Raw genomic sequence first — 57,671 nt, 5'->3', positions numbered from 1 at the left:
ATGGCAGAAGGAATGTAGGCAGATCGGTTACTACCATATCACTCTTATTGTAATCAGCTCCGTCTACCAAACCGCGGTGGCAGAATGGGCAGGCTGTAACCAAAGTTTGAGCTCCAGTCCGTTCAGCCTCTTCAATCCTATCTCCTGCAACATCATTAGCAAGATCCCCGAAACTACCTTTCACACCGCCTCCAGAGCCACAGCAGTGAGCATAGCGCTTATTGGTTTCCATCTCAACCAGATTCACATTATCAACAGCCTGGATGACACGACGAGGTGCTTCGTAGACCTCAGCATGTCTTCCTAGATGACAGGGATCGTGATAGGTTATGGTGATTTCTTCCGGAGATTCAAAACTAATCTGTTCATCCTGTATAAGCTGGTCTAGAAACTCGGTTATGTGAAGAATCTCAAAGGGATACTCATATCCGTTTTCAACTGCGTCAACCTTCCAGGTTCTGTAGCAGCCAGCACAGGAAGTAATCACTTTGCTTGCTCCTGTTTCCTTGATTGCTTCGATGTTGGCTGTTGTGAGCTCATCAAAGGCATCGATACGTCCGAGCCTTAGGAGAACAGAACCGCAGCATTTCTCATCTTGCAGAATGGTGAAATCTACTCCTGCGCGGTCAAGAAGTTCTACGGTTGTTCTTGCGATCTCTTTCTCCCTGTACGCACTGGTACAACCGACGAAATAGACTACGTCTGCCTTCTCAGGAAATTCTCTATCACCAAAAACGTCAAGTCTCTCATTTCTGGCTTCTTTGTACGGGTTACCTTTGCTCACGATGGAGTCTTCGATTATGTGATGCTTTTCCATATCGAATCCTTGCTCAACCAAGTCCTGCCTAAGGGCTTCTGTCATTTCGGGAAGTCTTATGCCATCCGCAGTTGCCGTGCAGGTCTCTTGGCAGCTCTTGCAAGTTGTACAGGTAAAAGCCCAGTCAACCAAATCCTCGCTTGGTTCGATTTTCCCCTCGATGAGGTCGTTCATAACCATGATTCTTCCACGACAGGAGTATGCTTCGAATCCAAGAACATTCTTCACAGCACATGGCATGTAGACATCTCTGTCTGAAGCAACTGTCTTATCAGCTAGAGAACAATCTCCGCAACGAGCACATAACCAAAGGTCTTCTTGGTATTTTGAAAGATGATCGAATTCCATTCTAGTCAGTCCCCCTGAACACATGAGGCGCCATTATGCCATTCGGGTCGATGGCGTTCTTTACCTTCCAGTATGTTTCGATGAAAGGTTTCTCTGTATTCTCTAGAACTCGATCCTCCCACAGCAGCCCGTTCCAGTATGGACAGCCTCCTGTATCCATGATAACATCGAGCATTTCATTCCAAGCCTCAAGACCAAGCTCCATTTTCTCTTCGTTTGGAGGAAATAGCGTGACCCATCCTGTTGCGTAGGTTCTTTCGGCACCCAGACAACTGGCTATCCATTTTATGCCCTTATCAAGAAGGTCATATTTCTCAAAAATGTTCCACATCTGTTCCATCATCTTGGGAATGGTCGGAATTGGCCGCAAATGACATGTATTGAGCCAGAAACCGTTGTTATAGAGCGGTTGGACCAGATTGAACATTTCGCCCCAGTGCATCTGTGAGGCGAAATTTCCAAGATCTTTGCCTCCGTGATTAAGCGCTATTTCTCTGACTATCTCCATTTTCCGCTTTGCAAGCTGTTCATCAGATTCCTGGACTACTGAGGCAAACATAGCATGAATCTCGGGGTGACTGTCAAGGAATCCTGGGAAGAATGTATCCGTGGATTGGCGATCGGCAAGAAGATTAAGCTCTTCTGTAAGACCGCGCTTCTGAACCTCCAGAAATGCATCTGTGGCCTTCTGCAGGTTTTCAAATCCGAAATCACCATACAGTTTGTGCTCTGCTGCTGGGTAGATTTTCAGAGTTACCTTGGTTTTGACACCAAGTGTCCCATGGTCTCCCAGAAAGATGCCGGTCATATCATTGTACGAGGAATACCGACCGAAGAGCTTGGCATCTTTATTCCAGCCTGTTCCTGTGTGTATAACATCGCCGTTTGGGAGTACAACCTCAAGTGAAACAACACCTTCGTCAGAAGGTCCGAATTTCGAAGCTGCGTAACCGATGCTGTTGATGCTCGTGGAGCCGCCAACAGTTCCGACATTGCCTCCATATGGCCCTCTGAAACCAAGCTTGTAGCCTTTTTCATGGAGCCGATGGATAAGTTCTGCCCATCGTAACCCTGCTCCGACAGTAACAGTCATCACATCTTCATCAAGATTGACAACTTCATCCATATTCACCATGTCGAGCATTACCGCCCCCTCAACTCGTGGCAAACATGAACCACAGATGCCGTTCCTACCACCAGCAGGAATGATGGGTGTTTTGGTGTTGTTACAGAGTCGGACGATGTCCTGTACTTCTTCCACTGAACCCGGCATCACTACTATGCCTGGCCGTTCTGCCTGCAAATGGCTGGCATCTTTGCTGTACGATGAGATGATTACCTGATTATCGCTTACTTTCTTTTCTCCAACGATGTCAACCAGTTGCTGGTAAAGGGGGTGGTCCCCCGCAGCCTTTACTATGCTCAAATCAGAACCTCTTCTAGGGCGTTGCAGTCCGGATATATGTACTAAACGATATGGGAAAGCTGACTGCCAATAATAATAGAAGCTTTATCTTGGTGTGCCTGTTCTTTGTGGTGAGGATTTCGAATGTCCCGAATCGCGGTTGTCTTGGGTCGTGGTGGTCATACCGCTCAGACCTTTGCATTGGTTGATCTGCTGGGAGATAGATTTCAGTATGTCTACTTGATTGGCCTGCTCGATTCTTTGACACCCAAAAAGATTCAGATAGACGGATCCATCTTACCTGTTCTACCCCCGCGTCTTCTACCACAGGATTCCAAGATTCTTTCGGCTGTTCGGACAGTTGTAACTCTGTTCTTGAGTTTCCTCTACTTTCTCGTGTTAAGACCTGTTGCTGCTATAAGCTGTGGCACGGGGATGACTGTTCCCATCTTTCTAGCGGCGCGGATGCTTGGTATCCCGACTGTCTTTATTGAGAGCATGTCTCGAGTGGAGAATCTTTCAATAACGGGACGATTCCTCCTGAACCGGACGGATTTGTTCATGGTTCAATGGCCACAACTTGCAGACAAACTGGAAGGAGTAGTATACGGAGGACAGCTGTTATGATTTTCGTAACCGTTGGAACTGCACATTATGACCCCCTGATTATTGCTATGGATAGATATGTGCGGGATGGAAGAATAGACGATTGTGTTATTGCCCAAATCGGGCGGGGCCGCTATGAACCCTCCAGTTTTCGGTATTTTCGGTTCATTTCATCATTAGAATCAGCATACAAAGCTGCTGATGTTATCGTAAGTACGGGTGGTGCAGGGACAACTATGGAATGTGTCCAGAAAGGCCTGAAACTTGTGGTTGTTGAGAATACAAGCCTTATGGAAGGACATCAATCTCAGTTAATTGGAGAAATGGCTCGACGTGGGCATCTGCTATGGTGTAGGGACTTGGAGAATTTGCCCATGCAGATTAACGAAGCGAAAGAAACGAGCTTTGAACCTTTCGTAAGCGATGAACCCACGGCCCACTTGTACATCCTCCAGATGTTGAAGAACTAGGCCAACACTTGTTTGTAGATTTATTTTTCGTGGATTTCCAGTCTCCTTTCTATTTCGCGCGAAATAGCACCGTCTAAGAGACAACAAATTCATCAAATCGCGCGTTCTTCTTACCCAGATACATATCCGGATAATACCCAGCTTATCTTTCCGTATTGCGCTGATTTGATGCTCTCTTTATATTCTCTCACGCCTTATTCCACTGGAAACAGAGGCTAGTAATACTCAGTTCTCTGATTTCGACCAGGAAGAGACAACCATGGCAAGTGGAAAACAATTAGAAGTACGAGGCGTTGGCCTAGCAGTCAAGCTGTATAAGATTTCAGGTCTTAATATGACTGCAACGAAGCTGGCTGCGCTTTTGAGAGATCATGAATATTCACCCGAAAATGATAGAGATATCACATCTGGGTTCGTATCGGCTCGCAAAAGTGGCGATTCCGTAAACGCTGAGTTTGCAGCTGGATTCACGGTATCTGTCTCTCGCTACGACGAAGATGGAAACATGGTCTTCGAAGATCATGTTAGTGTTGATAATGCTGATGTCATTATCAAAGTCGACCGTGGTACAATAGAGCTTAGGGGATCCTCAAGAGTTGCTGGAAAATTCCTCAGGACCTTTATGAATGTGACAGATGCTGTTGTGTCTCCCCTGAATCTTGACGGTGGCACACGCAAGCTTTTCGACCGAGCATCTGAAATCTCTTCTGTGATTCTGAGCGGTGTTGAGAAAGGTAATCTCAAGCAAGCTGAATTCAGCGGGGATGGAATCGAAACAGAAGAAGAAATCGGTCTTTACACGAGACGATACAATGCACATATCAGCAGATTCAGAGGGAAGTTCGACTACCCCAGCAGGACAATGTATACAACCTACATCAATGCACCTGAGGGAAGCTTCGTCATGTATAGACGGGGTAAAGGCATCAACGAAGAAGACTTGAACTGGTTAGTTGAACTGATGGAAGAATCAGCACTCGAAGCGATGTAAACACCGGGCTGGACTGGCTGTCCTTCCCCGGTATACACCTTTTTTATTGTGCCTTCAAACTCAATCGGCTTTGAGAACTCTTATTGTTCCTTCATGAGTTCGCCTGTTCTTTTCAAGCCTATAATCGTACGAGTATTGTCGACATACCATCGGGTCTTATCACGGAATTTTGGCCAGAACTGGAAGAAACGTTCGGCCTCTTCAGTTTGAAGCATAAGGAACCCATTCCATTCTGATCCCCATGCATAGCTGAAATCGCCAACAATTTCAATATCCTCTGGCCATTCCTCTTCAGTGAATTGTAGCCAGAATTCCCTCGCCTTTTTGGACTCCTCCGGACTGAGCAGCTTGAACCTGTAGAACACGACAAACGCATAGGTCATCTGATTGTAACCGAGAAACATAAGAATGCGATGCATTAAAAAGATTAGCGCTGAAGCCAGAGGTGAGGTTGGACCGTGGAGCGCAATCACAGGATTGTGGCACGTGAGTATACTCATGCAAGCGTTCCATATCAGTTCCAGTGGAGTGTTGCCAATCATCAGAAACTGGGCAATACAAAGGGTGATTTGGCCGCTTTATGGGCACATCTGGAGGCCGTTCGTGATGGCACCATTCCGACTGAACCATTTACCAGTCCGTTTTTTGCTCGAGCGTCCTCTCTAGGTTTCGAGAAGATGTCCAAGGCACGATTGGTTGGATTAAGAAAGCGTCTTATGAAAAATGGCCAACTTGTTCGCGATTTGAAGAGTAAGCTTGTAGGGCAAATCCGTGATTACCATAGAGAGCTTGGTGACCATTCGTATCGTGCGGATCATTCTATTCTCGAGGAGTTTCTGAAACAAGATTGTAATTCAATTGCAATCGAGGTACCAGTATGGTCAATGAAGCATTCTCTTTCTGGCCATATCGATTTAATCCGCTTTGGTGATGAAGTAATCCAGGTCTGTGACTATAAGCCTGGTCCGTTGCATAAGACCGCTCAACGTTTCACGAAATCAATCCCTCAGGTAGCAGCCTATGGCGAAATGATGGCCCAACGCCTTGCCGTTCCCCTTCGAGAAGCTTTGGATGCAGCAAAGCTCCCTGCAATTGAGTGTTGCATATTTGATACACATTCTTGTTGGAAATTTGGAGCGGAGCTTTATGTGAACCTGCTAGCAGCAAATATGATTTCGGGCGTGTAGATACTTCAAATATCTACTATCGACATCTGAATCTGTTCGGAGATTGCCACTCTGCTAGAGCCGTTACCATTAAGCTTGACACTAAAGCTAGGCCTCTCAGAAACAAGCCCCTCACGTATCCTTGAGAAGTATCGCTCATTGAGAACTCCAAAACTACCCAGGGAGGCATCGATTGGAATCCATCCTCTATTTTGAATGAAAACTTCACACCATGCATGAGGTTCAGGCTCGGAGCTCCCCTTAAAGAGGTGACCGACTACCCGTCTAGCTGGAACTCCCACAGACCGGGCAAGAGCTACAAATATATCTGCACACTCATCGCAATCTCCTTCCTCCTCCCGAAGAGCCCTTGCAGCACCTTTCCTTTCCGTCAGGTGCCTCCGTAATTTGATTCGCTGCTTTGCAATTTCGAACGCCAGACGAGATAGTGACTCGTGTTCGTGTGCAGCAGTCCTTATGCGTTCGGCTATTCTAGAAATGAGCGGATCCTCGGTTTCCCAGTATCTGTCAGGATTACAGTATTTTTGCTGGAATCTCTTCAGAGAATTGTAATTGCCGTCATTTTTCTCCATAAGCCAATCTCTAGTTGTAGTATCGAGACGGAGAATGACTGTCGGGTTGAAGCTCTCTCCAGGACTTATTTCGGGCAGGTTCATAATGGCAATCATGTTCTTTTCCAGCTCTTCCGTTATACGAGCTGGGGGAAAAACATCAAAGCTATCAACAAACTGATTCTCCATGTCTGTGTAGAGATGCCAGGTAAGCCTCCCCTCTTCAATTGCTTTCTCACCGATGTTTTGGATTCTTCCTTTCATCTCAATGAGAAATCGCAAAACCACATCCCCTGAATATAGAACAACAAAAACCCTGAATAGATTTATGTGTTATCCACGTGGACAGTACCTAGCCATGCTTGCATGTACTACTCAAGAAATGAGGTCTTCCACCAATGTCTGATGATCAGAGAAGAAAAATTGGGGACTCTGACGATGTCGTTGACGAAATGCTCGACGATTTGGGTGTCGATGAGGAGATGAAACAAGAGCTAATCGAATCAGGACGGATATCCGTAGATGTCTTCAGAGTTGCTTCAGCAGATCAAGTTCGCAGAAGAATCGAAATTGAAAAGAGCATGGATAGATTTCGAGATAATTTGAAGAAGGTCGAACGGAACCTTAACCGAGTTGATAATTCCATAGACCGAATTGAACGGGATTTGATTCCCGTAGTGCTATCTTTTCTTGTAGGATTGAAAGGTGACTTGGTGAACCTTCGTGGGTCAATAGTCGGAAGAAGCAAACGAAGGGCGAAAACAAATCTTCAGGCAGAATATGTTGAAAGCGAAGTGAAGAGCATTGTAGAGGAGGAATTCAGCGAAGTCGAGGAAACCCTCACCTCGGGTATGTCTACTCCTATCTTGGGGAAGGTTCGGGATTTAACAGACAGCCTACAAAAGACTATGAAGACAACCTATGAGGAATTCAGTGACCTCAAGACGAGTATTGATGATTACGTCCAAAAAGCCTCTACTGAACTCGAGTTCTTATCAAAAGAACTTACGATGAAGCCTGAGGCGACCGTGCCAAAAGAAGTAAAGAATGAGATGAAACAGCTTCAGTCCCGTGTGGACAGTCTGGAGCGGGAAATTGGTGTAGCAAGAGAGAAACTACAGAATAGAGAGGCAGAAATTGAAACACTGAAAGAAAGACTTCAATCTGCTACTGAAACCAAAGAGAAACTGGAAAACCGCATTGCGAAGATGGAAGCTACTCCTGGTGCAGAAGCAGAGGTAGTGGCTGATTTGCGACAAACAGTGAAGTCACTTGAGGCTTCCAAAGATGTGGTGGAACGGAAACTTGAGGAATCTCGTCAACAGAATGAAGAGCTTGCTGCTCAAAATAGCGAGTATAAGAACAAGTTGGTCGAACGGAAACTTGAGATTGAAGAATTGAATACGAAAATCAATCAGTTGAATGATACTATAGAGCAGATGAAGGAGAAGACTGAAACGGTTGATGATCTCCGTGCTCGGCTTCGCTCTTTCGAATCTGGCGACAAAGCGCGGGAGCTTGAAAGAACAAGAAGCGAACTGGAACGGGTATCAGCGAATCTTGAGCGATTATCGAAAGACCATGAAGTTACCAAGGACCAGCTAGCTGTCACGACTCAGAGACTGGAGGGCTATCTTGGCCTGATGAATCGTACAGAGAAGACCAAAGCCTTTCTGATGGTCGAGGAACATGGCGAGATGTCACTAAGAGAAATAGCTCGTTCTTTGGGTGTTGCACCCGCGGTTGTTAGGCAATGGGCTGAGGAGTTCGAGGATATGGAAATAGCAAAAATAGTGGATGATCAGAAACTAGTGCTTGGAGAAAAAATGCAGGAACCCGTTAAGAATAACTGATTCAGTTACGTTACACTCCGGCGACCCGTTCAATAAAATGGCCGATTTCTAGTAGCTCATCTAGCAAGAGAGCGCTATCATAGAGACGCTCTACATCTCTCTCAGACTCCTTATTCCCATTGATATATTGTTTTACAGCGGGACGGAGAACAGTATCAAGATATCGTGATCTGAGAGATTGAAGCGTTGAGACTAGGCCCTGTTTTATTCGATTTCCTTTTGCTAGCTTGTCTAGTTTCTCAATTTCATCCGGACATGTGGACTTGGCTGAATCAAGAACATCTGAGGATAGCAAATTCGTTCTTAGAAGTTGCATATAGGTGTGCTGAGCACCCTCAGGATTCTGGACTGCCATATACTTCGTTTCGGCACATTCATCTAGAACGGGGCGTCTTGACTTGGCTATTTTTTCTAGCAGGCCGCCAATTCTGTCAAAGGACTTACCCATATGCGTTACCCATCCAAAGGTATGGCAAATCTCCTTTTAATTCTGTCTGGCGTTCAGCGAAATGCTAGGGTTATGGCTAGATTCCAAAACAGGATGCGGCACCATAACAGGCATAAGAACCGATGTCTACGTCTTAGCTGCAATGAAGGAAGCGGTGCTGTATACAAAGCTCGACGATGGCGTACGCTGCGATCTGTGTGCTAGGAGATGCGTCATCAAAGAAGGTGAGACTGGCTTCTGTAGAGTTAGAGCTGTGCGAGACGGAAAACTCTACACAAAAGTATATGGTCTCATAGACGGGCGTGCAGCTGATCCAATAGAGAAGAAACCGCTCTTTCATTTTGCCCCTGGCTCAAGTACGTTCTCCATCAGTACTTCATCGTGCAATTTCAGGTGTCAATTCTGTCTCAATTATCATTCTTCGCAGAGACAAGAGCCGGTAGGTACAGAAATGAAACCCGAAGAGATAGTAGAATTCGCTAAGAAACAAGATTGCAGTGGAATAAGCTACACCTACACAGAGCCTACCATTTTCATGGAGATTGCACACGATACCGCTAAGATTGCAAAGGACAATGATATGTACAATACTTTCGTAACAAATGGTTACATGACCCGTGAAGCCATAGACTACATCGCTCCGTATCTAGACGCTGTGACTGTTGATTTCAAAGGCAGCGGCAACAAGGAATTTTATGATGAATACATGAGTGTTCCTCGAGTCAAACCCATCTATGATTCCCTTTCGGACTTCAAGAAGCACGGTGTGCATATCGAAGTTACGGATCTCATCATTCCTGAAGTGGGGGACAAAGAAGAAGATACGCAACATATGGCGGAATGGATAGTGGAGAATCTCGGCGAGCGAACCCCGGTTCACATAACCGCTTTCGGACCAACCTACAAAATGACCGACATTCCACGTACTCCTCCCGATATGCTACGACGTCATATCAAGATCGCAGAGGATGCAGGATTGATTTTTGTCTACTCTGGAAATCTGGCTGGTGATGACCATGAAAATACATATTGTCCGGAGTGTGGCGAGAAAGCAGTTGGAAGATGGTCAGTATATCTGAAAGAGAATAACCTGTCAGAAGACGGTACTTGTCCAACCTGCGGTACTGATTTAAACATGCAAGGCATAAAATGGATGGGCAAAGGCAGCAGGCGAAGATTGTTCTAGAGACGTCTTGGAGCTGGCTTCAACAATCAAAGAAAGAAGAGTCGTATTCCTAAGCGATAACCTTATCCGTTGAATTGGACACCATCCGCCCCCGGGGTCATGGATATGAGGAGCAGATTAGGTATGGAAAAAGCTGATGTTTCTAACGTCCGATACATCTCAGTCATACGTCTCGAAGGAGGGGAATCTATCGTCAATATTCCTTATGGAGAAATGGCTGTTGACTCTGATTTGATAGCTGGTTTCGTTACAGCTGTGATTATTTTCGCCAAAACACCAATTCGAACTATTCGGAAGGCAAATTACGATATCTTGATTGAAGTAGGTGAGTATGTTCTTGTTCTTATGGTAATTGATCCCGTGGAAAATGAAGAACCCTACCGAAAGAAACTCAGACGCATCCTAGAAAACCTTGAGGAGAAACATGCCGAGAAACTGGAGCATTTCGAAGGAGACATACGCCGATTCAGAGAATTTTCCCTTGAAATACTGAAGGAGTTTCCCTTTTATCGTCCGAATTTAATGCGTATTCCCGTTATGAAGTCTACTAAGGAAGGCATTCCGTTCAGGGTTGGCTTGGTGGACAGAAAACTGGAACAGCTTGAAAATTACATAAACGGGAAAAGAACTGTGGCAGAAATCATGGATCAAATTGCACTTTCTGAAGAAGAAGTCATTGCCCTTATTTCTGCACTTGCAAAATATGATTGCTTGGAATTTCACCGACGTCTGGAAGGTAGTGATGTACTAGAAAAATCCGATTGTCCAGAAATAGCACTACGAAAAATATCTGGAATGTATGGGATTGCAGAAAAAATCATGGCTTCTACGGATGGAAAAAAAACTATTGATGAGGTAATTTCAAAGCTTCAGGCGGATGAAAGCGTTGACTATGATGAAAGTGCTCTATGGTTTGTCATCAAGAAAATCGTGGATGCAGGATGTCTGCAACTTGTTGAAGGCTCTATAGAATAGTATCGTTCCCTGGTATGCCTACCACGTCGCTCCTGCATTGCTTGCAATGGAGAAACTGAGGGAGATATTTTGATCCAGCTTCTCTCGCAGCCTGTAATTCGCTTTCACTAGGTGGACGAAGATCAGACATATTGTCCAACGGAACCAACGGGATTATGTTCTGCATATCCACTCCAATATCTGCCAATACCTTGGAAAGGCCTTGCATCTCATCTTTGTTGATACTGGGTATGAGGATTGTATTTACCTTGACATGAATTCCAGCAGAGACTGCTTCGAATATACCGCGGATTTGTCGATTCACAATCTCCTCGGCCATTGAAAGCCCTGTAACCCTGTTACCGTCAAATCTGGCCCATTCATAGATTCTCTCAGCTGTGGAGGGATTGTAGGCACTCATTGAAACGGTAATCGTGCGAACTCCGAATTCGACAAGACTGAAAAGTTTCTCTTCCAGGAGCGTTCCATTTGTGCTAAGACAAAATTCCAGCTGCTCGTATTTTTTCCGTGCCCGTGAGAACAGCTCGAGTGTCTCTGGATTTGCCAGTGGCTCCCCTGGTCCAGAAATGGCAGCTATTTGCAGATTCTCCCTGTGTTGTATTTCCTTAGCCAGTGAAGTTAGTGCTTCATCTACAGAGAATAATTTTGTGGATAGACCAGGCTTAGATTGATGACAATTGGCTCCAAATTTGTGATCACAAAATCCGCACTTGAGATTGCATCTGCGGGCAACAGGAAGGTGGATTCTTTCCCAGAGTTGCCTTCTTTCATTCGACCAACAGGGATGATGCTCAAATGGGTACTCTTGCAAAGCATTCAACCATCTTATAATATGCCCTTGAGTATTCGTGCGGCTTTGCGACCCGCTTTCTTTGCATCATTGAATATGAGGCCTAATTTGGCATTGTCTGGGGCAGTTACTGTGAGCAGATAATCACCAGGAATAGAAATCACTAGTGTTGTTCCGAGTGTTCCTTCTACAATGATTGATTTTAGTTCCCCCTGTTTCAATTCTGTTACAGCCATTTCTCCTGCTGACTGTATGCCTCCAACGATTGCAGCAATGGATACTTCTTCGACACCTGAATGGATGTGACTGACTAAGGGCAATCCCTCCACCGAGAAGAGAGCAGCTCCGAGTATGGGAGATTTATTGGATAGCTCTACAAGCAATTCCTTGAGGGGTTCAAGGACCTCTTTCCTCTGATGCTGCAAATCTTTTTCCTCCGAATGTGTGATATGTGATGCAGATACTACCTTCTTGATGATTTGGGGGCAAATAAAACTTCAGCCTACCTCTTAGATTGCCTTTTCTACCCAATTAATCGCAAGGAAGTGACTTTATCACTGTGCAATAACTGGGCGGGTAGTTTCATCACTCGAAGAACATCGTTAGCGGCTTCTTCAAGCCCTTCTTTCTGCAACATCTCCTTCATCTCTAGGCCTGTTGTTATTGCCACACCTTTGATTGGTTCTCCCTTCTGGCAAGATTCTATTAGTTTCTCAGCTGATACCAGTTTCGTCTTTAGGTTGATTCCTCTCTGTTTCTTCAGATGCCTGATTCCCTTGAGAGCTATACCTCGCTTCTCTCTCTGTTCCTGTGTGTATGTCCGTTTTCTGCTGATTCTTCTAAGCCGAGGAAGTCCCCTTTCAATCAGTTCTTTCGATGTAATCTCAGACCCATACAAATCCCTCACACTTTTTGTACTGGTCGTTACAAGCCACGAGGAACCATATTCTGCCTGATATCTCATAGCTTTCAACAATTCTGATTCACTAACTAGCGTTATCGATCTGTATCCCTTGTATTCTACAGACATAGACCATTCCGGATTGCCCCCTCTAACAAGCAAATCAGGAGATAGTTTGCCTCCTGTTGAGGGGATGCTCTTGGTGGTATCGGGTAGAATCTTCTCAATCAGTAGCGAAAAGGCATGATGAAATAGATTGTGTCTGAGATTTCTAGCTTCTTGAGGATGTCTGACGCCTGCATCTCTGAAAAGCTTGGGCATCATCGCGTTATAGCCTGTTTTTTTGCGCACCTCGCTTTTCGTTGTCATTTTTCCATATTCGTGGTTTTGTTGTACAAGTCGAATGGCTGCTTCTTTGGCGAGGAGATTGTACGCATTTGAACCAATTTTCTTCTCGTTCTTTCCTTCTTCTTCAAGCTGCCGTTTTGCTTCTCTATATGCCCAAGATACCACGTTCTTAGCATCGTCCCCCAGCAAACCAAGAATGGAATCAATTTTCCTCCATAAATTGTATCTTTTCACATGCTTCTTTATGGGCTGTCCTATGATGCTGCGATCACTCAATATTTCTCAACCTGTACCTTCGTTTCGGAAGCTACACTTACCAATCCCTAAAGGATGTCTTTTATCAATCTCGCTTCCTGCGTTTGTTCATCATATTCAATGAGATTGGCATTTGCCAAGTCATGAATGGCCTTGAGAACTTGTGCAGGTTGAATCCCCGTGCTGTCTGCTAAGTGTTTTCTGTTTATTGCGGTTTGCGTATCATGAAGAGTATAAAGTATTCGGGCATGTGGTTTACCATAGAACACTGTTTCCAGAAGCAACACGTAAACGCCTAGTAAATCACTGACATCAACCTTCTCTTGTAATGCTTCTTTCTCTGCTGATGTTTCACGATACAACTCCGAAACCCTTTCCAGTTTCTGAGTGATTTGTCCCATCTCAGCTTTAAGCTCATCGCGTTCTGTCCGCAGAGTTTCCAGTTCTTGATCTCTAGTTGTTTCTGCACTTTCAAGCTGACTTTTCAGTTCTTCAAGTTTCTCTGTTTTCTCGGTTAATTCCTTTTCCAGCCTGTCGTTTTCGGCTTCAAGTTTACTGAGTCTTTCTTCTAGGGACTCAAGTTTCTCCTCTGCAGCCCAAGCTTTCTCTTCAGCTTCTCTACGTGCACTCCGGAGCTCTTCATTCTTCTCTTCGAATGCATCCCGGTCATCCATCACTTTTACGAGCTCGTTTTTGAACTCGTCAAACAATCCAAGCAATTCTTCCCTCTTTTGGGACATCACAGCCATCCTCGACTCATCAAAGCCATTCGCGACTTATATCAGTTTCACATCATATTGACGGGCCTTCTCTCGGATGTAATGAATGTAGAATTCTTTCAGTTCAGCAAGAGGCATTCCAAAGGCCTTGAAAGCTTCGAGTTCTCCTTTTCGTCGTTTTTGAATGAGAACATCATTTTCTCGCTTGAGAATCTCGTTTTCCTTGATTGCCGGTATGTCCTTGTTCTGACGAGCGCATCTCATATCAGATTTCGACATAGGCTCAAGCGTATGTTCAATAGATGCAAGTAGCCCGTTACTTGTCCAGAAATCATCTGTTGTAAGGCCAATGAGATTGGCATCTGGAGCTGCTAGACCCTGGATGTTGGCTAGCTCTATACTATTGCTTTGGATTGTCGAGAATATTCTCAGAGACCACGGAGACATGTCCACAAGAACCAATATCGGGATCTCTTCCTGTGATAGCTTACGAATCCATGCTCGCATATTGCGACCGGGTTGTCCAAAAAGAGCACCGACTCCAATATCAATTTCCTCGGGGATTTCCAATTCAATCAGGTTTCGCGCCATAGCTTCCTTCTCTACAAAAACTGCAGCCTCAATATTCAAATCATGAATTTCAACTTCTGAGGGCCTTGACGAAATGAACCAGCCATACTCGCCGGCTGCATCACATGTGATTCTTTTACCTGACAAATCAGAGAGAGTGACATCGCCATAGAAGGTGCCTTTTGGAGAGCTTACAACGCCGAATTCCTCACGAGGCACCGAATGACCATTTTTCCGTAGAATCCTTTCACACAACTTGATAATCCGGTTAGTCTCATTCTGGCTACCGATTTTCAGGACCTGTTTTACGTCCTTGACTTTATGCATGTAGTAGAAGTCACGCAATGACATCGACATACCTTGCTCAAGATGCTCTTTGAATCTAGATAGGCCGTATGTAAGCCCAGCAATCATTTTGGCGCTTTTCACCTTGCGCCCATCCATGTACGAGGGGGAATCATCCACGTGTGTATACCCCGATTCGGGCTCGTATTCAACATTTGACTTGGAAGAAGCGTAATAGCCAATTTCTGGGAAGTAACCGTCATTAAGAGTATCTGCAAGTGTGTCTAGCACGTTATTGATGAGCGGAACTACTTCGTCGTCAGCTCGAATCTCTGTCCTACGTTCGGTCACTGATTACATCCCCCTTGAGGAAAAAGAGCTTCAATCGAGACTTTTTGACCTGTGGATTCTGAAAGCGTACTCGATATGAATCTGTAATACTGTTGCAATTTGTTCTTCTTTCGCCGTTTTCTTCGCGCTCTATGTTTTCTTCTCACGTTAGTTGCAATATCTCGAAGACACTGTTTGAAACCCAGGTCAATTTCACGTCTGATGCTGTCCACATTACCGATATACTCCTTACCGACTGTCTTGTAAGGAATCTGGGTTGAACATATGTGTGTAAAGAAAGCGAGTTTATCTTGTTCATCCAAATCATAGTTTCCAAGATTCAACTCCCGCATAACTTTGTTTGATACGTCCGAGCCTTCGTCGTATAGCAAGGGAATTCGGTTTGCAAAACGATAGAGGTCCAAACCCTCTTTGATTTCTCCACCGTAGGCCACACCCACTTCGACGATAAATGGATGCCCTTCGTATACGCTTGGTTTTCTCCGACACACGGCAAAAAATTGTGGTTCGAGCCTTTTGATTCCTGCTGAAAGAACTTCTTCGCCAGCTGGGGACAGAGCAGAAGCTGAAGGGGGAAGGAACTCTTCAAAGGTGTCTATACCCCTCATGAGCTGCTTTAGTTCGGCTTTTGTCAGGTCACTTGGATTTTTCTCTGCATCGAGTCCACAGTGTTCCAGAAGGTTTTCGGCGGTTACTTCTCCCACTCGATGAAATGCGCTTCTTAAGAATCCGGCCAATGTCCAATTGTCCGCTACACTTAACATCTTCTTGAGCATCTCTAGATCTATTCCCTCTGGGTGGGGTTTCATTTCAGAAGGCACATCGGGCAGGGAGCTTGTTACACGTTTGAATAGGAGATGCTCGTCATCTGGATTTTCAAATCTAAGAGACGCGTAGGGAGCGATGATACTGGTTTGCCTGAAATAGTCAATGATTCTTCGTTTGCTTCTCAGCCAGTCACCTTTGAGATGGTAAGAAACTGTAGTGCCGTGACCTGCCTGATTCTTCGGGAAATCTGTTTCTTCAAGGATTATTGGTTCATTCGCCTCAATATCAAGCTGTAGAACAAGTTTATGCCCCACGGGTTCCCCATGTTCTCTTGTTTTGATTTCTATGGGGTTCTGCGTTGTAATTTGTCCATAAAGGAGGGCTAAAGCCCCACCGAGACCGAATGTTCCCCGGCTCTGTTTCTGGGCATATTTTGTACCCGTTAGCATCTTGCCTAACAACTTAGGTGCATTCTCTGGGCATATACCGGTTCCATTATCCTCAACGGTCAGACAGTAAAGCTGAGGTCCAGCCGCAAAAAGATCTTCGCCATCATCCAGCGAGCTTTCTCTCTGAAGTGATACCGATATTTCAGGTAGTACCTTGGCCTCTTCACAGGCATCAAGAGCATTCTCCACTAATTCCCTTACTGAAACATACAGGGATCGGGCCGGATTGTCAAACCCGGCGATGGTACGGTTCCGATAGAACCAAGCGGAGACTGATAACTCCTTCAAACTGGAATCTGCGCCGCCAGCTGATAGCATAGTATTCTTTCACCTAGCCTACAGCTCCCATGTGATACTGATTACCTATGAAGCGTAGTGTTATCCCAACATCACAATAGCTAGAGGACGAAGAATGCGAATATGAGAAGCGCGGCTAGTCCAGCTGCTTGGATTGCCCATATTTTCTTGTTCCATTGCAGCACCGTACCCCCATCAAATGGTTGAACCGGTATCATGTTGAACAGGCCAAGGATGCCGTTCAGTTGTATGCCATATGTAATGATGAAGTTGGCTGGAAAAACAAAGATTCCCAAAACAGACAAGATGATTGCTACTCCTGACAGAATCAAACCCATAATGAAATTGGATAATGGTCCCGCCAAGTTGGCTTTACCATGTTGTTCAAGTGTTGCTCTTCCTCTGGTCATGACGGCTCCGGTACCAAACACTGGAAACCTGAACAAAATGGCCATTGCGGAAAGTATGTAGCCCTGGAGCGTCATGCGGAATTCACTCCACAGTCCAAAGCTTTGTGATGTGAATTTGTGTGCCAACTCGTGTACCATGAAAGCAGTAAGAAACAGGCTGATGGTTGCTACTGGGTACCACCATAGTGGTGAAAACAACCAAGCCAACCCCCCGATAATAGGTGGGTTCCCGGTTAGTGATAAACCAACAAGAACTACCAATACTGAAGCGATGAGCAAATCCTTGATTTCTCTTTGTGAAAACCGCTTCTGCTTCCTTCTTCTCTTCGGTTGTGATGTTAGTTCGGGAAGCAGTGAAATGGATAACCCCTTGCTCTGTTCGGGTTCCACCTTTCTTGGTGCCTGCGGCCTCAATCGCTTCTCTCGAGCTCGTTCATGCACCTCTTTCATAGCTGGACAATTGTGGTTTTCAGGCAGTCTATGATCTGCGCAGTACGGCATATTGCAGTATGGACACGTGAAACAAAGGTCTTCTTTTCCGCAAAGAGAGCAACGAGTCATAGTTGGCTTCAAGTTGCAGATATTCTCTCTTCATATTTACGTATGCATTGTGGCGACCATATTCTGTGAGTCTCCTTTACGAAAAGCCTTAAGTTGGAGTGCTCGTGCGTCGCGTGCGGTTGTCAAGTACCTCCTATTGGAGTCAGACCCTGATGGACTTTGATGTTGCTATTGTGGGCAGTGGTCCTGCCGGTATATTCTGTGCTTTGGAGCTTCTGAGGAATAAACCAGAACTCCGGGTGAAAATACTGGAGCGCGGCAAGCCTATTGAAGAACGACACTGTCCCAATTCAAAGGCAGCACGAGGATGCAAGAAATGCCAACCCTGCCAAATCTTAGCAGGGTGGGGTGGTGCAGGAGCATTCTCTGACGGTAAACTAACGATTTCACCCCGAGTAGGTGGCTGGCTCGATGAAATAATCGGTATGGATCGTCTGAGCGAACTCATAGGATACGTGGACGATATTTACCTTGAACATGGTGCTCCAGAGAAAACCTATGGCTGCGATCAAGACGAGATTGAGGAATACTCTCGAAAAGCAGCTTTGGCGGGAATGGAACTAATTCCTCAGCAGATACGCCATATGGGGAGAGAGGGCTGCATCAGTGTTATGACCAGCATGTATGATGAAATATCCGAACATGCTGAAATCAATTTCAATACTGGGGCTAAAGAGCTACTTGTCGAGGATTCCAAAGTAGTAGGAGTCGAAGCAAACAACGGAGAAGAATCTGTCCGGGCCAAATATGTAGTGGCTGCTCCTGGGAGGGTAGGCAACGAATGGCTATCAAACCAAGCTGAAAGGTTTCCATCATTACAAACCGAAAGCAACTATGTTGACATCGGTGTGCGTGTGGAGATACCTGCTCCTGTCATGGCAGATATAGCAGAGGCACTCTACGAGCCCAAATTGATATACTACAGCAAGCAATTTGATGACAAGGTTAGGCTCTTCTGTTTTAATCCGCAGGGCTATGTCACGACAGAATACTATGATGAGATTCTCACCGTAAATGGTCAATCCTTTGCAAGCAAGAAAACCAGAAGCTCGAATTTTGCTCTTCTTGTTTCAACGAAATTCACGGCACCATTCAATGAACCAATTGAGTATGGTAGATCAATAGCTAGACTGGCGAACATGCTGGGAGATGGTGTCCTCGTCCAGCGTTTATCCGATCTTCGTAGAGGAAAGAGAAGCACGGAGAAACGGCTTTCTAGAAGCCCAGTGGAGCCAACCCTCCCTGCAGCTTGTCCTGGAGATCTTAGTTTTGCTCTCCCATACCGCCATCTTAGCTCGATAATGGAAATGCTGGAGGCTTTGGATGAACTCTGTCCGGGTGTGGCGAGCGATGGTACTCTACTATACGGAGTAGAGGTGAAATTCTATTCTTCGCGAATCGGGGTTGATGCCTCACTTGAGACGGAAGTCGAGAATCTATATGCGATTGGAGACGGAGCCGGTATAACAAGAGGCTTGATGCAATCATCGGTATCTGGCGTCGTTACAGCAAGAGATATCCTCACCAAAGAAGGAGTAGATGTTCCTTGATTGTTTTGGGTATGCCTGCATTCTCTTTCTTCGATATATGACTTGTACTTACCATTAGAGAAATGATGGATAGCACGTACCCTTCCTAACATTTATATATCTAGGGACTACTTGGTACTATAGTAACAGTTGGTCCCTAGTTGACCAACGTGCAAACATGCACAAAACGGAGTCCCATTTGTGACTCTCAGGGCGGCATAAAGCCGCCCGGGACTTCACTGGATGGGAGGTAGGATATTATGACAAATATTGATGATAATTTCGATGAATTTGACGCTCTATTTCGCAAAATGCTTCGCCAGTTCTTCTCTGGTTCGCCTGCGTTTGGTGGTATGATGGGCGAAACGCGTAGAATCGGTCCCCAGGCTGAACAGGGAACGACTCCCAGAATGGGCGAATCTGATGAGCAAGAACACCGGATAGAGCGCATTGACCTTGATGATAGAGTTATTATTGTAATTGACAATTGTAAGAATAGCGATAATCCTGAAGCTCATATTGAAGGGAGAGAAGTTGAAGTCACACTGGGTGAAGCTGCTTCACACGGTCATGATTTCGAAGTTCCATTTGCGGTTGACGTCGAAGAATCAAAGATGACATTCAGAAATGGAGTAGTTGAGATCACCCTAGTCAAATCCGAGAAGGAAGATGCTTCTTCGGACTTCAATGAAGGTCTCCTTAAACCAGAATGAGGGAGATGTGAGAGAGAATGTCAGAAGATACAGTGAAATTGAAGGTAGCAGCGGCGATGCCAAAAGACCAAGGCCGCGGTATAGTTAGATTGAATTCCAAGATAAGACGAGATCTTGGTCTCCGGTCAGGAGACTACGTGCTTATCAAAGGAGACAAGGAAACGGTTGCAGTTGCTTGGCCAGCCCTACAAGAAGATGAAGTACTCGATATGATTCGGATGGACGGGTTGATTCGAAAGAATGCCGGAGCTAAGCTGGGTGAGGTTATTGAACTACAGAAAGTAGATCCTCCTGACGCAACCCGCGTCGTACTAGCTCCAAGTCAGCCAATTCGCTTTCGCGGTGGTTTCGAGACCTATCTGAAGAAACAGATTCTCAATAAGCCGCTTACGCGTGGAGACGTACTTATGGTTGCCTCCATTGGTTCCGGTTTGAAATTCCATGTGACCGCCGTATCACCTAGTAAACATGTTAAAGTAAACCGTCAGACGAAGGTTGAAATCAGAACCAAGCCGGTCCAGCCAGAGGATACCCAAGTCCCACAGGTCACATACGAGGATATTGGTGGGCTTTCCAAGGAATTGCAGAAAATACGCGAAATGGTAGAGCTCCCCATGAAGTCTCCTGATCTGTTCAAGAGACTCGGGATTGAGCCGCCAAAGGGTGTTTTCCTCAGAGGACCCCCTGGAACAGGAAAGACGCTCATTGCGAAAGCTGTAGCAAATGAGTCTGGTGCCAATTTCCAAGCTATCAATGGCCCTGAAATCATGTCCAAGTTCTATGGAGAATCTGAGCAGAAGCTTCGCGAAGTATTTGAGCAAGCCGAGAAAAACGCTCCGAGTATCATCTTCATTGACGAGATCGATAGTATCGCGCCCAAGCGGGCTGAGGTCACTGGTGAAGTTGAGAGACGGGTAGTTGCTCAGCTCTTGTCACTCATGGATGGCCTAGAAGGCCGTGGACAAGTAATCGTGATCGGAGCTACGAATCGTCCCGATGACGTCGACGAAGCTCTGAGACGACCTGGCAGGTTTGACCGAGAAATCCACATTGGTATACCTGACAGACAAGGTAGATTGGAGATTCTTCAGATTCATACTCGAGGTATGCCTCTTGAGGAAGATCTTGAGTTGGGTCGCCTTGCTGATGTCACACATGGCTTTGTCGGAGCTGATTTGGAGTCTCTTGCTCGAGAAGCTGCAATGCACGCTCTAAGACGGGTGCTACCTCATGTTGACCCAGAAACGGGTGACATTCCTGCAGATATCTTAAATGATCTTTACGTCACGCACGAGGACTTTGAGGCCGCGATGTCGGAAGTTTCACCTTCTGCACTGCGTGAGGTTATGGTTGAATCACCAAACGTTCAATGGAATGATGTTGGTGGTCTAGACGAGGTCAAGAGCAGACTAAGAGAAGCTGTTGAGGCTCCCTTGAAGCATCCTGATGTCTTTGAAGAGATGGGCATTCGCACCCCAAAGGGTGTCCTTCTATTTGGACCTCCTGGAACTGGTAAGACCCTTCTTGCGAAGGCTGTTGCTACTGAAAGCGAGGCCAACTTCATTTCCATCAAAGGTCCAGAAATCTTCAACAAGTATGTTGGAGAATCTGAAAAGGCTGTTCGAGAGATTTTCAAAAAGGCAAGACAAACCGCACCATGTGTACTGTTCTTTGACGAGATAGATGCCGTCATGGGTCATAGAAGCATGCGGGATGAAACTGGTGTGAGCAAGCGGATTGTAAATCAGTTCCTTGCAGAGCTTGATGGCATGCAGTCACTTCAGAATGTGCTGGTTGTTGGTGCAACGAACCGAGCAGATATCCTCGATCCTGCTGTATTGAGGCCCGGAAGATTCGATTCGGTAATATTTGTTCCTCCACCTGATGAGGATGCCCGAGTTGAGATATTCGAGGTTCATACCAGGGATATGCCATTGACTGACGATGTTGACCTACGAGAACTTGCCAAAATGACTAAAGGATTCTCCGGTGCGGATATCGAAGGTCTCTGCAGAGAAGCGGCGATGACGGCTGTGAGAAAAGACTGGAAGGCCAAACCTGTAGAAATGAAGCATTTCAAGAGCGCCATGGATGAGGTTAGGCCAAGTATATCAGCAGAAGACAAGGAACGGTACAAGTCTCAGGCTGAACGTGTGCGTCGTAGAGCACCAAGCCATGATGAACAACTTTCTGGCTATGTCTAAAGCCACCTTGGAATGGGGACGATTTATTTCGTCCCTTTTCTTCTTCTTTTTTGATGTCACTTTGCTTAGTATCTGAGTATTGATGCCATTATTCTGTTACAAATGAATCTGCTATCTCGATTATCCAAAAGAAGAGACCGAATACCTCTATAAGGCAGTCTGTAGGCCTCAGTATTCAACACAGAAATCGAGGTCTTAATGGTGGATTCATCGGAGCGTTCGGTTCTCAATATTTGTCCTTTTTCTCATTTTGATAATGCTGATGTTGAGACATACGAACACAATATGAGCATGGCAGCTTGGAATCTCAAAGCTGCCCTTGATTTCCTAGATCGAGATGATACGCATCGATTTTGCATCGGTCAAACTACACTTCTTGAAGGCTTCCAGAAGCTTTTTCCAAACTACTGGGATGCGCTACAGGAGCGAATTCTAGAAGGAAGCTTGGAACTGGTTGGTGGAACTTATGTAATGCCCGACTTCGTTATCCCTGATGGAGAATCAATCGCAAGACAGTTTCTATTCGGTAAGAGATATGCAAAACAAAAACTTGGCGTAGACATCCAAACCGGCTGGGCAATCGATTCTGCTGGCTTTTGCAGTCAAATTCCACAAATACTTCGGTTGTCCGGTATTGATTCATTGTTTTTCTCAAGAGGCATGCCATATGATGGCCCTAGTGAATTCTCTTTAGTTGCCCCTGACGGAAGCAGAGTATTTGCAGTCTGGTTATCAGAGGGATATGACCTTGCTGCTTGGCTCTCGGAATCCAAACGAGAAGCTTTCTCGCAAGTCATGCTTGCCATTGAAAAGAAGATGGCACGAAATATATCCGGAAATCTGTTTCTGGCTATGGGGGGAGAGTTGGTGGCACCTCCAATGCAACTTTCAGAGGTAATTGAAGCTTGGAATGAGTTCTTCGGTGATATGGCGAGCACCATTGTCACACCATTAGAGTATGTCGAAAAGATGAAGTCCGTTCAGGCGAGATTGCCAAAAATCAGTGGTCCTTTGCTTTCGAATCGTTTTCGCCATATAGCTTCTGGGGGCCTGAGTTCTCGTGTTGAATTGAAGCTGCTTAACAGGAGACTGGAAAGCCTTCTGTATGTGACCGAAGTTTGTCTTGCACTTTCACAGAACCATAACAGAAGCAAAGCTCTCGATAATGTTTGGAAAATGCTGTTATTCAATCAAGATCATAACATCATACGGGGAATTTGTGGAGACAAACCATATCGAATGGCTTTGAGAAGATACACCAATGCTGTCGAAAAAGCAGATATGATACTGGAGAACGAGCTACAGACATTGGCAACAGAACTCATGACGAAAGAAGGTCTGGGTTCGATTCTGGTTGTAAATCCGTTATCTTGGGTTCGAACCGACGTAGCACGAGTCCATCTCGATGATGCTAAGCTGGGTAAGAATATTGAAATCGTGGATTCAGAGGGAGAAATTGTACCCCACCAAATTATTGAGACTGAGAATGGTTTTGAGGAATTACTTTTCATAGCTGAAAACATGCCGAGTACAGGATTCAGAATATACAATGTTAGAGAAGGTGCTGAGGAGTCTGAATTTGATGATCCCCTCGAATGTGGTGATAGCTGGATGGAGTCCAACGAGCTTGTTATTGAGTTCGATGAGTACAGCGGATCATTATGCCGATTGTTCGATAAGACCAATGGAGCGGAGGTTTTCAATGGAATGGCGCACACTATATCAGTTGAAAACGAGGTTGGTGATCTATATGCTCACGATTCTTCGCAGCTTGCTTCTGAAAAACAGAAACTGGATTCATCTCGCAACGAGGGTGACATGGCAGTCATAGAAAGCGGGCCGGTAGCAGCAATTGCGGAAATTCATAGCACGATTTCTGAAAGCCCTTTCACGCAGCGGTTTACTCTTTACAAATCTATACGACGGGTTGACACAGAAACGAATCTGAATTTCAAAGGCGTACATAGACGAGTTCGCCTCAGATTCCCAACCAACACCTATTCGGATCGTGTTGTTGTTGGAGCCCAGTTTGGAAGTGAAACGCGATTTCTGGGAAATCCTGATTGTGGCAGTCAAAGGACATCAAAGGACTTTCCAGCATTGGACTGGGTAGACTGTTCAGGTCCAAATACTGGTGTGTGCTTCTCAAATGTCGGTTTACATGAATACAGCTACCAAGATGGTATCCTTGAAGTAACGCTTCTTCGAAGTGTGGATTGGCTTTCTCACGGCAAGTATGACGACCAAGTGGCCACGCCTTTAGCAAAAGAAGAAGGTATGCATACCTTTCGAGGCTCAATTATCCCTCATAATGGTGACTGGCGAGAAGCCAAGGTCTGGAGACGTTCAACCGAGCATAGAATCCCGCTACTATGCTCCCTTATTGACGGCTCGTTGGCGTCTGATGCCAACAGGGAGCTATCATGGTTGAAAATTGAAGGCTGTGATTTGTGCCTATCATGTCTAAAACCCACTGAGAATCCCCACGAATATGTTCTCAGGCTGTATGAGCCTTGCGGAAATGAGGGAACTTCAGAATTACAATTTCATAGAGAACTCAACAGCATAGAATTGACCGATATGTGCGAAGAGACTATTGGTAGTGTGAGTTTTGATGGAAAGAAGGCCGAAATCCATGTAGATCCACATACCATACTTACTCTCCGCGTTGAGTTTGCTTAATGGGACGTGAACCTGTATCTGTTGGCGATACCCTTTTCTTGTTGTCTGTGAAGGATTGGATGAATGGAATTCGGTGAGATGATACGACATGTCTGACTTCTATCCTATCTCGCCCTTAGTTGGCATCCCAAATAGCTCATATGCAGGCCAGATGGGTGTATTGGGGGACTACTGGGCTGTAAGGGTTGTTCGCGGAAAGAAAATCCTTGCTGAGAAAGAAATCCCCGAACTGATGCTTGAAAACGTTGTTGGCGTGATCTACGGGCATATCCGCCTTGAAGGTCTGAGTCGCCACACAGTTGCTAGAGCTGCCGGAAGACTCATGCAGTTTGCGCGACGATATCAACAGTCAGGTCTTAGTCCTGATTACGAAGTGCCAGATTTAGTTTATGAAGACGGTTCACATACAGGAACTACCCAAGTTCAAGAGGAACCGGTTGTGGAAGAACCAATTCTTGAGACAGTTACGGTTGAGAAACTTCCAATTATTTCTGAAAAACAACCTGAGGAAGAAATCAGAACTATCATAGAGAGTCACGCTTTCATACTTTCTGAAATGGCCGCTTATGGCAATTCCCTGCCAGAAGGTCATCTCGATCTCATGTTCCGACAAGCATCTCTAGGAATCGTTCGGTCCTGGAAAAACAGGGGAAATCCTACCTCACCTGTGGCCAAGCTGGCCTATCTCATACTTGCATGTTCGCACCAGAGTCAGGTTGTAGACTCCGATGAAAATTCTCTGAGAGTAACAGTCGACAAATGCGCTCTCCTCCAGGAATCGAACAACTATGAGGCTATTGAAGGAGCTTTTCCTGCCAGATATCCATGCATTTTTCATAAGCTTATTGCAGAGCATGTGGCTGAAGCTGTTGATTGTGGGACAAAAATCGAACTCGAAGATGAAGGGTGCCGCCTTACAGTGTCGTTGAACTCCCCTGAATAGCTGAGATAATCTTAAATCGTGAAGATATTAGCACTGAGTTAGAGATAACCATTTGGGTTATTATGAAGGGAGATTACGAACATGTCATATCTCACAATTAGAGAGTATGTTAGAAGTGGCCCAGTCTGCTTTGGTGCCCTACTTGTTATCGCGGGCTCGATCATAGCGCTACTGCCCTCATTTGGTATTACATTGGTTGAAGGCTATACCATGATAATTGGTGCAGTCATAGCCATTGTAGGCCTTCTGTTGATAGTTGCTGGTTTCTTCCTAACAAGTAAGAAAAGAGATTCAGTCCTGCGACCAATAGATACTGATGAAGGAGACACTCCTCCTGCACCTCCACCTCCGGACTGATCACGGCTACATGAAATACTGAACACTACCAATCAGCTTGGGGACTGCAATAATGGTCCCCATTGCTCATCTTTTTTGGATTTTCTGGCTTAATTACGGCCTTTATCGCGATAACCCTAATATGCTAGAATGACAAACACAGAATCATCAACCATAAAATGGTGCTATACAATGACGACTCTTGAGTATCGAGACAGCAAATTTCATGAATGCGCTGGCGAAGCAACTGCTCCAATAACTTTGGAAATCGATGATAGACAGAAAAAACTGATTCTATCTATACCAACTGGTGCAAGTATGATTCAGCGACGTGCAGCAGAACGAAATGCCCGTTCCATTCAGAAGTCTGGATTCCAAACAAGCAATCGCGGACGAATTGGACGAGGATATGATTTGGAAATCCAAGGCCACGGCGGGGGATTGCCTGACCGACTGAAGAAATCACCACGTGAAGTCTATTAGGTTGATTTTCGAGTAAATCAATAGGTCCCTAGAATAAGTGCATATGCTATAGGAGATGCCTATAGGATACCAAACGGCACTTGGGAGGTATAATCGGATGTCTGAAGAGAGGAAATCTAGGATAATTGAAGAATCACGGAAAGATGCTAGTCGACAATCGGGAGGAGGCAACCTCCTCCGGCAAGCAAAGGAGCTTGAGTCTAGCGGAAACAGCTCAAAGGCGAGGGAGCTTTTCGTTCAGGCTGCAAGAGCCTATATCGAGTCTGCAACAGAATATCGAAGTTCAAAAGGCTACAAAATTGCTGCGCGCAATTCGTCAGAAGCAGGTGATGTTTACTCCCACCTTGCAGAAGCAGGCGAAGCAATTCGTGCTTATGAGAGTGCGGCAGATGATCTCTATGCAGCAGCATCTGAACATCTGATGTGGGACGAACCAGCAGAAACGAAAAATGGTACAGCCTTGGCTATGACATCGTGTCTGATGTACGTGATGATTGGACAGGAAGATAAGGCCTTCAAGAAAGCTCGTGAATTTCAAAATCAGTACGGTTCGAAACTGAGTTTTCCCGCTGTTCAGCGGCTGTCAGGTCTCATTAACAAACTGGAACAAGCCATTGCCAATATCAATATTGAGGCTTTTTCGGAGGCTGAAACAATGGCTATATCCGAACTCAAGCCAGCCCTTTCCAGCGCAAAAGCATCATACTTCGCGAAATATGTGGACAAGGGTCTCGAGATGGTTCGGGAGATCCTCCGTGGCAAGCTTCAGACTCCCAAGTTGACAGGTCGTCTCCAACTACCTATTGACATGACCTTCTCAGAGGAATTGGGACTGGTTGCTGTAGTAAACAATGTTGGTGAGGGAGCTGCCCATAATGTGATTGTGGAGTGGCATCTAGACGATGGTCTTAAACTCGTTTCTGGAGATGTAAGGAAACAATTCCAAACTATCGGGGCTGATGATTCAGTTGAGCTTCAGATTACCGCAAAGGCAGCTGAAGAAATGATGGGATCTCGCGATTATGAAATCCTGCTCCGGGGTTCCTATTCGGATCGACTCAAAACTGAATACTCTCTCCAGATTGGACCTGGTATTCTTACTCTCAAAGACTACAAGGAAAGCGAGAAGATTGCTCAGGATTTGGATATTACTGAGGGCAGAATCGGGCTCCTTAGTACTTCTCTTGAACAATTCCCCTTTGACCAAGAGCCTCTAGAACGAATTCTGAAGCAGCTGAAATCTTCGCTGAACAAAGCACAAGAAAAACTCGAGTCTGGTGAGTTGGATATTGCGAAGTCCAGAGTGAAAATTGTCAACGAACTCATTAACAAACTGGACGACCTACTCGCCGATGAGGCTTTGAGGAATTCTCTTCAGACACAACGGAAAGAAGCAAAACGTCGTGCTGTTTCATCCGCCATTACCTCCCTGAAAGGTGATGTTTTGGATATTATTGAGAAGTACTTCTCAGACATTGATACTGAGCTTGTTCCTGCTGTGAATCGTATGCAGGACTTGGCTTCATCAAGCGGAACCAAGCAGCTACTTGATGCTATGACACAGCAAATCGACGGAATATCCAACACCCTTACAGAAACAGCTTCTCTTGTACGGGAAATCCCTGGGAAGGAGCCTGGCATGATGAGGGCATCGTCTGAAGATGCAACTGAGAATATCCAAGCTGCGCTATCCGAGGTTGAAGTTCTCAAAACACAATTAGCCAAAGCCTCGGAGAGTCAAAGACAAGCTAGTGAGAAGGCACAAGAAAACGCAGACAATGTGGAGCGACGTCTTGCTGAGATTCGGTCTATGAAGACAGAAATCCTCAACGCCTTTGAACAGGATACTGATTTGGTACCCGACTAGCTAAGCGAAAATGCTAATGCTTCTGCATGAAGCTTTCCAGTCTGTTCATGGCCTTCTCAAGTGTATCTAGTGGTGGCAAAAAGACACTTCTAAAGTGATTAGCCCCATACTTCGGACAAAAGCCTGAACCAGGGACGAATACTACGCCTGTTTCATTCAGTACATCCAAGACGAATTCCTTATCATTCTTCCACCTGCCCTTAAGATCAACTTTGGGCATGATGTAGAATGCTGCTTGGGGGAGCGTTGTTGAAATGGAGTCTATAGCATTGAGCCGTTCATGAATGAAATCTCTTCGCTTTCTTAGTCGTTGCATCACGCTTTCTAGATGACTGCCGTTGCTTTTCAGGGCCGCAACTGCGCCATGTTGTGCTGGCCCATTTGTACAGATTCGTATTCTCGCCTGTCGAACCATAGCATCTCGCAAGGGCTCTAGTTCTCCGTCATCGTCATGGAAGTAGACATATCCAATTCGCCAACCTGGGGCGAGGTAAACCTTGCTTATTCCATTGAATCCAACCACTGGCACGTCCTTGGCTGCTTTGACCATAGGTGTTTGTTTTTTGTCATAGGTCAGTTGATCATAGATTTCGTCACTGATGAGCGGGAGTTTGTACTCAGCGGCAATATTAGCTATTTCTTCCAGAGCTGATTTATCATAGACTGCCCCCGTTGGATTGTTGGGGTTGATGACTAGGATTCCAGCTGTTTTCTCATTGATTTTGCTGCGGAGATCATCAATATCTGGGTTCCAGTTGTCCTCTTCGTTTGTACAGTATGTTACAGGTTTGCCCCCGAAGTAACTGATGAATGAAATATACGGCGGATAAGCCGGTCCTGGCACAAGAAATTCGGATCCATTCTCTACAAGTGCACCTGCAAGGAATTGGATTGCTTCGGAAACACCAGTAGTGACAATGATCCTTTCAGGGTCTATGTTGATGTCATTTACTCGTTTTTCTTTGTCTGCTGCAGCTTGCTTCAGAACGTCCTTACCTTCGGATGGTGCATAGCCATTGTGACCTTCTTCTGCTGCTGAACAAAGCGCTTCTACCATAAAATCTGGCGTTTCCCAGTCATACTTGAGCGGGTCGCCTATGTTGAGGTAAAGCGGTGCCTTATTTTCACGTTTCTCATATGCTCGAGCCGCCACTACAATATCTCGAATTGCGTATTCTAGATTTGCAGCTCGCGGAGTAATACTCATCTTCATGATTCATTACCCGGCGAATGCAGAGAAAATGTCCTTGTATATACGGGTTTTGGAATACTCTATCTGGATATCAAAAATCATTCCAATTTGCTACCCATTATCCTCTATGTAGCTCCTATGATGCTGGCCGTTGAAACCATCTATTTTCCTAAAAGGCGTCCGATTTCCTTGGCGTACTTTCGCATCTGGGTTACTGCGAGCCCCATTGAGGTTATGTCTTTCGCAGACCCCATGATGAGGAAATCACCTGCATGAGAGAGGACAACAAAACCATCCCTCCCTCGGACGATGACCTCGTATAATTCATCCAGGGCTAGTTTATCGGTTGCCATCTCACCCTGTACCAGGAGAGCTGCACTTACAGCTGCCATAAGATCGGGGTCGGCGTCAGATTCTTCTGTGGCGAAGTAGGCGAGCTTCACTCCTTGTTTGCTCACTACTGCAATCGCATCCATATCAGCATAGTTGGTGAGTCCCATCAGCAGTTCTACAAGCTCTTCTTCTTTTTCGGGATCTAATTGCGCGGACGTTTTCTTCTCCTCCAAGATTTTTTTGAAACTCATTTAGCAACGAGTTTCTTTTTGCCTTTGTTACTGCCTGCCTTTTTATTCTTGGCTGTTTCCTCTTCTACCTCTTCTTTGAAGAAGGTAATCAGATCGCCCAGTCTTTCTTTCATCTCTACTTTTATGGGGCTTAGAATGGCGTCTGGAGTGCCCTTAAGGAGCTCGATTCCCAATACGGTACCATCTTTGACAATGACGCGTGGAATGAATCCCTCAGCCATGAATGTTCCTTCTGGAGGATCCTTGACCTTCTCTATTTCGTGCTCAATCTTTTCCTTTCCGAAGATTGAGGTCTTCTTTTCGGCTACAGTGTAAAGCTCATTGTATATGATGACCAATTCACGTTCATAGCCTTCTGGTGGGCTTTGATTCTTCAGCTGTTCAATCATGGACTGGATTTCATCATCTGGCGCTTTAGTTGCTGTTTTAGCAACCGGGGCAGGTTCTTTTGGTTGGGAGCTGGTCTGTGTTGTACTTGCTCCGCTGCTGGTTGGAGGCGGTGTTGGTGGTTTCTCATGAGTCCTCTTTTCTGGAACTTTTTTCGGTGGCGGAGCTGGTTTTGAAGATGGGACTTCTGGTTCTTTCTTCGGTTCCTTCTTTGCCGAGTCCTTCGGTTTCTTTTTGGGTTTTGGAGGGGTTTTTACACCTGGTTTCTTTACTCTCTTTGCTCCTTCTCCCTCTAAGGCAACGAAGAACGGAGGCGGTTCCTCTCCTTCATCAAGTGGTCTGACACTGAAATGGAAACCATATTCACTTCGTAGATTTGTAGCTACTCGCGCGCCAATGAATTTCCTTCTTATTCCTGCCTGACTTCCTTTCCAAAGGAAGATACTCTTGGTTTCACCATCAACAACACAGAAGACTTCACCTGAATCCAACGAATCTTTTGTTATTTCCTGTTCTTGCAGTGTACCATCTTCTGAAACTTTGTAACCAGTTACCATAGTTATCCCTACACAAACCGGGGTTTTCCCTGTTTTTAGGAGCTGAAGAATGGGTTGGCCCCATTTCTTAGCTTCAACAGTTCTAACTCATATATGATATTTATTGGTTTATCTTATATTCCCCTGTTTCTTTCGATTGAGTGTAGTTTTTAGTCCTATTTTTCTTCTGATAAGACTACTGCGTCTCTAGGGTCGAAGCCGAATCCCACGTTTTCCCCTCTTTTATTTCTGAGTTTCGCTGCTGTTTCCGATTCAGTCACGAGAACGACCAACGGTTCTCCGTTGAACTCCATTGTCGCTTTATACGCTCCAATCTGTGGTGTTATCGATCGGACAGTTGCCGTTCCACCGCCTTCTTTGGCATCGGTGATTCTGATTGCTGCAGGCTTCACTGTGAACGTAATCTTGCTTCCCGATTCATAAACGCCCTTTACTGTAAGTAGACTATCTCCGATTCTGATACTTGACATCTTTTCGGTTTGCTTTTCGACGAGGCCCGAAAAAACATTACCACTTCCTACAAAACGTGCCACGAACTCGTTTTTTGGTTCACTGTATAGCTCTTCTGCGGTACCCGTCTGAGCTACTGTACCTTTCTGTAGTATAGCAACTCTGTCTGCTACGGAGAAAGCCTCTGTCTGGCTATGTGTTACATAAATTGTAGTGATTCCTAGCTCGCTCTGAATCTTTCTAATTTCAACCTGAAGACGTTCTCTAAGAATGGGATCCAAATCTGATAACGGCTCATCGAGAAGTAGGAGACGTGGTGATTTGGCAACCGCACGGGCAAGCGCTACCCTTTGTGCTTCACCTCCGCTGACTTCGTCAATGTTCCGTGAAAGCAGGTTCTCTATACTGAAGACAGCCGCCAGCTCTCTCACTCTGTCTATAATTCTGTCCTTATCCCATCCTTCCATTTCGAGCCCAAAGGCGATATTATGAAAGACATCCATATTTGGAAACAACGCTATCGATTGAAAGACCATCCCAATCTGGCGCTTTGTGGGGCTTAGGTATGTGACATCCCTCCCATCAAATAGGAGTCTGCCACTGTCAGGTTTGATGAAACCTGCAACCATCCTAAGTGTAGTTGTTTTTCCGGCACCACTGGGACCTAGCAAGGCCATCAGCTCTCCGTCTTCGAGTTTCAAGCTGATTGGCCCCACCTTGGTACCATCACGGAATTCTCTCTTCATCTGGGCGATTTCGACTTCCACCATCTAAAGCGCACCTCCGGCAGCTTTGTCGGATAGACGTTCAATTGATAGAAAGGCCGCAGAACAGCAAAGAGTAAGAACTAGAGCCGCTGCTCCTGCTTCAACAAACTTCCGGACTGCTAGATATTGGTATATCGCTACTGCCAATGTAGTATTCTGCGGGAGTGCTATGAACAATGTTGCGGACATCTCTCCGATAGCCATGGCAAAAGAGAATGTGGCACCTACTAGTATTCCAGGAGCAATAAGCGGCAGCTCTATGAAAAACAATCTTTCTAACCTCGATGCACCAAGCAAATCTGCTTGTTCAATCAGTGATCGATCTATGTCTTTCACTGCGATTTCAATTGCTCGAACAGTAAACGGAAGGCCAATTATTGTCTGAGCGATGACGATGAGAGGCCACGGATTTGTACTCAAGCCCAGTGGTACAGCAATTGCTCTCATAAGGCCATAAGCTAGCGTGATGGATGATATTCCCAAGGGCAAGAGCGTGATGGCTGAAGTTACAGTAGCAACCCGAGAATGATCAAACCGTTGGCGATATGCTAGTGGTATAGCAATTAGAACCGCAAAGAAAGTTGAGAGAGTAGCATAGAAAAGGGAGTTGATAAGTGGCCGAAGTCCTTTCCCTGAACCCAGTTGCACTAGATTGACGAAACCCCGTAGTGTGAACTCATCTGTTATTGGACTGTAGAATGAGGAGCCAAATACCGAAACTATGGGTCCCACGATTAGGATGGATACGAAGACTGTATACAATGCGGCAAGGAACTGAAAGACTCCTCTGAGATCTCGAAAATGAACTGTTTTTACAGCTCTCGTTTGCCCTGTAGCATTAGTATCTGATCTACCAATGGTCACATACCAATATGACAGAATCAATGTGATTATCAACTGAATTAACGCCAAGGCGCTGGCTTCTCCGTAGTCCGCGAAACGAAAAGCACTCCAAATTCGTACTTCGACTGTAGCGTAGCGACCCTGCCCAAGAGCAAGAATGATTGGAAATGACATGAAGCAAAATAGAAACGTCAACAGGCTGGCAGCGACAATCGACTTCAGAATGTGTGGAAGGACGATACGTCTGAACTTCTGTAGTGGATTAGCTCCAAGAATATCAGCGCTTTCTTCAATCTCAGGGTTCAGTCTTTCAAGTGATGCTGATACAATAAGAGCAACTAGGGGTATATTGTAAAAGACGTGAGCGAGCACTATTCCAGTAAAGCCAGAGGCCAAATCCAAGACTGAAGTATCTGATCTAAGGACGAACATCAGAATAGAGTCGATGAAGCCTCCCTGACCGAACATCCGGAGAAAACCAACTACAACGACAATTGGAGGCAATACAAACGGAATAAGCATAGCAGCTTGAACCAGTTCTTTTCCACGAAAGTCCAATTTTGCGAGTATGATTCCACCGGGAAGTCCAAGAAGTACTGTAACAATGGTGCTAACCACTGCTTGGACAATTGTAAACCTAAAGACACGATGTGTTACTGGTGAAGACCAGACCTCCAAGAAGGGAGAGCCGGGGCCAACAAAAAGCCCTCTGGCAAGAACTGAAAGAACAGGATAGACAAGGAATACGAGCAGGAGTGCGACGGGAATCCCAATAGTGGCATATTGCCTCACTTCCCGTACGTCCATTGTTCGTACTCCTTTTCGCCGAATCTAGGCTGCTGTCATAATGCTTTCCCATTCGTCAAGCCATGACTCAAGATTGGTTGCAGTCTCGTTCTTGCTGAGCAGATTATTGAGCATATTTATTTCGTTGGGATGAAGGGCATACTGGAAAGCCGGATCTAATTCCACAGAGCCATTGACGGGGTACATCCATTGATTGACTGCAACATGGGACTGGACTTTCCCTGTAAGACAGTATTGGATGAACTCCCTTGCTAAATCCGGATGAGGCCCACCTTTGACTATGCCCATGCCTTCAATTTGCACCCATGCATATTCTTGATTATTGTGAACGATTGGTGCTACCCCTGTTGATGGTTCGCTTCCTGACATGTATGCAGAATAGGCTGGATCCGTTCCATAGCTAACTAGAAGGCTCCTCGATTCATCACTGTCCCATTTACTCCACGCTTCTGACCATCCCTCTTGCACATCGATATCATTTCTAACCTGATTCCACCAATTGGTCCAATCCTCTTCATTTAGCTTCTCTTCTACAGCAATCTCACTCAAAAGGAAACTAAGACCCGGGCTGCTCATCTGTGGATTCTCGGTAACGAGACTTGATGCCATCTCAGCAAGATTGGAAAATGTTAGATTTTCGAGCTGTGGATGCGTTGTGACATTCATCTCCTGCATATCATAGATTAGGGTGACCAAACCATAATCAAATGGCACAACATAATGCTCAGGATCAAGTGCATCCACCAGGTCCAAGGATGTGTTTGCTAGTGCCTCATCCAAGTTGGGTGGAGTATATGGCTCCAAAACGGTCTTTGCATCTTCTCGGAGGATGAGGATATTGTCAATGCCAATAACCACATCAGCGACTGGATTCTCTCTTTCAGCAATTAATCTTGAAATAATGCCACTCGCATCTGTTTGAAGACGTTCGATTTGTACATCTATTCCGTGCTCTTCTTCAAATGCCGAAAACACTTCATCGTCGATTTCGTCGGGGTTTGGCCCCCACGCCATGAAACTGTCGTATGTATAAACTCTGAATTTGGGTTTCGGCCATGTGAGAATCCCATATACTGATACACCGATGACGACTACAATGAGTACAACTGCGATTATCTTCTTTGGGTCCTGCCTTGGGCTGTAATCACTTTGCGACATACCAGAGTATCACCTTTATATGTCTGTTATACAACTCAGTTATGGAAGAAAGCTGAATAAATAGTTTCTGTTGGTGATAATGACATGCGGCCTCCATGCGAGATAGTGATTCGCGAGCTCTTACCAAAAATCAGGGCAGGCGTGGCTCGACGGTTAAGTGAAGAAGACATGTCACAAAGCGAAATAGGAGAATCCCTGGGCATTACGCAGGCTGCTGTAAGCAAGTATCTTGGTAACACTCCTGAGATTGATGAGAATCTGCAGAGTCTCGTAGACAATATTTCAAATATGATTATGACTGGGACCAACCGACCGGATCAAACGGTAAAGGCCATCTGTAGAACCTGCATGTACTTGCGAATCGGATCTTCAACATGCAAGCGTCATCGAGAGCTCATTCCTGTTCTTGAAGAAGCTGACTGTAGAATATGCTCTGAATTGCTTGGAGATAAAGAGAAGGAATTCTCAAATCGCGCTGAGCTTTTACAAGACATGGAAGAGGCCGTGCGGATAATTGAAACGATGCCAAATTTTGACATTCTCATTCCCCAAGTACGGGCAAATTTGGCTTCGTGTGATGCATCTCCCAAATCTATTCGTGATGTTATTAGTATACCTGGTAGGATAACTTTGCTTAAGAACCGTGCTCATGCCGTAGGAGCACCCGAGTTTGGTTCTTCTGAACACACTGCCAAGATTCTGCTCTGGGCGAATAAGGTACGTGACAAAATCCATTCTTGCTTGTGTTTGAGCGGGGAATCCGTGGTTCTAGAAGCAGCTGAAGCAACTGGATTCGATATCATTGAAGTACAAACGGCGGCTCGGAGTGCTGAGGAAATTGTTAAAAAATCCCGACCCCTTGTTAGTGCCTCCGGTTTTGATTTAGAATATTCTGCCATTCATGTTCCTGGGGGGCTGGGTGTAGAGCCAATATTGTACCTGTTTGGACCCGGGCCCATACCACTAGCACATAAATGCAGGAAGATGGCAAATTCCTTGTGATACTTATCCTAAAATTAACATCTCAATACATTTCGTCATAATTGTACAGGATGTTCCAAAATGATAATCCGCAAAGGCAAGATGTGGGATTGCAATGATTTGCTTACCGTTTATCAGACGACACGATGGTCCGAAGAATATACCACTGAGGAGGTCAAAGAAGAACATCGCCTTGCTGGATTGGAGCGGTGGGGATGGCTTGTTGCTGAGAAGGATGACCAGGTCATTGGAGAAATCATATTCCGTGTTGAACCTACTCCAAACAAAGGACTAGTTGGGATAATACGAAGTATTGATGTTGATATTCGTTTTCAGAAGCAAGGTGTGGGTCGTCAGCTCGTTTCAGAAGCTGAGAGTATTTTGAAGAAGAGGCAGGCCCAACGAATACTGATTCGTTCTCCTCCTACCGCATATAACTTCTGGATGAAGCTTGGCTACTTTGGAAGAGGTAAACTAACGTGGATCGAAGATGAAATTGAAAACATCCCGGTCATGCGAACCTCAAGTATCTCAACCCATCGACTCAGAGAGTTCGACGATTTGCCAGATTCTTTACGGTTTTCTCATCTTGCTCTTGCCGATTCATTGGCGAAAGCAGCCAGTGATGTTGTTGACAAAAATGAAGTTGGTAGGGTACTGGAATTCCAAAGAGAAGGAAAACCGATTGGAGCCGGTGTGGTCGTCAAGAAAGATGCTAAGAAGGCTGAATTCGTTGCAGATGTAGTTCCTGATGGGTTAGATTCCTTTCCTGTAATTGTGAGTAGAACTGCCAGAGCAGCAAATCGTTGGACCACTACAACAGCATTCAGTATCGTTCCAGATGATTCACTGGGAGAATATATCGGGTCTGGCACATGGGATATCAAGGAAGCACGTGATATCCCCGTGACTAAACTTCTCTAGTTTTCACTGAGATTCAATTGTGCCAGTTACCAATGGTATGACCCAATTAGTGAACACGAGAGCTGATCCTACAGCCCATATGCTACTCAGATTGAAGTGCCAGACTAGCAATGGAATCGTATTGATTCCCAGAGCTACAAACAGGCCAAGAACAATTAGGACGAATATCAAATCAACTACCAGCACTGGCCTTAGTGGTTGTCCCTTCTTCTTTCTGTACAATGGGATTAGTATGGCTATGGCTAGCAATCCTATTGCGCTGAGTATTTCCTCAATCTTGAGATTGGCGAAACCAAAAATCTCGGTTATTTCCGTGGTTTCTCCTTCCGGTGTAGTAACAACTACCTTCACATCGTGTTCCCATTTGCTGTAGATGTTAGTATCTATTTGGAAGGTATATTCGCCCGTAGGTACTGTTTTGTTGATTAGGCCTTCAACAGGTTCATCGTCAACGTAAACGGTGATATTTACTGTCTCCCAGCCACTCTCGATAGTTATGGTGAATCTCGCCATACCTACTACTATATCTGTGGTTGGAGATTTGAATGAGGCTTCAGGTACGCCAAAATTATCAATCACCAGAATCATGCTGGATGACCATTTATGTCCGAACAAATCATATGCTCTGAATGTGAAATTCGCCTCACCTTCAGGATATGGTGTCGTGTTTAGTGTGAAGGAACTGCGCCCCTGTGGTAAGGTAATATTGTCCACGTCGGGTGCAAGCTCGCCATCAACATACGCTGAGAACGTCACATTATCGTAGGGTGTGAATACCTTGATTGAGATCTCCTGATTCCCTGAAATCTCATTGAACATTGACAGACCAGAAATGGCGAATCTAACGTGGTCTAGAAATTCGAGTTGAATGCTTGCAGAATCTGTGAGGCCCTCCTCAGTGTAGACGAGCACGTCAATTTGGTGAATTCCATTCTCATATTCACTGCCGTTGATCATTATAGTGTAATTGCCGCCTGTTACAGGTACAGATGTTGCATTATAGCTTGGCACCAATTCCCCATCCACACTTACGTTCAAGAACACCGAATCATAGTCCGCCGTTATGTTTACGATTACAGAATCAAAGCCTGTGAATGTGGCGTTCTCTTCTGGAGCCAAGATTTCAATCATGGGAGGACCGTGATTGTTGACCAAGAAAAGGAGTGGAAGACTCTCTTTTTCTGGTGTCACCAAATCCTGATTAACGAATAGAAATGTGAAGTTTACATTTCCTTCTGCTAGATTCGTTGTGTCAACTGTGATGTTCTGTTCTCCGGTGTCAATTGGTGTGTTGTTGTAATCGGGATACTCTTCTCCGTCAGTATAGAGCGTCACATTGAGTGGTCCAGCCAAGCTTGTAATATTGAGAGTGATATTAGTAACTCCCGAAATCTCAGTATTGTTTGCGGGGGACATGAGGTCGATGGTGATATTTTCAGAATCGAACCCGGTTGTTACATATGAATCGGCATTGAAAACCGGGGTCGTATTTTCTGGTAATGTCTGGACATTGTGCTGTGGCTGGATTGCTCCAAGGAGAACCATTGACGCTGCGAGGGTTATCACGAATATCTTCCTGTTTCTCATAAAGTACCCTTCCTGATACTAACGAAGCGGAGCTTGGCGCTTGTTGGGTGAGTTCGTGGTGAGTTTTTAAAGATAGCGCCAGTTTCATTGCTGTACAATGCTTCGGGATTTATTTACCGGTGCCAATGGCTTATTTACTGACTGATAGGTTCTATCTATGCGGAACTCGATAAAAAAACGGAGCCCTCGACTTGAAAGGCCTGATAACAAAAATAGAGAGATGCTCAACAGAGGATGGGCCAGGCATCCGGACAACAGTTTTTCTGAAAGGGTGTCCAATGAGATGCCTCTGGTGTCACAATGTAGAAGCAATTGATAGCGACCCCCATCTTGTATGGCATGAATCAAAGTGCATAGGTGATTTGGCTTGTATCGAAGTGTGTCAATACAACGCTTTAGAGATGACCAAGTCAGGTTTGGTTATCAATCGAGAAAGATGTTGTCTTTGCAGGATGTGTGAGGACACATGCCCGTCAGGCGCACTAGAAATCATAGGTACAGAGTGGGAACCTATGGAACTTGTTAACGAGATTGCTCGAGATTCTATATTCTTCGAACAATCCGGTGGTGGAGTAACATTCTCAGGAGGCGAACCCACACAACAGATTGAATTCTTGGAAACCGTTGCTAAGGCCCTCAGGAAAGAAGGGATTCACGTGGCCCTCGATACTTGTGGATACTGTAGTGAGGAGGTCATGTTGCGAGCAATAGAGAATGTTGACTTGATTCTATACGATCTCAAAACCATGGATCCGCATAAACACAAAGAATACACAGGGATGACTCTAGACACCGTGATTCATAACGCTCGTCTTGTTGGGGAGACCGATATTCCAACTTGGGTTCGTACCCCTGTAATTCCAGGCTATACAGATTCAAATAACAACATCAAGCGTATTGCCCGTTTCATACGAGAAGACATGCCTAATGTTCAACGATATGATTTGTTGGCATTCAACCGGATGTGTACTGACAAATACCATTTACTTGGAAGAGAGTATCCTCTTGACGGGGTCTCTCTGATGACTAGGAATCGGATGGAGGAGCTGGCTGATATAGGTCGAGATGAAGGTCTCGAAACTGTTGAGTGGTCGGGAATGACACGAAGAAGCAACTCAGATGGGGGTAAATCATGAAGACATGGAACTTCGAATGCAAAGATGGTAGATCTCTATTCATTCGACATGCACGACTTTCAGATGGAAGGAATATGTTTGATGGATTCGCTGAAGTTGTTGCAGAAGGGAAGTGGTTGCCTACTCTGGAAATAAAAACTAGTCTAAGTCAATGGTTGGACTGGATTGAACGCAGCAAAGATACAGATGATGTTATACTTGTAGCTTTGAGAGACGGACACTATGTAGGCCACTTGACGTTGAGACCTGAGCGATGGGATGCATCAGAACATGTTTGTAGACTTGGTATCATTGTAAGGAAGCCCTATCGGAACACAGGTGTCGGCAAAGCATTGATGACTGCTTCTGAAGAAGCTGCTCACGACGCCGGATTTGAGAAAATTGTTTTGAGTACACTCTCTAACAACAATATAGCAATTGCTTTGTATCGGAGCATGGAGTACCGAGAAATCGGGATTCGAGGAAATCACTTCAAAATGCCCGAGGGGTACGTAGATCAGGTACTTTTTGAGAAACTACTTCAGTGACATCATTCATACTATATACGAAAGCAACATATATCCGGTTGGTTACTCTTAATCGGTTCCTTTCGAAACTCCGTATAATCCTATACATCATGCATCATTGGTGAAGTTTCTGTGCGCCCGAGGTGTATACAATGTGGGAAAAGATATGTGACAAATTTGAAGCCTATCCTCAGCGGTTGGTTGTTGCGCAGGAGATAGTTCGTCACGGTCTAAGAGTTGAAGCGCCCGGTGTGGTTAAGTGTGGTGACATTGGCATTTCGTTGACAGCTATAGGTGAAGCAGTAGGTGTTGATAGGCGCACAGTGCGCTCCATGACTGAAGATGTGTGTGCCGATGAAGAGCTTTGCGAGTTCTTCTCACGCCTACAACCTGCGGGACCATCGCTTGAGAACGTTTGCGAAGTCTTTGGTTACGGTTTTGTCAAGATCTACGTGGAGTCACCAGAGAATCCTGGAATCCTTTCAGAAGTGACTGCGACTATTGCGGGATACGGAGTGGCAATCCGTCAGGTAGTGGCCGAAGATGTAGCTATCTATCAAAAACCGTGCCTGAAGGTTATCACTCAGAAACCCCTCCGCGGTGCGATTATTGAGACTTTGTCAAACATAACAGGAGTAACTAGGGTCATCATAGAAAACTGAATGCTATCCTTAAAACTCAAATCCTATGATACTCCACACCACCAAAGTATTTCTCTTATGAAGACGATCAAGACGGCGCAACCATCACTGGACAACCAGACCTCAACCATGCCGCAAAGTGGTAGGCTACGACAGGTCTTGATGCTCGCGATTTCACTTTGTATGCTCCAAATCGGTTTTGGGATTATCACCCCGATTTTTCCCTACTACATTGCTGCTCTTGGTGTTGGTGCAACAGAACTAGGTGTTCTCGCCGCTTCTTTTGCGCTATCGCGGATTGCATTTGCAGGTCCTTTGGGGGGTCTCTCTGATAGTCGCGGAAGGAAACCCGTGATGCTTGCAGCATTGCTGGGATTCGCTTCAGCTAATGTGATGTATGCATTTGCGCCCAACATCTGGGTTATGATTCTTGCTAGAGCAATCGAAGGGGCAGTTTCAGCTGGATTCTATCCTGCTGCAAATGCTTACATGTCAGATGTAACCATTCCAACAAATCGCTGTACTGGCATGGGCTATCTCAGCATGGGAAACATGGTTGGTTTTATCATCGGTCCGACCGCTGGCGGGATTATGGCCCAGTTCCTTGGAATCAGATTACCATTTTTGGTGGCTGCTGTATCAACTATTGGCACCCTTGTGGCTCTCTATGTTCTGGTAACCGAACCGAAGATAAGCGAAAATCAATTCCATGAAACCAATCCCCAAGTAAATCTCAGAGAAGTCTTTGGCCGACATAAGCACTCTTACTTTGCTTTAGCTGTGGCTCTTTTTGGAAACATGTTTGCTATTAGGATACTAGAAGTTGCATTTCTGATCGACGCGTTAACTCGATTTGGGGTGATACCCATTCAGATATCGTTGTTCTTTGGCATAATTGGCATAATCACGCTGTTGGGAAACCTTGGATTTGGTCATTTGTCAGATCGAATTGGCCGCAAATGGCTAATCGTGTTCGGTTGTGTGATTAGTAGTTGTGCTATGTTCGTTTTTATGCTATCATCAACTGTGACTGGATTCTATCTCGGAGGGGCAGTCTTAGGAATTGGCCTGTCAATGCGTGGGCCAACAATTCAAGCGTTGATTGGCGATTTAACCGATGATGAGGCTTACGGAAAAGTGATGGGTGCATACGGTGCAGTGAGTAATAGTGCTTATGTGGTAGGACCAATCCTTGGAGGGCGATTATACGACACAACTGGTAATTGTGTGTCAAGTTTGGCATTGGCCGGAACAATATCACTTGTTGGGGCTATCACAACTTCGCTAGAGCTTTCTGATTCAGTACCTGACGATGCTGATTAAAACAAACCTTGGAGTCAGTCAGTCGTCGTCTGAGTTCACACTATCTCAGCGGCAACATATGCTACAACGCTTTCTTTGTCTCCCGTTACATCACCGGAATTTGTGTATTGAAGAAGTCTGAATACTTCAGCCCCTTGCTCATTGGCATAGACGACAGCTGATGCTATGGGCCCTGCGCCGCAAATACTGATTCTGTGTTCACGAACGAAATTCATGAAACCCTCCGAATCTAGGAATTCGAGATACTCCATTGCCTGGTTATCTTTTCTTCTAGCTGTATCTGCTGGCTCAAAATGAGTGAAATCGGAACTGGCTATTACTAGAATATCCATTTCTTCTCCCAATGATGCGAAGGTTTCGCCAAGGGATTTGCAGATTTCATATGACTGCGTTTTCAAACAGATTGGTACAAATGGAGGAACGTCATCAAATATGTACTGTAAGAAGGGAAGCTGAACTTCAATTGAATGCTCTTGAGCGTGGGCAATGCAATCACTTTCGGCAAATTCATTTTCATCAAGAATGCCGTTTCCTAGCTCAGTATCATACGTGACTACACCAAGTGGTGTCTCCCAGTCCTCTTCACATATAGCAACCCGTGCTCCTTGCCCCGAGTGATTGGGACCTAGTATGATGATATGATCTGGTCTTCCATCTTCGAAGATTTTCTGGTAGGAATGAGCCGCGGTCGTACCCGAATATACATAGCCTGCATGAGGAGCAATTACTGCCTTAAGGTCCCTCTTCTCCCCAGGTGTACCTTCTGGAGTTCTTCCTGGTCCCATTTTCTTGGAAAAACAATCATCAAGCCTCTGCTGAAGAAGTCCCTTCTGTCCTTCGTAGAATTTACCTGCCACTACCGGAAGACGTGTCATTTCCAATCCCTACCCTAATACATGCTGGCCTATTGAGAAAAGGCTTTCCCTACACAGTCGCTAGACACCTGTTAAGTCTCTTAAGTTCCTTCTAATCTATTCTTTACGTGCTGAACTATTTCTTCTTTGGAAACTTGGGCAGTCTGTTTAGTCTTCATATCTCTGATACTAAGCTTACCTTCGCTCAGGTCCCTTTCACCCACGATAATAGCCAAAGCGGCCCCTTCATCGTCAGCTTGCTCAAGAAGTCTGCCCAATGGTCTATCCATCAAATCAACACCACAAGAAAAGCCCGCTCTTATCATCTCTTTCTGTACACTCATGGCATACTTCTGCATATCCTTTGAGACAGGTGCTACAAACACATCAAGCTTAGGTCTGAGCTCCTCGCCTAATCCTTTTTCCATCAATATATCGATGATTCTTCCTATTCCAAGTGATATACCTGTCGCACCTATTGATGGCCCGCCAAACTTCTCGATAAGGTTGTCATATCTGCCTCCTCCTGCAATGGATCCAACATCGGGTTCTCCCAAGTATCTCCCCTCAAATACTGGCCCGGTGTAGTAGTCCAATCCCCTAGCAAGAGAAACGTCAAATTGGGTGTATTTCCCGAGTTCTGCTTCCGTGAAGATATCCTCCATTCTGGCAAGCTCATCTACGCCTTCTATTCCGACATCTGAGCCGGATAAGAGCTCTCGGAATTCATCAAGGCTAGAGATGGTCTTCTCTTCATCAAAGACATTATTCGCTAGAAATTCAATCTGTTTTTGGTTCATACCTCTTTCACGAAGCTCTTCGACCACCCCTTCAACCCCGATTTTGTCGAGTTTGTCTATGGCTCTGAAGCACTCATGTGTGAGTTCCTTTGGTATACCTGCTTTTTCTGTTAACCCACGAAGCACCTTTCTGTTGTTGATTTTGATGACGTATTGATTATCATCGAATATCGCATTCATGAATTCAAGAGCGACCATGACTACCTCCGCATCAGCTGCAGGTGTGGTATTGCCTATCACATCAACATCGGCTTGTGTGAATTCTCTATATCTTCCTGCTTGTGGTCTGTCATATCTCCACGCTTTTCCTATAGCATATCGCTTGAACGGTTTTGGAAGAGTTGGGTTTGACGAAACAATCCTTGCCAAAGGCACCGTGAGGTCGAATCTGAGCCCAACCTGTCGATCCCCTTTGTCCCTGAACTTGAAAGTGTCTGCTTCAATTTCTTCTCCTCCTTTTGCAGAAAGGGTCTCCCACAATTCTACAGCTGGAGAATCCAGTGGTTCGTATCCAAATAGCTTGAAAACATCAACAGCTGTTTGGATGAGATAGTCGCGCACATACATTTCCGGGCCCATTAAGTCTCGCATACCGCGGACTGTCTGCATTTCAGTCATAGAAAACCTCCAAAACAAGAAGAACTGAGCGAAACGGGGTTCCCTCCACCAGGAGACTATCTATCTCCAGACCTGTGAACGGAGCCACCAACGCTCAAATGCTTCACCATCAAAGAGGTGCCGTGAGACCATTTTAAGGGTTATGTTGAATCGGATTACATTAGAACCACGGGAAAATGCCCCAGGCTAAAAGGGCCAAGTATACAACCACTCCAATAGCCATAAGGAGTGAATCACGCCCTACCTTCTTTGTCAGTTCTGGCTCTTGATCCGTTGAATACACATAGATTATCTTGTTCAAAACCGCGATGGTTGTTGCTATGATGACAGAAAAAACAGCCGACTCAATTGATATGTTTCCAGCCGCATATCCTGTAGTGACGGTTGATACAAGCGCTGCGGCCGAGACAAAGCCCCCAAATACCGCAGCTATGAGGATTCCGAAGTTGCTGAAGGTGTCTTGAAGAAAGAGTGAAATCACTGTTACTACCGTGAATACCAGGGCGAACTTCAGTGCTGCTGTCAATTCGAACGGAGAAACGAACCTGGTGTCCAGTTTCTCTTCATCTGGCTTTTGTATGACAGTTCGCTCGTGGAATAAACGGACCAGACCACCTATTGTGAGAATACCAAGAGGAATGATGTAGAATCTGAAGATACTGAGAGATGGATCGATAAGTATGACAAGAACACCATTTCTCAACACCATGGCTATGTTTGCGAAAATCACTGAGAGTGATATTCTGCCAGTGAATCTCCTTTTCGTTCGAACATGAAAATCAGCTAGACTCGTTACAGTAGCTTCACTATTTGCAAATCCCCCGAAGAATCCGAAAAAGTATGTTCCCCGTGTTCGGTATTGCTTTACAAGGATATAATTGGCAAAACTGATGCTAAGAAGAAGAACAACAAGGAGATACGTCTGGTGCACTGGCAAGGTTATGGGCCCGATTTCCCAGGTGGCAGGCAAGAGCGGCCACAGGAAGAATATCAGGACACCCAGTTGGACTGCACTGATCATCTCTTCTTTCGTAATCACTCCTACTGCACTTGCTACTTCCTCCTTGAATCCTAGCACGAGAAATATGAAAAAGGACATTGTCATAGCGAGAACCTGCAGGGGGCCAACAAGTTGCCCTTCAAGTGGGGCCTCGTCCAGCCCGACAAGTGCTCCCAAAACAAACGAGATGCCAAATACGATGCTGGTAGTTGTTCCTTTACGCATGGTACGAAACATTTTGTATACTATCTGTGAGCTTGTTAGTATAGCTGAAATCACAATGGCGTAGATGAACAGAGTTGGGCTTCCTGAAACTGTGAATGAATAAGCTGCAAGAGTTGCCATCAGACTGTGGAGGCCGAATGATCTTACACCTGCTGTAAGATCTTCTCTCATTCGCTTCTGTCGTTCTAGACCAATGAGTGCTCCTACAGCAAATCCGATTATGCAGCGGAGTACAAGTGTAGTGTCAAGTAATATCTCCTGCAACCATAATCACCATGGGGAAGAGAATGATGGAATACCCCCACTATTAAGGAGTACTGTTATGATAATAGAAAAAAGAGGGAAAGAGGTGGATTGTAAATCAATCCAACCTCGTATTCTCTAGTAGTAACGAAAGCGGTATGTCACGATGCTCCCCGGTAGGCAGTCTTCGTCTGACCGTCATAGGCAGCATTCCCCTCTTCAGTTCGGCTTCTGCTAGTGCAAACAGGTTACCGTCAACGTTATCGGGATTAACGAGAAGAGGGGCCCCCATGGAAAGCTGAAGTGCTCGCGCTCCGATGATTCTGGCTTTCTCGAATTTGGTTAGCCATTTGGGGCCAATTGGAATGCCCATGTCCTCTTTCTCTTCCTCTAAGCCTGTGGTCAGGTCCTCCCTTTCCGGTGGCGGTTCGAATTCTTCCGCACTAGGTAGTTCGTGAGCTTCGTTGGGCTCCTCGGGTTCTGGTCTTTTCCGTTTGCGGAGTCTCTTTTGGCTGAGGTCTATTTCACCAGCTTCAATGGCTTTTCTTACTTCACTAGCGGCCTCAATCACGTTCTTGGCCTTTCTGACACTCAAACCATTGATACTCACAGCAATAACTGCTGAGTTGGCCTCTTCCAGTTTTTTCAGGTCACCGTATCCCTCTCTGTGCAGCTTCTCAGCAGTACGAGGGCCTACGCCTGATATCTCTGCTAGAGCGAGGAGTTGTCGTTCCTTCTCGGTGTGTCCACTGTCATCTTCGTCATCCTTGTCTTCTTGCTTCTCTTCGTCTTCTTGTTCTTCTTCTGGTTCCTGTTCCTCGGATTCTTCCTTGGAATTCTTGTCGTCCTTCGAATCATCTGACATATGCCACACCTATCTAATCGGCGTTCGGGACGCTTTATTAATCTAGGTCTTCATCCGGCCCGGGTGCGCCACCCCCACCCATACCGCCGCCTTTGCTGCTGATGACGTCATCGATCTTCAAGAGCATCTGTGCAGCTTCAGCAGCAGACATAACGATTTGCCTATTTACAGCAGCCGATTCGATAACACGATTCTTCTTCATGTCATCAATCTTGCTACTGGTGATATCGACTCCAAAGTGCTTCTTGCCTTCCGAATGTGCGGAACGGAGCTCAACAAGCATGTCGATTGGGTCGAGGCCAGCGTTTTCGGACAGGGTAGTTGGTACAACTTCTATAGCATCAGCGAAGGCGTTGACAGCGTATTGTTCTCTACCTTCGAACTTTGATGCTTCTTCGCGAAGACTATGGGCGATTTCACAAGCGAGTGCTCCACCACCATAGGTGACTTTTGGTTCCATGATAACATCGCGGACAACGTAGAGTGCATCATTGAGAGCGCGATCCACCTCGTCTACGATATGATCTGTACCACCACGAACAATTATTGTGACCGCTGAGGTCTTTGGTGTGCCTTCAACAAAGAGCATTTTGTCATCAGCCACTTTTCGCTGCTCAACAAGGTCCGCTTCACCCAAGTCATCCTTCGTGAGATTGTTTATCTGTGAAACAATGGTTGCACCTGTGGCTTTGTGCAGCCGCTCAATATCTGATTTCTTGATTCTCCTGACAGCTAGAATACCATTCTTCGCCAAGAAATGTTGTGCGAGGTCATCGATACCTTTCTGGCAAATGACAACATTTGCACCAGTCTCCACAATCTTATTTACCATAGACTTCAGCATATTCTGCTCTTCATCTAGGAATGATTGCATTGATGTTGGGTCTGATATGGAAATCTTGGTGTCAAATTCGGTCTTAGAGACTTCAAGAGGTGCCTCGAGAAGTGCTATTTTGGCCTTGTCTATTTTCTTGGGCATTCCAGCATGTACGATTTCCTTGTCAAGCACCAAACCGTTAATCAGCTCAGTCTGGTCGACTTGAAGACCTTCCTGCTTCTGTCGTGGTATGTCCTTTATTGAAATATCCTCACCAGCTTCTTTTTCCTTACTGATTGCAAGAACTGCATCGACAACAATTTCTGCCAATGCCTCCTTGGAAGTTGAAACGAACTTGCTTGACATGGCAGTCTTTGCTACGTCAATGAGAATATCACGATAATTCTCATCTTCTGGATCGATTTCATCAGCAGTCTTATCAATAATATCTAGTGCATGCTGTGAAGCTTTCCTATAACCGCTGATTATAGTAGTGGGGTGGATTTTCTGATCCAGCAGTTCCTCTGCTTGCTTAAGAAGTTCGCCTGTCAGAACTGCGGCTGTGGTAGTACCATCGCCCACTTCGTCGTCCACGGTCCGGGCTACTTCGATAACCATCTTTGCAGCAGGGTGGGACACGTCCATCTCTTTGAGGATGGTTGCACCGTCATTGCTAACGGTAATGTCGCCAAACCCGTCTACAAGCATTTTGTCCATACCTTTTGGACCTAGGGCAGACCTAACTGACTCGGCAATCACCTTTGCCGCCATGATGTTGTTTCTCTGGGCATCACGGCCCCTACGTCTCTCGGTATCCTCTCGTAATACGATAATCGGTTGTTGACTCATCCTTATTCCTCCAGTTTCATTCTTCACTCTTTTTTGGCAAAACAAAACTGTACATGCGCTTCGTCGAAGATATCCATTTAAGCATTACTTTGTGAACACATCAACTTCGATTTCAAACCCAATAAAAAACCTTCTCTAAGCCACATTGTCTCCGAATCTATCTAAGATTCTATTTCCGTCTAAGAACAACGTTCTCTCCCTTCGTAACGCCCAATACGCTTGCAATATGTGGGCATTTTGCTCTTGAAACATAGTATGTTTCAACAGATAATTCGCGCTGGATTTCTGGAAATGTCTCAATATTCGCTTGCCCTTTTGAGATGACTACATCTGCTTGTGCCACCGCATCAAGGAACTCTTGACTTACCCCTTTTTTGGGAACCCCAAATGCCCATGCCCCCGATGTGATGATCTCAGCTATTTCCTCAATCCCCGTTTCCTTGACATCTTCCACGACAACATCATTCATCATTGGCCTATCCTTCACCACATAGGTCACAGTCCAGTTCTGTGCATTGGCGATTTCAACGAGTGGCATATCGAAGTATGTTTCGCCGGCATTATCGGCAAGGAATACCATTTTACCCTCCTTGGATTTCAGTTGTTGCCACAGCTTTTGCGAGTCATCAAGCGCGAAACCTTGTTCCTGGATTGAAACAAAGGCTTCTACAAGCCTACTCAAATCGGGGTTGTGCCCCGCTGTATTGAAGTCAATCATATTGCCCGCGACTGCTGAAGCCAAAGCAGCCCGCAGTTTCTCATAACCTTTCAGAGAATTGATCCTTTCCCGTACCTTCTTCATGCCTTTTTTCGCTGCTTCATTGCTCATTTTTTTGATATCATGATATGGATCTACAGCGTCTTCCATGGAGTAGAGTTCCCTGTAAAGCCCGATAGAAAGAGTTGCAGGATCTTTCTTTTCTTGGAAACCCTTGGCTAATATGTCAAATGCGGTAGAGAACAATTCGAACTGTCTCTGTTTGTCTTCGGTAAGCAAAGGTATCAATGTCTTGAGTGAGTTGACCATGCATGCTGAACAGTCAGGAATTAGTGGAACAACTAGTGGCTCATCTGTCACTGCTTCATTCTTCCTCTTCTTTCTTGTTGACCATCAAGTAGGCGTCTTCTCCATCCCTGTAGTAACCGTTAAGGGTCTTTTTGATGCTGAAACCAAGGCTTTGATAGACAGATACAGCAGCATCATTTGTTTTTCGAACCTCAAGGAAATATTCGTCTGCACCATACGAAGTCATGGACTTCATTACGGAATCAACCAATGCTCTACCAATTCCTATCCTTCGATGATCTGGTAGGACAGCGACAGAAACTATGTGCCCTTTCTTTGTCGGTCTGATTCCAAAGTTCGATATTCCACGCTCAATACGGCACATGATATAGCCAACAACTTCTCCATCTCTAGTGGCCACAAGAAACGCTTTGGGTGCGTGTTTGTACAAGCCCAGAAAGAAACGCTCTGGATAGTTTTCGGGTAAGCACTCTCTGTTGATATTAACGACGGATTCGAGATCGTCTTCAGTAAATTGACGGATTTGAAATTCTGAATCCATCGCTTTTTCAACTTCCTTTGACTGCATGGAGCCAGACCTAATTGTGCGAGCGCTTTTTCATACTTATTACCGTTTTCATGCTAACGGCTGACAGTGAATTCCTCTGAGCAGCTAAATTGTGTTGTGTGTAGGCGATTTCTGTCAAAAGTCATATTCCCTTAAGCTAATATTTACTCAGTTTCTGCACTTCTAGTATGAACGCGATTGTTATCGGCGGGAGTCCAGGATGTGGAAAGACCACAGTTGCATCTCTACTTGGAAGAAGCTTGGATAGAGCTGTCATTTCACTTGGCAAGCTGGCTGTCGAGAAGGACTGCATAACTGAAGAAGACCTAAAGAGAGATACACTCGTTATTGATGAGGATTGTATGGTTAAGGCCATTGGGAACGTAATCCGCAAGCATGACGATGAAATCATTCTAGAAGGTCACTATGTGGATTTGGTACCTTACAAAGAGGTTGAGAAAGTTATCATTCTTCGGGTACATCCGGAAGCCCTCCGAACTCGGCTCATGGAACGTGACTATCCTGAAATCAAGGTTAGAGAAAATGTTGAAGCCGAGGTCTTTGGGGTCTGCCAGATGGATGCCATTCATTCCTTCGGAGAAGAACTTGTATTTGAGGTAGATACAACAGGTCTTACTCCTGAAGAGACTCATGACAAAATAATCGAGCTCCTACGTGCCTCTGGGAAACCTACCCGAATAGACTGGATGCAGCGTCTAGAGAAGGAAGGCGTCCTTGACGACTACGTTACCCCGCAATTCGAATAGGCTAATCTGTCATCAGTTATAGCAAACGTAGCTTATTGTTGCACTATTCCTTTTCTCGGAGTGGTATGGAGAACAATGCTACAATTGCGTATACTATCATCGTCAACGGTATTCCTGTTGCTGCTAAATCGGCTTCTGGATCCACACTGAGACCAAATGAGATGAGGAAGTATACGGTCGTTGCTGACATAGCTAACATCATGGCGGGAATCGCTGACAGATACGTTGCTCGTGGTTCGGTATACGCCCAATATCCAATAGCCAAGAGAAGAACTCCTGCTATCATTGGGAAGAGAAAGAATAGGCTACCTGTCATAAGATAAGCATCGAAGAACGTATCAAAGCCAATCTCCGGTGGATGGTTCATCACTGGCAGGAATTGTGACCATATACCCAAGAATCCCGTAATCATGAGAATCATAGCTGGCCACCGGTATTTCATAAGGCCAAGTTCTCGCTTTCTCAGTTTCTTTCTGAGTTCTTCGGCCTTCTTCTTTCGTTCCTGTTCTTTGGCTCGCTCTATTTTCTCTTCAGACTTGGTCAATCCTTTCTCCTCGGTTTTGTCTTCTTTAACGGCTTCTTCGATTTCGGATGCCATCTCACTGGAATCCTTGTTTTCCTTGCCCATGGTGACTCTTGTGGTATTTCCCGTCTCTTTATTTAAGCCTCAGCTTCTCAGCCAAGCTGAATCAAGCATCCATTCTAGGAGAATTTTCTATTTGAAGAACCACTGAATTGCTGAGCACTTGTTTCATACACTTGCTGATTTCTTCTGAAATTATGTCATTTGCTGTTCGAATCGGATTTCTTTGGTTGTCTATATGTTTGAACCTTTCATCTATCTTTTCAACAAGAGACTTCCCTTCTACAAGATAGAGTTCGTAAACAAGAGCATCTGCGATTCTGTCAAGTGATTCTATTTTCCTTTGTGTTTCTAGGGTGGGTGAGTCGATCCTGTACAGCTCTTGCAATGATTCAAACAGCGATACGTACGGTTCCGGGATGTCCGGATAAATGATTGGGATCTCTTCGATGATACCAGTATTCAAACAAGTTGTGAGCTTTGAGTAATTGGTGAGGTACCTTACGCAAAGATAGCGAATCATTCGCGAATTGAGGATGACACCCAAAACTCTCGAATCCATTTTTCGGTTGTGGATTACTATACTAACAACCCCTCCACCATGAATCATTCCTTTCGGCTTGAGGACGCATCGCGGATAGGCTTTGTTCTTCGTTGCAAGGAGGAATCGGCTGTCTTTGGTTTTCTGGAGATTCTGTGTTTCCAGATAGGAATCATTGGCGTACTTGAAGTACTTCCTATCAAATCCGTAGCGTCTTATGCTTCTTCCTGACGAAGCGTATGGTACTGAGAAACCATCTGATTTGTTTACTCTGACATACTCGCTGGGGATATCTCTTCCTCGAGTCGCAGAGATTTGCCCCGTTGTTCCTTTAGGAACGATTTTCTTGAATAGATCATCATGATATAGAACTGCTATTCCACCATCTTGGAAAGTCTTTCTCGGCGCTACGTTCTTAGTGGGAATTCCAGGTCTCCTTGACATCACGATGATTCCTGAGTCCCCTGGTTTATTTGGAGAACAAAACACGCTGACCATTTCAAGTGTGACATCTTGGAAGGGGCTCCCCTCATCTATTATCATCCATACTCCTAGCCTTCCTGCCAAGAACGCTCGAGTTTTGCTGAATTGCTTTGTTCGCATGATACTGTTTGGTACCACAAAGGCAATTTCGCCATCCAGTTTGAGGAGTGAACTCGCCCTTGCAAGGAATTGTGCCGCGATATTCCACGTTCCCTCTCTTCCTCCAAAGAGCGCTACGTCGTATGTGCTTTCAATATACTCCTTCTCAGAACTTGTGAGTAGGTTTCCAAAGGGTGGGTTGCCTACAATGATATCGAAACCCGGTTTTTGATTGCTGAAAACATCCGGGAATTCCTCACACCACGAGAACGGTTTGAAGCTACTCCGTTTCATTGCTGAATGACTGGAACCATGTTTATTGGTACTCCCATCGAGAGCATTCCCTCGTTCCTTATTGGAATTAGTACTCCCGACCAGACTATTCCCTTTCCGTATTTGTCTTTCGACGATTTCTTTGAGAGCGCTAGGTGGAAGCTCTTGGGAGGTTCTTTGTGCCCACTCCACAAGTTTCATTCTGCATTCCCGAACTGCATCTTTTCGAAGATCCACACCAAAAAGATTGGTGGACAGTATAGATGCCCTGAGGTGACCCGTATCTTCAGCTTGGTTGAGTTCACATCGTTTTTGAAGAAGATATTCTGCTGCAACGAGTAAAAACACTCCATCCCCAACTGCAGGATCCAGCACCCTTACAGAGGTGAGCATTTCAGAGTCTCTTTGGTTTTGCCCGTTTATCCATGCGTCTATCGATTTTCTGGTGATGTACTCTGCGATTTCCTCAGGTGTGTAATATACCCCCGATTTTCTGGAGTGGAATCTCCTGCTCCGCTTGGGCATTATGAATCCATCACCAAGCTCTCGGGGATGGTTTCTGATTTGAATCTATGCTTAGCTTCTCTATGAAGCAATGACTGATGAATTCTCACCTAATATATCCGAGTAGATACATGACTACGAAAAAGAAAAACGAATGAGAGGCGAGGCCCCAAATGATTCACTCACTTGGGGAGCTCGTCTTTCATCCTTCATCCGATTTTTGTACCACAGTTGGGGCAAAACTTGGCGCCGTTGAGTTTCTGTCCACAATTGGGGCAGAATTTCGCACCTGCAGGAGCACTTGATTGTCCACTATCTTGTCCTCCCTGCATCTGCTTACCCATTGCACCCATCATCGCAGCTCCAGCGCCGAAACCGGCGCCTTCGCTCTTCCCAATCGATTCAGCAGCTGATTTCATTGTTTCTGAGCCCATGACCTGCTGACCACTGACCTTGCCAGTCTTCAACCAGAATAGTCTCTCTCTGTACTTCTCGGTTGTATCGATACCTTCGAACTTCAAATCGACAAGCTCTAGGCCTATACGTTCGAATGACATTCTGACCTTTGTCTTAACCTTCATCGATGTTTCATCGAGTTGAGTGAACACAGTCTGGAGATCATAGTGTGCAAATTCGTCAATGATGCGTTCGTTAAGGAAAGATCGCAGGTAATCATTGACCTTCTTAGTAGTGAAGGCATTCTGATTTCCTACTACGTCGCTGACGAATACCTTCGGTTCCTTGATACGGAACCAGAAGTTGCCATGGAACATAAGCGGAGCGAGGTCACTTGTCTGTCCTCTCCCTCCGAATTTGCCCTGGAACTGAGAGCGTGAGATGAAAATGCATGTTGCTTGGAAGATATCTCCCTTGACTTTCTCCTGCAACCAGCCAACGAGACTGGGCATTTTGCTCGTTGTCAATTTGTGTCGTCCTGCCAGGAAGGTATCAAGGGCTTTACCATCCCGATAGAAGATTGCTGCTTGGTTCTCATGTACAATGAGTTGGCTACCCCAGTCCAATCGATTGTCTGGGTACCGCCAGACTATTTGGTCCGGCCCGGCATTAGTCCATTCTATAGCGTCCGCCATATTGTATACTTCCGTATATTGGATTCTGATTCCCTTTGTCATTTTGTGTCGATTTAAATATTGACATGCTATATTACCCGCCTATCCGCTGTATCGGTTCTTTAATTTAACCGGTCTTACGTGGCCTTATTGGAACCTCTAATGTGGTCGAAATAAGCTGAAGATGATTTTGGAGCCCAAATAGAAGATGTTCAAGCTCACGGTTGGAGATCCATTCTATAGCGTCCCCCTCTTCTATGACTCGTTGGCGTCCGAGTTTGAGCGGGTCGAGATGCTTTCTACACCCCGAGATGCCTTTCTGCCTGCATTCATGCTTTGAGTTATTAGGGGAAATCCGAATTGGGGAGTGGAAATTCTGATGGAACTAGCAGACGCACCCAATGAAGATAGCGGAGAAGAAGAGAATGAAGAGTCGAGTACAGGTGAAACGCTTCGTTACTTTAATCCCATGAACAACTACTTCACATTAATAGCAGGAATCGTTGTTAGCTACGTTCTGTTCTTCATATTCGGTTATCCTGTTCTGATAATAACGATGCTGTTCTTTGTTGTCCAAATCGTAAAAGAGACCGTTGATCTTCTTGGGAGGATTTCAGGAGGTTTTCTACGAAAGGCAGCATACCTGAATGTCAGTCTAACCTTGTTCTATTTTGGAATTCTTGCCATCAATGGGCTTGCGATTTTTCGGGGTTCTTCACCTCCCATACTACCCCAGATAGGGAATCTTACGTTTCTCACTCCCATGCTGATGATGACAGCTATGTACGGCCTGAGAAACATCAGAGGGATGGTGGAAGCGCGTCAGGATACTGAAAAATAGATGAACCGCCCCTTCCAGTTCTCGATTTTCAACTAGAGCTGGATTTCAAGGAGATCTTCTCCCATGATGACCTCTGCGTTGTTGGATTTACCTACGATTTCAATGACTGAATCCCGTTCACGGACAACTGGCGGAGATACATGGACGAGTATTACCTTCTCTGGCTGTGCTTCTAAGACAACTTGGTTGAGATCACTGGGGCTTGTGTGAACACCTTCACGGTGGTCGCCATCAAGCCAGTTACATTCATGAATTAGCAGGTTTACATCCTTGGCCATTTTGATGACTTCTTCACACGCCGATGTATCGCCCGTGTATACCAGGGAAGCACCATCTCCTTCTACCTTGAACGCTCTACTGTCCTGATCGCTATGACAGGTCGGATAGGCCTCGATTGTCACACCACCGAATTCTAATCTGTCGTGTTCTGCCAGTTCGATAACCTTTGTAGAGATTCTATCGAGAAGATAGGGGAATGAAACCTCATTGATTCCCTTTAGCCAATCGTGGATGTCTGCAGACCCGTACACCTCCAGTGTCTTATCATACTCCTGAAGCCATAGCGTTTGATACAATGGAAGAAAGTCTGAGCAATGGTCAACATGGAAATGGGTAAAGAGTACTGCAGAAAGGTCGGTGAGTTCTATCCCTGTTTGAGTAAGCCTATGGAGCGTTCCTGATCCGTTATCAAGAAGGAATGTGAAGTCTTCAGTTTCCAAGAGCACTCCAGACTGAACCCGTTCTGGATCCGGGAAGGAAGTACCAGTACCAAGCAACGTGACATGCATGTCCATCGGATTCTGTGATGGCATGTTGGCTAATCAGTCTTGTCTCAACGACAACTGATAGCGTATTTGATTGCTGACACTAGTTATGCTGGGAGTGGTTTTGGCTTGAGTACATATCTCACAGTATTTACGAACAACTTCAACTGACTAGCCAGCTTCTCGGGTGGTTTCTTTGCAAGCTCGCGAGGCGATAATATTTCTCTACAGGTTGTCTGACGCAGCACTCGCAGAAGTGCGATTGATTCCACTCTGCAATTGCCTTCTCGAACTCCTCTCCACAGTTGTTCGACAGCAGCAACCAGATTCTCGCCATATCGAACAAGCTCATTTGTGTTGATATTCCCTTCCAAGCAATCAATTACACGGTTGGCTTTCTCTGTTAGGGTCTGAGTTATTGGATTGTTACCCGCTACATCTTGGTATGTCAAGGCTGTCAACCAGTGTTTCTGTGTTGTTTTCTGCTATATAATTCCCCCACCTGCACGGAGGACGCATTATTTTGCCTTCGCGCTATCTTAACTATTTATTATTGATTTAATGTATTAGCCGCCTAACATATGATTTATTTCTTTAATTAACAAAAAACTTATTATAATTGATAATTTTTGCGTAGCTCTTATTAACTCGCTCAAAAAAAATCATACCGAGGATTAGGTGTAATGAATCACAAGCACGCCATACTTCTTTCACTCATAATGCTAATTGGCATGAGTATGTTTCCGTTGGGAACGTCTCCTGATATGATTTCACGGAGTAACCCGATGGAACAAGTAACCCCGGCTGAAATCACGCCGCGCAATATTCGAGTAGCAATATACAATGAAACCAATTTTACAAAACCAACTTGGGCATATGGTGGGTCATTCACACAGGATTCAACTGATATTGCTCAAGTGCTGGAAGATGCTGGCTATCAAGTAGAACTTCTGACATTTCAAGATCTGCTTGACCATAGGCTTATTCTAGCAGATTTTGATGTGTTCGTACTACCAAACAATCTCCCGCGAGAGAACGTCACGATGCTGGCAAAGGAGTTCTGGTTGGCTGGCGGTGGTCTTCTTACTGTCGACAGCGCGGTCAACTTCTTAGGATATGCTGGAGTGGTTCCGTACGAGTCCGAAGGGAATCATGGCCACGATACTTACTGGTATTACAATTGGTCAGAGATTCAGACTGTAGCTAATCTACATCCTGTTACAAAGAAGTACTCTGTTGGAAATACAATCAACACAACGAACTGGAATTGGGCAACTTTCAATTGGTCTGCCCTCTCAACAACCAAAGAATACTCTCATTATACAAAGCTGTTGAACATAGAGGGTCAACCGAATAACGTTACAGGCTTTGCATACAATCCCTATCTTCGAGGTGGCAAAGTTGTTCATCTGCCTGGTTTCGTAGCAAATACTACTCCAAGCAGACCCATGGTGCAAGGAATAATGAATCTCTGCATAGATGCTGTAGAGTGGCTGTGCCCAGTTCCAAAATCTCGGGTCGCTTACGATCTTTCTCATCATCCAAGACTTGGACTAGATGCCTGGGAGGAACAGCCTTGGCATCCTGGTATGCTGCCTGGCTTCAGGAATTTGCTCGTCAATCACTCGTTTACTGTTGACAAGCTATATCCTTCACCAGAAGGAAATCTTACATCAGACCGGCTTGAGTCGTATGATATTCTCATACTGGTATGTCCTGACTACAATCTTACTAGCGATGAACGGACGGAGGTTCAGTCT

Annotated in this window: 55 protein-coding genes (1 of these 55 running past the window's edge); 24 read left to right on the top strand and 31 right to left on the bottom strand. The window is 45.3% G+C overall.

Annotated features, from left to right (window positions below):
* Both GF309_16740 and GF309_16735 read right to left on the bottom strand, forming a co-directional pair.
* Positions 1 to 1,189 carry the 5' portion of a hypothetical protein gene (locus tag GF309_16740; protein MBD3160430.1) on the bottom strand. 407 nt of this gene lie to the left of the window's left edge, so only the first 1,189 of its 1,596 coding nucleotides appear in the window; it begins with the start codon at positions 1,187 to 1,189; its stop codon lies off the left edge, out of view.
* On the bottom strand, positions 1,167 to 2,591 hold the full coding sequence (locus GF309_16735; protein MBD3160429.1) for an FAD-binding protein: 1,425 nt from the start codon (positions 2,589 to 2,591) through the stop codon (positions 1,167 to 1,169). Before GF309_16735 ends, GF309_16740 begins: the two co-directional genes overlap by 23 nt.
* 123 nt (positions 2,592 to 2,714) lie before the next feature.
* On the opposite strand from GF309_16735, the gene GF309_16730 reads away from it, so the two are divergent.
* The 3 genes from GF309_16730 to GF309_16720 all read left to right on the top strand — a co-directional run bounded on the left by GF309_16730 (position 2,715) and on the right by GF309_16720 (position 4,637).
* A complete protein-coding gene (locus tag GF309_16730; protein ID MBD3160428.1) occupies positions 2,715 to 3,197 on the top strand; it encodes a hypothetical protein in 483 nt (160 codons plus the stop codon).
* Entirely contained in the window at positions 3,140 to 3,646 is a 507-nt protein-coding gene (locus GF309_16725) for a hypothetical protein (protein MBD3160427.1), read from the top strand. The genes GF309_16730 and GF309_16725 overlap by 58 nt, the downstream gene beginning before the upstream one ends.
* 259 nt (positions 3,647 to 3,905) lie before the next feature.
* Positions 3,906 to 4,637 (top strand): hypothetical protein, encoded by a 732-nt coding sequence (locus GF309_16720; GenBank protein MBD3160426.1) that lies wholly within the window; start codon positions 3,906 to 3,908, stop codon positions 4,635 to 4,637.
* An 80-nt stretch (positions 4,638 to 4,717) separates the two neighbouring features.
* Here GF309_16720 and GF309_16715 read toward each other — a convergent pair whose 3' ends face one another.
* On the bottom strand, positions 4,718 to 5,020 hold the full coding sequence (locus GF309_16715) for a hypothetical protein (GenBank protein ID MBD3160425.1): 303 nt from the start codon (positions 5,018 to 5,020) through the stop codon (positions 4,718 to 4,720).
* 75 nt (positions 5,021 to 5,095) lie between these two features.
* On the opposite strand from GF309_16715, the gene GF309_16710 reads away from it, so the two are divergent.
* On the top strand, positions 5,096 to 5,824 hold the full coding sequence (locus GF309_16710; protein MBD3160424.1) for a hypothetical protein: 729 nt from the start codon (positions 5,096 to 5,098) through the stop codon (positions 5,822 to 5,824).
* A 5-nt stretch (positions 5,825 to 5,829) separates the two neighbouring features.
* Here the strand turns inward: GF309_16710 and GF309_16705 are convergent, their stop codons facing one another.
* Positions 5,830 to 6,657: a hypothetical protein gene (locus GF309_16705; GenBank protein ID MBD3160423.1), complete on the bottom strand. Its 828-nt coding sequence runs from the start codon at positions 6,655 to 6,657 to the stop codon at positions 5,830 to 5,832.
* A gap of 116 nt (positions 6,658 to 6,773) precedes the next feature.
* Here GF309_16705 and GF309_16700 point away from each other — a divergent pair, with 116 nt between their 5' ends.
* Complete coding sequence (locus tag GF309_16700) at positions 6,774 to 8,228, top strand: hypothetical protein (GenBank protein ID MBD3160422.1); 1,455 nt, start codon at positions 6,774 to 6,776, stop codon at positions 8,226 to 8,228.
* A gap of 10 nt (positions 8,229 to 8,238) precedes the next feature.
* Here GF309_16700 and GF309_16695 read toward each other — a convergent pair whose 3' ends face one another.
* Positions 8,239 to 8,676, bottom strand: coding sequence for a hypothetical protein (locus tag GF309_16695; protein MBD3160421.1), 438 nt, complete (start codon positions 8,674 to 8,676; stop codon positions 8,239 to 8,241).
* 142 nt (positions 8,677 to 8,818) lie between these two features.
* Here GF309_16695 and amrS point away from each other — a divergent pair, with 142 nt between their 5' ends.
* Both amrS and GF309_16685 read left to right on the top strand, forming a co-directional pair.
* Positions 8,819 to 9,862 carry an AmmeMemoRadiSam system radical SAM enzyme gene (gene amrS / locus GF309_16690; GenBank protein MBD3160420.1) on the top strand — a complete coding sequence of 348 codons (1,044 nt, stop codon included), beginning with the start codon at positions 8,819 to 8,821 and terminating at the stop codon, positions 9,860 to 9,862.
* 123 nt (positions 9,863 to 9,985) lie between these two features.
* A complete protein-coding gene (locus GF309_16685) occupies positions 9,986 to 10,837 on the top strand; it encodes a hypothetical protein (GenBank protein MBD3160419.1) in 852 nt (283 codons plus the stop codon).
* Here GF309_16685 and GF309_16680 read toward each other — a convergent pair.
* The 7 genes from GF309_16680 to GF309_16650 form a co-directional block, all read right to left on the bottom strand.
* Positions 10,827 to 11,669: a radical SAM protein gene (locus GF309_16680; GenBank protein ID MBD3160418.1), complete on the bottom strand. Its 843-nt coding sequence runs from the start codon at positions 11,667 to 11,669 to the stop codon at positions 10,827 to 10,829. The two genes, GF309_16685 and GF309_16680, sit on opposite strands and share 11 nt — an antisense overlap.
* Positions 11,663 to 12,118, bottom strand: a complete 456-nt coding sequence (locus GF309_16675) for a hypothetical protein (GenBank protein MBD3160417.1) — start codon at positions 12,116 to 12,118, stop codon at positions 11,663 to 11,665. The genes GF309_16680 and GF309_16675 overlap by 7 nt, the downstream gene beginning before the upstream one ends.
* Before the next feature lie 32 nt (positions 12,119 to 12,150).
* Positions 12,151 to 13,152, bottom strand: a complete 1,002-nt coding sequence (locus GF309_16670) for a hypothetical protein (protein MBD3160416.1) — start codon at positions 13,150 to 13,152, stop codon at positions 12,151 to 12,153.
* 47 nt (positions 13,153 to 13,199) lie between these two features.
* On the bottom strand, positions 13,200 to 13,871 hold the full coding sequence (locus GF309_16665; protein ID MBD3160415.1) for a hypothetical protein: 672 nt from the start codon (positions 13,869 to 13,871) through the stop codon (positions 13,200 to 13,202).
* Between the two features lie 36 nt (positions 13,872 to 13,907).
* A complete protein-coding gene (locus GF309_16660; GenBank protein MBD3160414.1) occupies positions 13,908 to 15,056 on the bottom strand; it encodes a hypothetical protein in 1,149 nt (382 codons plus the stop codon).
* Positions 15,053 to 16,591 (bottom strand): DNA topoisomerase VI subunit B, encoded by a 1,539-nt coding sequence (locus GF309_16655; protein MBD3160413.1) that lies wholly within the window; start codon positions 16,589 to 16,591, stop codon positions 15,053 to 15,055. The genes GF309_16660 and GF309_16655 overlap by 4 nt, the downstream gene beginning before the upstream one ends.
* 80 nt (positions 16,592 to 16,671) lie before the next feature.
* Positions 16,672 to 17,541 (bottom strand): hypothetical protein, encoded by an 870-nt coding sequence (locus GF309_16650; protein ID MBD3160412.1) that lies wholly within the window; start codon positions 17,539 to 17,541, stop codon positions 16,672 to 16,674.
* Positions 17,542 to 17,693: 152 nt separating this feature from the next.
* On the opposite strand from GF309_16650, the gene GF309_16645 reads away from it, so the two are divergent.
* From GF309_16645 to GF309_16610, 8 genes are all read left to right on the top strand, one after another.
* Positions 17,694 to 19,091: an FAD-dependent oxidoreductase gene (locus GF309_16645; protein ID MBD3160411.1), complete on the top strand. Its 1,398-nt coding sequence runs from the start codon at positions 17,694 to 17,696 to the stop codon at positions 19,089 to 19,091.
* 239 nt (positions 19,092 to 19,330) lie between these two features.
* A complete protein-coding gene (locus tag GF309_16640; GenBank protein MBD3160410.1) occupies positions 19,331 to 19,783 on the top strand; it encodes a hypothetical protein in 453 nt (150 codons plus the stop codon).
* A 32-nt stretch (positions 19,784 to 19,815) separates the two neighbouring features.
* Positions 19,816 to 21,987, top strand: coding sequence for a CDC48 family AAA ATPase (locus GF309_16635; protein MBD3160409.1), 2,172 nt, complete (start codon positions 19,816 to 19,818; stop codon positions 21,985 to 21,987).
* Between the two features lie 198 nt (positions 21,988 to 22,185).
* Positions 22,186 to 24,669, top strand: a complete 2,484-nt coding sequence (locus GF309_16630; GenBank protein ID MBD3160408.1) for a hypothetical protein — start codon at positions 22,186 to 22,188, stop codon at positions 24,667 to 24,669.
* 88 nt (positions 24,670 to 24,757) lie between these two features.
* A complete protein-coding gene (locus GF309_16625) occupies positions 24,758 to 25,612 on the top strand; it encodes a hypothetical protein (GenBank protein MBD3160407.1) in 855 nt (284 codons plus the stop codon).
* Positions 25,613 to 25,693: 81 nt separating this feature from the next.
* Positions 25,694 to 25,969, top strand: coding sequence for a hypothetical protein (locus GF309_16620; GenBank protein ID MBD3160406.1), 276 nt, complete (start codon positions 25,694 to 25,696; stop codon positions 25,967 to 25,969).
* A gap of 171 nt (positions 25,970 to 26,140) precedes the next feature.
* Positions 26,141 to 26,431 (top strand): hypothetical protein, encoded by a 291-nt coding sequence (locus tag GF309_16615; protein MBD3160405.1) that lies wholly within the window; start codon positions 26,141 to 26,143, stop codon positions 26,429 to 26,431.
* A 97-nt stretch (positions 26,432 to 26,528) separates the two neighbouring features.
* On the top strand, positions 26,529 to 28,298 hold the full coding sequence (locus tag GF309_16610) for a hypothetical protein (GenBank protein MBD3160404.1): 1,770 nt from the start codon (positions 26,529 to 26,531) through the stop codon (positions 28,296 to 28,298).
* A 13-nt stretch (positions 28,299 to 28,311) separates the two neighbouring features.
* On the opposite strand, the gene GF309_16605 is transcribed toward GF309_16610, so the two are convergent.
* The 6 genes from GF309_16605 to GF309_16580 form a co-directional block, all read right to left on the bottom strand.
* On the bottom strand, positions 28,312 to 29,511 hold the full coding sequence (locus GF309_16605; GenBank protein ID MBD3160403.1) for an aminotransferase class I/II-fold pyridoxal phosphate-dependent enzyme: 1,200 nt from the start codon (positions 29,509 to 29,511) through the stop codon (positions 28,312 to 28,314).
* A 140-nt stretch (positions 29,512 to 29,651) separates the two neighbouring features.
* The gene (locus tag GF309_16600; GenBank protein MBD3160402.1) at positions 29,652 to 30,074 is read right to left on the bottom strand and encodes a hypothetical protein; all 423 of its coding nucleotides are present in this window, start codon (positions 30,072 to 30,074) and stop codon (positions 29,652 to 29,654) included.
* Complete coding sequence (locus GF309_16595; GenBank protein MBD3160401.1) at positions 30,071 to 31,018, bottom strand: hypothetical protein; 948 nt, start codon at positions 31,016 to 31,018, stop codon at positions 30,071 to 30,073. The genes GF309_16600 and GF309_16595 overlap by 4 nt, the downstream gene beginning before the upstream one ends.
* A 155-nt stretch (positions 31,019 to 31,173) precedes the next feature.
* On the bottom strand, positions 31,174 to 32,238 hold the full coding sequence (locus GF309_16590; protein ID MBD3160400.1) for an ATP-binding cassette domain-containing protein: 1,065 nt from the start codon (positions 32,236 to 32,238) through the stop codon (positions 31,174 to 31,176).
* The gene (locus GF309_16585; protein ID MBD3160399.1) at positions 32,239 to 33,885 is read right to left on the bottom strand and encodes an ABC transporter permease subunit; all 1,647 of its coding nucleotides are present in this window, start codon (positions 33,883 to 33,885) and stop codon (positions 32,239 to 32,241) included.
* Between the two features lie 24 nt (positions 33,886 to 33,909).
* The gene (locus tag GF309_16580; GenBank protein ID MBD3160398.1) at positions 33,910 to 35,043 is read right to left on the bottom strand and encodes a thiamine ABC transporter substrate-binding protein; all 1,134 of its coding nucleotides are present in this window, start codon (positions 35,041 to 35,043) and stop codon (positions 33,910 to 33,912) included.
* Positions 35,044 to 35,127: 84 nt separating this feature from the next.
* On the opposite strand from GF309_16580, the gene GF309_16575 reads away from it, so the two are divergent.
* The gene (locus tag GF309_16575; protein ID MBD3160397.1) at positions 35,128 to 36,045 is read left to right on the top strand and encodes a hypothetical protein; all 918 of its coding nucleotides are present in this window, start codon (positions 35,128 to 35,130) and stop codon (positions 36,043 to 36,045) included.
* Between the two features lie 60 nt (positions 36,046 to 36,105).
* Positions 36,106 to 36,948, top strand: a complete 843-nt coding sequence (locus tag GF309_16570) for a GNAT family N-acetyltransferase (GenBank protein ID MBD3160396.1) — start codon at positions 36,106 to 36,108, stop codon at positions 36,946 to 36,948.
* Positions 36,949 to 36,951: 3 nt separating this feature from the next.
* On the opposite strand, the gene GF309_16565 is transcribed toward GF309_16570, so the two are convergent.
* Positions 36,952 to 38,535, bottom strand: a complete 1,584-nt coding sequence (locus tag GF309_16565) for a hypothetical protein (protein MBD3160395.1) — start codon at positions 38,533 to 38,535, stop codon at positions 36,952 to 36,954.
* 191 nt (positions 38,536 to 38,726) lie between these two features.
* On the opposite strand from GF309_16565, the gene GF309_16560 reads away from it, so the two are divergent.
* From GF309_16560 to GF309_16545, 4 genes are all read left to right on the top strand, one after another.
* On the top strand, positions 38,727 to 39,671 hold the full coding sequence (locus GF309_16560) for a glycyl-radical enzyme activating protein (protein MBD3160394.1): 945 nt from the start codon (positions 38,727 to 38,729) through the stop codon (positions 39,669 to 39,671).
* The gene (locus GF309_16555; protein MBD3160393.1) at positions 39,668 to 40,198 is read left to right on the top strand and encodes a GNAT family N-acetyltransferase; all 531 of its coding nucleotides are present in this window, start codon (positions 39,668 to 39,670) and stop codon (positions 40,196 to 40,198) included. The genes GF309_16560 and GF309_16555 overlap by 4 nt, the downstream gene beginning before the upstream one ends.
* 131 nt (positions 40,199 to 40,329) lie before the next feature.
* Entirely contained in the window at positions 40,330 to 40,839 is a 510-nt protein-coding gene (locus tag GF309_16550) for an amino acid-binding protein (GenBank protein ID MBD3160392.1), read from the top strand.
* Entirely contained in the window at positions 40,840 to 42,141 is a 1,302-nt protein-coding gene (locus tag GF309_16545) for an MFS transporter (protein MBD3160391.1), read from the top strand.
* Positions 42,142 to 42,176: 35 nt separating this feature from the next.
* Here GF309_16545 and amrB read toward each other — a convergent pair whose 3' ends face one another.
* The 7 genes from amrB to rimI all read right to left on the bottom strand — a co-directional run bounded on the left by amrB (position 42,177) and on the right by rimI (position 50,007).
* Entirely contained in the window at positions 42,177 to 43,016 is an 840-nt protein-coding gene (gene amrB / locus GF309_16540; protein MBD3160390.1) for an AmmeMemoRadiSam system protein B, read from the bottom strand.
* An 80-nt stretch (positions 43,017 to 43,096) separates the two neighbouring features.
* Entirely contained in the window at positions 43,097 to 44,413 is a 1,317-nt protein-coding gene (locus tag GF309_16535; protein ID MBD3160389.1) for a histidine--tRNA ligase, read from the bottom strand.
* Positions 44,414 to 44,573: 160 nt separating this feature from the next.
* Positions 44,574 to 45,902, bottom strand: coding sequence for a DUF4010 domain-containing protein (locus GF309_16530; GenBank protein MBD3160388.1), 1,329 nt, complete (start codon positions 45,900 to 45,902; stop codon positions 44,574 to 44,576).
* 97 nt (positions 45,903 to 45,999) lie between these two features.
* A complete protein-coding gene (locus tag GF309_16525; GenBank protein MBD3160387.1) occupies positions 46,000 to 46,746 on the bottom strand; it encodes a DNA-directed RNA polymerase subunit K in 747 nt (248 codons plus the stop codon).
* Between the two features lie 37 nt (positions 46,747 to 46,783).
* Complete coding sequence (locus GF309_16520; GenBank protein MBD3160386.1) at positions 46,784 to 48,412, bottom strand: thermosome subunit; 1,629 nt, start codon at positions 48,410 to 48,412, stop codon at positions 46,784 to 46,786.
* A 169-nt stretch (positions 48,413 to 48,581) separates the two neighbouring features.
* A complete protein-coding gene (locus GF309_16515) occupies positions 48,582 to 49,490 on the bottom strand; it encodes a DUF89 family protein (GenBank protein MBD3160385.1) in 909 nt (302 codons plus the stop codon).
* A 4-nt stretch (positions 49,491 to 49,494) separates the two neighbouring features.
* Positions 49,495 to 50,007 carry a ribosomal-protein-alanine N-acetyltransferase gene (gene rimI, locus GF309_16510; GenBank protein ID MBD3160384.1) on the bottom strand — a complete coding sequence of 171 codons (513 nt, stop codon included), beginning with the start codon at positions 50,005 to 50,007 and terminating at the stop codon, positions 49,495 to 49,497.
* A 167-nt stretch (positions 50,008 to 50,174) separates the two neighbouring features.
* Between rimI and GF309_16505 the strand changes: the two genes are divergently transcribed.
* Complete coding sequence (locus tag GF309_16505) at positions 50,175 to 50,753, top strand: AAA family ATPase (GenBank protein ID MBD3160383.1); 579 nt, start codon at positions 50,175 to 50,177, stop codon at positions 50,751 to 50,753.
* A 43-nt stretch (positions 50,754 to 50,796) separates the two neighbouring features.
* On the opposite strand, the gene GF309_16500 is transcribed toward GF309_16505, so the two are convergent.
* From GF309_16500 to GF309_16490, 3 genes are all read right to left on the bottom strand, one after another.
* Positions 50,797 to 51,381, bottom strand: a complete 585-nt coding sequence (locus GF309_16500) for a hypothetical protein (protein MBD3160382.1) — start codon at positions 51,379 to 51,381, stop codon at positions 50,797 to 50,799.
* Between the two features lie 61 nt (positions 51,382 to 51,442).
* Positions 51,443 to 53,257, bottom strand: a complete 1,815-nt coding sequence (locus GF309_16495) for an N-6 DNA methylase (protein MBD3160381.1) — start codon at positions 53,255 to 53,257, stop codon at positions 51,443 to 51,445.
* A gap of 188 nt (positions 53,258 to 53,445) precedes the next feature.
* A complete protein-coding gene (locus GF309_16490) occupies positions 53,446 to 54,369 on the bottom strand; it encodes a hypothetical protein (protein MBD3160380.1) in 924 nt (307 codons plus the stop codon).
* A 316-nt stretch (positions 54,370 to 54,685) separates the two neighbouring features.
* Here GF309_16490 and GF309_16485 point away from each other — a divergent pair, with 316 nt between their 5' ends.
* Positions 54,686 to 55,147 carry a hypothetical protein gene (locus tag GF309_16485; protein ID MBD3160379.1) on the top strand — a complete coding sequence of 154 codons (462 nt, stop codon included), beginning with the start codon at positions 54,686 to 54,688 and terminating at the stop codon, positions 55,145 to 55,147.
* Positions 55,148 to 55,179: 32 nt separating this feature from the next.
* On the opposite strand, the gene GF309_16480 is transcribed toward GF309_16485, so the two are convergent.
* Positions 55,180 to 55,959, bottom strand: coding sequence for an MBL fold metallo-hydrolase (locus tag GF309_16480; GenBank protein MBD3160378.1), 780 nt, complete (start codon positions 55,957 to 55,959; stop codon positions 55,180 to 55,182).
* 59 nt (positions 55,960 to 56,018) lie between these two features.
* Positions 56,019 to 56,363: a hypothetical protein gene (locus GF309_16475; protein MBD3160377.1), complete on the bottom strand. Its 345-nt coding sequence runs from the start codon at positions 56,361 to 56,363 to the stop codon at positions 56,019 to 56,021.
* A 231-nt stretch (positions 56,364 to 56,594) separates the two neighbouring features.
* On the opposite strand from GF309_16475, the gene GF309_16470 reads away from it, so the two are divergent.
* On the top strand, positions 56,595 to 57,671 hold a 1,077-nt coding region (locus GF309_16470; protein ID MBD3160376.1), incomplete at its 3' end, for a hypothetical protein.

This window comes from Candidatus Lokiarchaeota archaeon, assembly GCA_014730275.1.
GTDB lineage: Archaea > Asgardarchaeota > Thorarchaeia > Thorarchaeales > Thorarchaeaceae > WJIL01.
Note: the sequence above shows the minus strand (reverse complement) of the source record. Positions and strands in the feature narration are given on the sequence as shown.

Bases quoted from the DNA above. Each gene is read 5' to 3' on its own strand.
- GF309_16730 (MBD3160428.1), top strand. From the start codon at position 2,715: ATGTCCCGAATCGCGGTTGTCTTGGGTCGTGGTGGTCATACCGCTCAG.
- GF309_16725 (MBD3160427.1), top strand. From the start codon at position 3,140: ATGGCCACAACTTGCAGACAAACTGGAAGGAGTAGTATACGGAGGACA.
- GF309_16720 (MBD3160426.1), top strand. From the start codon at position 3,906: ATGGCAAGTGGAAAACAATTAGAAGTACGAGGCGTTGGCCTAGCAGTC.
- GF309_16715 (MBD3160425.1), bottom strand. From the start codon at position 5,020: ATGACCTATGCGTTTGTCGTGTTCTACAGGTTCAAGCTGCTCAGTCCG.
- GF309_16700 (MBD3160422.1), top strand. From the start codon at position 6,774: ATGTCTGATGATCAGAGAAGAAAAATTGGGGACTCTGACGATGTCGTT.
- GF309_16695 (MBD3160421.1), bottom strand. From the start codon at position 8,676: ATGGGTAAGTCCTTTGACAGAATTGGCGGCCTGCTAGAAAAAATAGCC.
- amrS (MBD3160420.1), top strand. From the start codon at position 8,819: ATGAAGGAAGCGGTGCTGTATACAAAGCTCGACGATGGCGTACGCTGC.
- GF309_16685 (MBD3160419.1), top strand. From the start codon at position 9,986: ATGGAAAAAGCTGATGTTTCTAACGTCCGATACATCTCAGTCATACGT.
- GF309_16665 (MBD3160415.1), bottom strand. From the start codon at position 13,871: ATGTCCCAAAAGAGGGAAGAATTGCTTGGATTGTTTGACGAGTTCAAA.
- GF309_16655 (MBD3160413.1), bottom strand. From the start codon at position 16,591: ATGCTATCAGCTGGCGGCGCAGATTCCAGTTTGAAGGAGTTATCAGTC.
- GF309_16650 (MBD3160412.1), bottom strand. From the start codon at position 17,541: ATGACTCGTTGCTCTCTTTGCGGAAAAGAAGACCTTTGTTTCACGTGT.
- GF309_16645 (MBD3160411.1), top strand. From the start codon at position 17,694: ATGGACTTTGATGTTGCTATTGTGGGCAGTGGTCCTGCCGGTATATTC.
- GF309_16640 (MBD3160410.1), top strand. From the start codon at position 19,331: ATGACAAATATTGATGATAATTTCGATGAATTTGACGCTCTATTTCGC.
- GF309_16630 (MBD3160408.1), top strand. From the start codon at position 22,186: ATGGTGGATTCATCGGAGCGTTCGGTTCTCAATATTTGTCCTTTTTCT.
- GF309_16625 (MBD3160407.1), top strand. From the start codon at position 24,758: ATGTCTGACTTCTATCCTATCTCGCCCTTAGTTGGCATCCCAAATAGC.
- GF309_16620 (MBD3160406.1), top strand. From the start codon at position 25,694: ATGTCATATCTCACAATTAGAGAGTATGTTAGAAGTGGCCCAGTCTGC.
- GF309_16615 (MBD3160405.1), top strand. From the start codon at position 26,141: ATGACGACTCTTGAGTATCGAGACAGCAAATTTCATGAATGCGCTGGC.
- GF309_16610 (MBD3160404.1), top strand. From the start codon at position 26,529: ATGTCTGAAGAGAGGAAATCTAGGATAATTGAAGAATCACGGAAAGAT.
- GF309_16605 (MBD3160403.1), bottom strand. From the start codon at position 29,511: ATGAAGATGAGTATTACTCCGCGAGCTGCAAATCTAGAATACGCAATT.
- GF309_16600 (MBD3160402.1), bottom strand. From the start codon at position 30,074: ATGAGTTTCAAAAAAATCTTGGAGGAGAAGAAAACGTCCGCGCAATTA.
- GF309_16595 (MBD3160401.1), bottom strand. From the start codon at position 31,018: ATGGTAACTGGTTACAAAGTTTCAGAAGATGGTACACTGCAAGAACAG.
- GF309_16590 (MBD3160400.1), bottom strand. From the start codon at position 32,238: ATGGTGGAAGTCGAAATCGCCCAGATGAAGAGAGAATTCCGTGATGGT.
- GF309_16585 (MBD3160399.1), bottom strand. From the start codon at position 33,885: ATGGACGTACGGGAAGTGAGGCAATATGCCACTATTGGGATTCCCGTC.
- GF309_16580 (MBD3160398.1), bottom strand. From the start codon at position 35,043: ATGTCGCAAAGTGATTACAGCCCAAGGCAGGACCCAAAGAAGATAATC.
- GF309_16575 (MBD3160397.1), top strand. From the start codon at position 35,128: ATGCGGCCTCCATGCGAGATAGTGATTCGCGAGCTCTTACCAAAAATC.
- GF309_16570 (MBD3160396.1), top strand. From the start codon at position 36,106: ATGATAATCCGCAAAGGCAAGATGTGGGATTGCAATGATTTGCTTACC.
- GF309_16565 (MBD3160395.1), bottom strand. From the start codon at position 38,535: ATGAGAAACAGGAAGATATTCGTGATAACCCTCGCAGCGTCAATGGTT.
- GF309_16555 (MBD3160393.1), top strand. From the start codon at position 39,668: ATGAAGACATGGAACTTCGAATGCAAAGATGGTAGATCTCTATTCATT.
- GF309_16550 (MBD3160392.1), top strand. From the start codon at position 40,330: ATGTGGGAAAAGATATGTGACAAATTTGAAGCCTATCCTCAGCGGTTG.
- GF309_16545 (MBD3160391.1), top strand. From the start codon at position 40,840: ATGCTATCCTTAAAACTCAAATCCTATGATACTCCACACCACCAAAGT.
- amrB (MBD3160390.1), bottom strand. From the start codon at position 43,016: ATGACACGTCTTCCGGTAGTGGCAGGTAAATTCTACGAAGGACAGAAG.
- GF309_16535 (MBD3160389.1), bottom strand. From the start codon at position 44,413: ATGACTGAAATGCAGACAGTCCGCGGTATGCGAGACTTAATGGGCCCG.
- GF309_16525 (MBD3160387.1), bottom strand. From the start codon at position 46,746: ATGTCAGATGATTCGAAGGACGACAAGAATTCCAAGGAAGAATCCGAG.
- GF309_16520 (MBD3160386.1), bottom strand. From the start codon at position 48,412: ATGAGTCAACAACCGATTATCGTATTACGAGAGGATACCGAGAGACGT.
- rimI (MBD3160384.1), bottom strand. From the start codon at position 50,007: ATGCAGTCAAAGGAAGTTGAAAAAGCGATGGATTCAGAATTTCAAATC.
- GF309_16505 (MBD3160383.1), top strand. From the start codon at position 50,175: ATGAACGCGATTGTTATCGGCGGGAGTCCAGGATGTGGAAAGACCACA.
- GF309_16500 (MBD3160382.1), bottom strand. From the start codon at position 51,381: ATGGGCAAGGAAAACAAGGATTCCAGTGAGATGGCATCCGAAATCGAA.
- GF309_16495 (MBD3160381.1), bottom strand. From the start codon at position 53,257: ATGCCCAAGCGGAGCAGGAGATTCCACTCCAGAAAATCGGGGGTATAT.
- GF309_16490 (MBD3160380.1), bottom strand. From the start codon at position 54,369: ATGACAAAGGGAATCAGAATCCAATATACGGAAGTATACAATATGGCG.
- GF309_16485 (MBD3160379.1), top strand. From the start codon at position 54,686: ATGGAACTAGCAGACGCACCCAATGAAGATAGCGGAGAAGAAGAGAAT.
- GF309_16480 (MBD3160378.1), bottom strand. From the start codon at position 55,959: ATGCCATCACAGAATCCGATGGACATGCATGTCACGTTGCTTGGTACT.